General features: G+C 58.6%; 47 protein-coding genes, 2 tRNA genes and 3 pseudogenes (2 of these 52 running past the window's edge). 31 read left to right on the plus strand and 21 right to left on the minus strand.

Annotation, left to right across the window (positions count from 1 at the left end; translation table 11 throughout):
• The 3 genes in view from xylB to D3876_RS11725 are tightly spaced (at most 4 nt apart) and all read right to left on the minus strand, a layout consistent with a single transcriptional unit that may run on beyond the window.
• Nucleotides 1–228: the beginning of a D-xylose 1-dehydrogenase gene (gene xylB / locus D3876_RS11715; protein ID WP_420801958.1), read on the minus strand. Its footprint begins 558 nt before the window's first position; only the first 228 of its 786 coding nucleotides appear in the window; its start codon is at nucleotides 226–228; the stop codon falls past the left edge of the window.
• A gap of 4 nt (nucleotides 229–232) precedes the next feature.
• Entirely contained in the window at nucleotides 233–1,663 is a 1,431-nt protein-coding gene (locus tag D3876_RS11720) for an aldehyde dehydrogenase family protein (protein WP_119762382.1), read from the minus strand.
• A complete protein-coding gene (locus D3876_RS11725; RefSeq protein ID WP_119763769.1) occupies nucleotides 1,660–2,808 on the minus strand; it encodes a fumarylacetoacetate hydrolase family protein in 1,149 nt (382 codons plus the stop codon). The genes D3876_RS11720 and D3876_RS11725 overlap by 4 nt, the downstream gene beginning before the upstream one ends.
• A 172-nt stretch (nucleotides 2,809–2,980) precedes the next feature.
• Between D3876_RS11725 and D3876_RS11730 the strand changes: the two genes are divergently transcribed.
• Nucleotides 2,981–3,613, plus strand: coding sequence for a peptidylprolyl isomerase (locus D3876_RS11730; protein ID WP_119762384.1), 633 nt, complete (start codon nucleotides 2,981–2,983; stop codon nucleotides 3,611–3,613).
• Nucleotides 3,610–3,915 (plus strand): antibiotic biosynthesis monooxygenase family protein, encoded by a 306-nt coding sequence (locus D3876_RS11735; RefSeq protein ID WP_119762386.1) that lies wholly within the window; start codon nucleotides 3,610–3,612, stop codon nucleotides 3,913–3,915. The genes D3876_RS11730 and D3876_RS11735 overlap by 4 nt, the downstream gene beginning before the upstream one ends.
• Here D3876_RS11735 and D3876_RS11740 read toward each other — a convergent pair.
• Complete coding sequence (locus tag D3876_RS11740; RefSeq protein WP_119763771.1) at nucleotides 3,902–4,633, minus strand: aspartate/glutamate racemase family protein; 732 nt, start codon at nucleotides 4,631–4,633, stop codon at nucleotides 3,902–3,904. The two genes, D3876_RS11735 and D3876_RS11740, sit on opposite strands and share 14 nt — an antisense overlap.
• 183 nt (nucleotides 4,634–4,816) lie before the next feature.
• Here D3876_RS11740 and D3876_RS11745 point away from each other — a divergent pair, with 183 nt between their 5' ends.
• Nucleotides 4,817–5,728 carry a sulfotransferase domain-containing protein gene (locus D3876_RS11745; RefSeq protein WP_119762388.1) on the plus strand — a complete coding sequence of 304 codons (912 nt, stop codon included), beginning with the start codon at nucleotides 4,817–4,819 and terminating at the stop codon, nucleotides 5,726–5,728.
• Nucleotides 5,729–5,767: 39 nt separating this feature from the next.
• On the opposite strand, the gene D3876_RS11750 is transcribed toward D3876_RS11745, so the two are convergent.
• Nucleotides 5,768–7,123, minus strand: coding sequence for a DEAD/DEAH box helicase (locus tag D3876_RS11750; RefSeq protein WP_119762390.1), 1,356 nt, complete (start codon nucleotides 7,121–7,123; stop codon nucleotides 5,768–5,770).
• Between the two features lie 81 nt (nucleotides 7,124–7,204).
• Nucleotides 7,205–7,696: a hypothetical protein gene (locus D3876_RS11755; protein ID WP_147417652.1), complete on the minus strand. Its 492-nt coding sequence runs from the start codon at nucleotides 7,694–7,696 to the stop codon at nucleotides 7,205–7,207.
• A gap of 95 nt (nucleotides 7,697–7,791) precedes the next feature.
• On the opposite strand from D3876_RS11755, the gene D3876_RS11760 reads away from it, so the two are divergent.
• Complete coding sequence (locus D3876_RS11760) at nucleotides 7,792–9,240, plus strand: FAD-binding oxidoreductase (RefSeq protein ID WP_119762394.1); 1,449 nt, start codon at nucleotides 7,792–7,794, stop codon at nucleotides 9,238–9,240.
• Nucleotides 9,241–9,304: 64 nt separating this feature from the next.
• Nucleotides 9,305–10,075 carry a SapC family protein gene (locus D3876_RS11765; RefSeq protein WP_119762396.1) on the plus strand — a complete coding sequence of 257 codons (771 nt, stop codon included), beginning with the start codon at nucleotides 9,305–9,307 and terminating at the stop codon, nucleotides 10,073–10,075.
• Between the two features lie 282 nt (nucleotides 10,076–10,357).
• On the opposite strand, the gene D3876_RS11770 is transcribed toward D3876_RS11765, so the two are convergent.
• Entirely contained in the window at nucleotides 10,358–11,155 is a 798-nt protein-coding gene (locus D3876_RS11770) for an N-formylglutamate amidohydrolase (protein WP_238475339.1), read from the minus strand.
• A 210-nt stretch (nucleotides 11,156–11,365) separates the two neighbouring features.
• Between D3876_RS11770 and cpdR the strand changes: the two genes are divergently transcribed.
• The 6 genes from cpdR to D3876_RS11800 all read left to right on the plus strand — a co-directional run bounded on the left by cpdR (nucleotide 11,366) and on the right by D3876_RS11800 (nucleotide 18,771).
• Nucleotides 11,366–11,743 carry a cell cycle two-component system response regulator CpdR gene (gene cpdR / locus D3876_RS11775; protein WP_119763773.1) on the plus strand — a complete coding sequence of 126 codons (378 nt, stop codon included), beginning with the start codon at nucleotides 11,366–11,368 and terminating at the stop codon, nucleotides 11,741–11,743.
• 154 nt (nucleotides 11,744–11,897) lie between these two features.
• Nucleotides 11,898–13,244, plus strand: a complete 1,347-nt coding sequence (locus D3876_RS11780; protein ID WP_119762400.1) for an O-antigen ligase family protein — start codon at nucleotides 11,898–11,900, stop codon at nucleotides 13,242–13,244.
• A gap of 80 nt (nucleotides 13,245–13,324) precedes the next feature.
• Nucleotides 13,325–13,399 (plus strand) — tRNA-Val (locus D3876_RS11785).
• Nucleotides 13,400–13,594: 195 nt separating this feature from the next.
• Nucleotides 13,595–15,010: a mannose-1-phosphate guanylyltransferase/mannose-6-phosphate isomerase gene (locus D3876_RS11790; protein ID WP_119762402.1), complete on the plus strand. Its 1,416-nt coding sequence runs from the start codon at nucleotides 13,595–13,597 to the stop codon at nucleotides 15,008–15,010.
• Between the two features lie 663 nt (nucleotides 15,011–15,673).
• Nucleotides 15,674–17,431 (plus strand): type I secretion system permease/ATPase, encoded by a 1,758-nt coding sequence (locus D3876_RS11795; protein ID WP_119762404.1) that lies wholly within the window; start codon nucleotides 15,674–15,676, stop codon nucleotides 17,429–17,431.
• A complete protein-coding gene (locus D3876_RS11800) occupies nucleotides 17,431–18,771 on the plus strand; it encodes an HlyD family type I secretion periplasmic adaptor subunit (protein ID WP_119762406.1) in 1,341 nt (446 codons plus the stop codon). Before D3876_RS11795 ends, D3876_RS11800 begins: the two co-directional genes overlap by 1 nt.
• Nucleotides 18,772–18,779: 8 nt before the next feature.
• Here D3876_RS11800 and D3876_RS11805 read toward each other — a convergent pair whose 3' ends face one another.
• The 6 genes from D3876_RS11805 to cysD form a co-directional block, all read right to left on the minus strand.
• Nucleotides 18,780–18,902, minus strand: coding sequence for a DUF2474 domain-containing protein (locus tag D3876_RS11805; RefSeq protein ID WP_119762408.1), 123 nt, complete (start codon nucleotides 18,900–18,902; stop codon nucleotides 18,780–18,782).
• On the minus strand, nucleotides 18,902–19,897 hold the full coding sequence (gene cydB, locus D3876_RS11810; RefSeq protein ID WP_119762410.1) for a cytochrome d ubiquinol oxidase subunit II: 996 nt from the start codon (nucleotides 19,895–19,897) through the stop codon (nucleotides 18,902–18,904). The genes D3876_RS11805 and cydB overlap by 1 nt, the downstream gene beginning before the upstream one ends.
• A gap of 13 nt (nucleotides 19,898–19,910) precedes the next feature.
• Complete coding sequence (locus D3876_RS11815; RefSeq protein ID WP_119763775.1) at nucleotides 19,911–21,338, minus strand: cytochrome ubiquinol oxidase subunit I; 1,428 nt, start codon at nucleotides 21,336–21,338, stop codon at nucleotides 19,911–19,913.
• Nucleotides 21,339–21,463: 125 nt separating this feature from the next.
• The gene (locus tag D3876_RS11820) at nucleotides 21,464–22,201 is read right to left on the minus strand and encodes a 3'(2'),5'-bisphosphate nucleotidase CysQ (RefSeq protein ID WP_274378982.1); all 738 of its coding nucleotides are present in this window, start codon (nucleotides 22,199–22,201) and stop codon (nucleotides 21,464–21,466) included.
• Nucleotides 22,202–22,209: 8 nt separating this feature from the next.
• Entirely contained in the window at nucleotides 22,210–24,156 is a 1,947-nt protein-coding gene (cysN, locus tag D3876_RS11825) for a sulfate adenylyltransferase subunit CysN (RefSeq protein ID WP_119762414.1), read from the minus strand.
• A gap of 163 nt (nucleotides 24,157–24,319) precedes the next feature.
• Nucleotides 24,320–25,228, minus strand: a complete 909-nt coding sequence (gene cysD, locus D3876_RS11830; RefSeq protein ID WP_119762416.1) for a sulfate adenylyltransferase subunit CysD — start codon at nucleotides 25,226–25,228, stop codon at nucleotides 24,320–24,322.
• Nucleotides 25,229–25,829: 601 nt separating this feature from the next.
• On the opposite strand from cysD, the gene D3876_RS21050 reads away from it, so the two are divergent.
• Both D3876_RS21050 and D3876_RS11840 read left to right on the plus strand, forming a co-directional pair.
• A complete protein-coding gene (locus D3876_RS21050; protein WP_119762418.1) occupies nucleotides 25,830–29,897 on the plus strand; it encodes a calcium-binding protein in 4,068 nt (1,355 codons plus the stop codon).
• A gap of 89 nt (nucleotides 29,898–29,986) precedes the next feature.
• A protein-coding gene (locus D3876_RS11840; RefSeq protein ID WP_119762420.1) for an IS630 family transposase occupies nucleotides 29,987–30,927 on the plus strand; the annotation gives its coding sequence in 2 pieces (ribosomal slippage) (nucleotides 29,987–30,149 and nucleotides 30,149–30,927; 942 coding nt in all).
• Nucleotides 30,928–31,096: 169 nt separating this feature from the next.
• Here D3876_RS11840 and hmgA read toward each other — a convergent pair.
• Together hmgA and hppD are read right to left on the minus strand one after the other, a co-directional pair.
• Nucleotides 31,097–32,362 (minus strand): homogentisate 1,2-dioxygenase, encoded by a 1,266-nt coding sequence (gene hmgA / locus D3876_RS11845; RefSeq protein ID WP_119763777.1) that lies wholly within the window; start codon nucleotides 32,360–32,362, stop codon nucleotides 31,097–31,099.
• Nucleotides 32,363–32,436: 74 nt separating this feature from the next.
• On the minus strand, nucleotides 32,437–33,534 hold the full coding sequence (gene hppD, locus D3876_RS11850; RefSeq protein WP_119762422.1) for a 4-hydroxyphenylpyruvate dioxygenase: 1,098 nt from the start codon (nucleotides 33,532–33,534) through the stop codon (nucleotides 32,437–32,439).
• Between the two features lie 559 nt (nucleotides 33,535–34,093).
• Between hppD and D3876_RS11855 the strand changes: the two genes are divergently transcribed.
• Together D3876_RS11855 and D3876_RS11860 are read left to right on the plus strand one after the other, a co-directional pair.
• Nucleotides 34,094–35,488 (plus strand): right-handed parallel beta-helix repeat-containing protein, encoded by a 1,395-nt coding sequence (locus tag D3876_RS11855; protein WP_119762424.1) that lies wholly within the window; start codon nucleotides 34,094–34,096, stop codon nucleotides 35,486–35,488.
• A gap of 418 nt (nucleotides 35,489–35,906) precedes the next feature.
• Nucleotides 35,907–36,929: a glycosyltransferase family 4 protein gene (locus D3876_RS11860; RefSeq protein ID WP_182911992.1), complete on the plus strand. Its 1,023-nt coding sequence runs from the start codon at nucleotides 35,907–35,909 to the stop codon at nucleotides 36,927–36,929.
• Here the strand turns inward: D3876_RS11860 and D3876_RS11865 are convergent.
• From D3876_RS11865 to D3876_RS20645, 4 genes and pseudogenes are all read right to left on the minus strand, one after another.
• Nucleotides 36,906–37,370: a MarR family winged helix-turn-helix transcriptional regulator gene (locus D3876_RS11865; protein WP_238475341.1), complete on the minus strand. Its 465-nt coding sequence runs from the start codon at nucleotides 37,368–37,370 to the stop codon at nucleotides 36,906–36,908. The genes D3876_RS11860 and D3876_RS11865 overlap by 24 nt on opposite strands.
• Nucleotides 37,371–37,488: 118 nt before the next feature.
• Complete coding sequence (locus D3876_RS11870; RefSeq protein ID WP_147417653.1) at nucleotides 37,489–38,553, minus strand: class I SAM-dependent methyltransferase; 1,065 nt, start codon at nucleotides 38,551–38,553, stop codon at nucleotides 37,489–37,491.
• Nucleotides 38,554–38,630: 77 nt separating this feature from the next.
• Nucleotides 38,631–39,083: pseudogene (locus D3876_RS20640) on the minus strand (IS5 family transposase); the annotation flags it as partial.
• A gap of 15 nt (nucleotides 39,084–39,098) precedes the next feature.
• Entirely contained in the window at nucleotides 39,099–39,416 is a 318-nt protein-coding gene (locus D3876_RS20645) for a transposase (RefSeq protein WP_220475460.1), read from the minus strand.
• A gap of 717 nt (nucleotides 39,417–40,133) precedes the next feature.
• On the opposite strand from D3876_RS20645, the gene D3876_RS11880 reads away from it, so the two are divergent.
• From D3876_RS11880 to D3876_RS11955, 15 genes and pseudogenes are all read left to right on the plus strand, one after another.
• A complete protein-coding gene (locus D3876_RS11880; RefSeq protein WP_147417654.1) occupies nucleotides 40,134–41,426 on the plus strand; it encodes an O-antigen ligase family protein in 1,293 nt (430 codons plus the stop codon).
• A 53-nt stretch (nucleotides 41,427–41,479) separates the two neighbouring features.
• Entirely contained in the window at nucleotides 41,480–42,223 is a 744-nt protein-coding gene (locus D3876_RS11885) for a polysaccharide biosynthesis/export family protein (RefSeq protein WP_119762434.1), read from the plus strand.
• A 34-nt stretch (nucleotides 42,224–42,257) separates the two neighbouring features.
• Complete coding sequence (locus D3876_RS11890) at nucleotides 42,258–44,480, plus strand: GumC family protein (protein WP_119762436.1); 2,223 nt, start codon at nucleotides 42,258–42,260, stop codon at nucleotides 44,478–44,480.
• A 221-nt stretch (nucleotides 44,481–44,701) separates the two neighbouring features.
• Nucleotides 44,702–45,706 carry a hypothetical protein gene (locus tag D3876_RS11895; RefSeq protein WP_147417655.1) on the plus strand — a complete coding sequence of 335 codons (1,005 nt, stop codon included), beginning with the start codon at nucleotides 44,702–44,704 and terminating at the stop codon, nucleotides 45,704–45,706.
• Between the two features lie 49 nt (nucleotides 45,707–45,755).
• Nucleotides 45,756–46,943 (plus strand): lipopolysaccharide biosynthesis protein, encoded by a 1,188-nt coding sequence (locus tag D3876_RS11900; protein ID WP_182911993.1) that lies wholly within the window; start codon nucleotides 45,756–45,758, stop codon nucleotides 46,941–46,943.
• On the plus strand, nucleotides 46,927–47,667 hold the full coding sequence (locus D3876_RS11905; RefSeq protein ID WP_119762442.1) for a class I SAM-dependent methyltransferase: 741 nt from the start codon (nucleotides 46,927–46,929) through the stop codon (nucleotides 47,665–47,667). Before D3876_RS11900 ends, D3876_RS11905 begins: the two co-directional genes overlap by 17 nt.
• A 433-nt stretch (nucleotides 47,668–48,100) precedes the next feature.
• Complete coding sequence (locus D3876_RS20505) at nucleotides 48,101–48,745, plus strand: glycosyltransferase (protein ID WP_182911994.1); 645 nt, start codon at nucleotides 48,101–48,103, stop codon at nucleotides 48,743–48,745.
• A gap of 36 nt (nucleotides 48,746–48,781) precedes the next feature.
• The gene (locus tag D3876_RS11915) at nucleotides 48,782–49,696 is read left to right on the plus strand and encodes a hypothetical protein (protein WP_119762446.1); all 915 of its coding nucleotides are present in this window, start codon (nucleotides 48,782–48,784) and stop codon (nucleotides 49,694–49,696) included.
• A gap of 45 nt (nucleotides 49,697–49,741) precedes the next feature.
• Nucleotides 49,742–49,921 (plus strand): annotated as a pseudogene (locus tag D3876_RS20855) (transposase); the annotation flags it as partial.
• 29 nt (nucleotides 49,922–49,950) lie between these two features.
• Nucleotides 49,951–50,523, plus strand: a complete 573-nt coding sequence (locus D3876_RS11920; protein ID WP_238475177.1) for an IS5 family transposase — start codon at nucleotides 49,951–49,953, stop codon at nucleotides 50,521–50,523.
• 7 nt (nucleotides 50,524–50,530) lie between these two features.
• Nucleotides 50,531–50,992 (plus strand): hypothetical protein, encoded by a 462-nt coding sequence (locus D3876_RS11925; protein ID WP_119762448.1) that lies wholly within the window; start codon nucleotides 50,531–50,533, stop codon nucleotides 50,990–50,992.
• Nucleotides 50,992–52,236: a glycosyltransferase gene (locus tag D3876_RS11930; protein WP_220475461.1), complete on the plus strand. Its 1,245-nt coding sequence runs from the start codon at nucleotides 50,992–50,994 to the stop codon at nucleotides 52,234–52,236. Before D3876_RS11925 ends, D3876_RS11930 begins: the two co-directional genes overlap by 1 nt.
• Nucleotides 52,237–52,969: 733 nt before the next feature.
• Nucleotides 52,970–53,316, plus strand: a pseudogene (gene tnpB, locus D3876_RS20860) (IS66 family insertion sequence element accessory protein TnpB).
• A 750-nt stretch (nucleotides 53,317–54,066) separates the two neighbouring features.
• The gene (locus tag D3876_RS11950; RefSeq protein ID WP_119762454.1) at nucleotides 54,067–54,846 is read left to right on the plus strand and encodes an FkbM family methyltransferase; all 780 of its coding nucleotides are present in this window, start codon (nucleotides 54,067–54,069) and stop codon (nucleotides 54,844–54,846) included.
• Between the two features lie 868 nt (nucleotides 54,847–55,714).
• Complete coding sequence (locus D3876_RS11955) at nucleotides 55,715–56,383, plus strand: TylF/MycF/NovP-related O-methyltransferase (protein ID WP_182911996.1); 669 nt, start codon at nucleotides 55,715–55,717, stop codon at nucleotides 56,381–56,383.
• A 314-nt stretch (nucleotides 56,384–56,697) separates the two neighbouring features.
• Here D3876_RS11955 and D3876_RS11960 read toward each other — a convergent pair.
• Nucleotides 56,698–56,773: transfer RNA gene (locus tag D3876_RS11960), tRNA-Lys, on the minus strand.
• Entirely contained in the window at nucleotides 56,736–57,299 is a 564-nt protein-coding gene (gene folK, locus D3876_RS11965) for a 2-amino-4-hydroxy-6-hydroxymethyldihydropteridine diphosphokinase (RefSeq protein ID WP_119763781.1), read from the minus strand. The genes D3876_RS11960 and folK overlap by 38 nt, the downstream gene beginning before the upstream one ends.
• A 23-nt stretch (nucleotides 57,300–57,322) precedes the next feature.
• On the opposite strand from folK, the gene D3876_RS11970 reads away from it, so the two are divergent.
• Nucleotides 57,323–57,671, plus strand: the 5' portion of a protein-coding gene (locus D3876_RS11970; protein ID WP_119762458.1) for a uracil-DNA glycosylase. It continues 308 nt past the right edge of the window; only the first 349 of its 657 coding nucleotides appear in the window; the start codon lies at nucleotides 57,323–57,325; the stop codon falls past the right edge of the window.

A 57,671-nucleotide genomic window follows, 5' to 3' on the forward strand; every position in this document is an offset into this window, starting at 1 on the left:
GCAATGTTCGAAGCATGGCGCATCGACGGAGTCGATCGCCAGCCGTGCCGCAAGCGCCCGCGAGGGCGCATCCGCGATGTCGATAAAAGCGACGCGCGCGCCCTGGCGGACGAACGCCTCGACAAGGCCTTCACCTATTCCCGTGCCGCCGCCCGTCACCAGTATTCGCTTGCCCGCAAGGCTTGGATAGATGGCGCTCGTCGCGGCCAGCGTTGTCGTTCGCAGCAAGGATTCAGTCTCCGACATAGACGGTCTTGGTCTGAGTGTAGAATTCGATCGCGGCAAAGCCCTGCTCGCGCGCGCCGTAGCTTGATTTGCGCGTACCGCCGAAGGGGACATGATAGTCGACGCCGGCGGTGGGCAGGTTGACCATCACCATCCCCGCGCGGACATTGCGACGGAAGTCGCGCGCATGTTTCAGCGAGGTGGTGACGATGCCCGCCGACAGCCCGAATTCGCCCTGATTGGCGATGTCGAGCGCTTCCCCGTAGCTTTTGACGCGGATGGTGCTGGCGACGGGGCCGAACACCTCTTCATTGTTGATCCGCATCCTGGGATCGGTATCGGCGATCACCGCGGGGCTCATGAAATAGCCCGGCGTCGCAAGGCTCAGCGCTTCGCCGCCCGTCACTAACCGCCCGCCCTCCTCGGTGGCGATCTGGACATAGCGCAAATTCTGCTCGAACTGGCTCTCGCTTGAGGCGGGACCGAGCTGGGTCGAGGGATCGAGCGCATTGCCCACCTTGAGCGAAGCCGCGCGTTCCGCGAGCGCGGCGACGAAACGGTCGTGGATGCCGTCCTGGACGATGATCCGGCTCGACGCGGTGCAGCGCTGGCCGGTCTGGAAGAAGGCGCCATCGAGCGCGATCGCGACCGCACGGTCGAGATCGGCATCGTCGAGGATGACGAGCGGGTTCTTACCGCCCATTTCGAGCTGAACGCGCGCCTGACGCGCGATCGCTCCCATGCCGACCTTCGCGCCTACGCCTTGCGATCCGGTGAAGGAGACGCCGTCGATATCGGGGTGGTCGACGATCGCCGAGCCGACGCCGCCGGTGCCCAGAACCATGTTGAACACGCCCGCGGGCGCTCCCGACTCGTGAATGATCGTCGCCAGCGCATGCGCGATTGCGGGCGTGGGGTTGGCGGGCTTGAGCACGACCGTATTGCCGAAGGCGAGCGCGGGGGCGGACTTCCATGCGGGGATCGCGATCGGGAAGTTCCACGGCGTGATCAGCCCGTACACGCCGACCGCCTCCCGATAGGTTGAGACATCGAGTCCCGGTCGCGTCGATTCGAGGGTCTGACCGTGGCGACGCAGCGCCTCGCCCGCAAAATATTTGAAGATGCGCGCGGCACGCATCACCTCGCCGGTCGCCTCGGCAAGGGTCTTGCCCTCCTCACGCGCCAGCAACTCGCCCAATTCCTTGGCGCGTGCCATCACCGTTGCGCCGACCTTGTCGAGCAGGTCCGAGCGCACTTCGGGCGATGCCGAGGCCCACCCCGGAAAGGCCTTGCGTGCGGCCTGGACCGCTTGGTCGACCTCGGCCGCGCCGCCATCGGGGAAATGCGCGACGACCTCGTCGGTATTCGAGGGGTTGATGCTGGCGTTCGGCGCATCTGCGCTGACCGCCTCGCCGCCAATGAAATGGGTGAGTTTCATGAGCCTTCTTTCGGTTGTTGGTCGGCTGCAGCCAGCAGACCGCGCCCCGCAAGATTGGTCATCAGAGCGCCGATTCCAAGGGTCCACGGCGCGGCGGCCTTGGATGTGGTGACGCGGTTGACGAGCGTGCCGAGCCGCTGCGTCGAAATGCGCACCACGTCGCCGGGCTTGTGCGTGAATCCGCGGCCTGGTTCGTCGCGATCCTGCACCGGCGCGAACAGCGTGCCGAGGAAGAGCGCGAAGCCGTCGGGATACTGATGTTCGCTGAGCGCTTGCGCGATCAGTGCGTCAGGATCGCGGCTGATCTCGCGCATCGAAGATGTTCCCTCCAGCCGATATCCATCCTCGCCCTCGATGAGCAGATCGACCTTTGCGCCGCGCACATCGTCCATTGTGAATTTGTCGTCGAACAGGCGGATGAAGGGGCCGATCGCGCACGACGCATTGTTGTCCTTGGCCTTGCCCAGCAGCAGTGCGCTGCGCCCTTCGAAATCACGCAGGTTGACGTCGTTGCCGAGCGTGGCGCCGACCGCGCGCCCGGCCGAATTGACGACGAGCACGATCTCGGGTTCCGGGTTGTTCCAGGTCGAGTCCGAACGAACGCCTATGTCTGCGCCCCAGCCCACGCTGGCGAGCACGGGCGCCTTGGTGAAAATCTCTGCATCGGGGCCGATCGCGACTTCCAGATATTGCGACCACAGTGCTTCGTCGATCAGCGCTGCCTTGAGCTCGGCGGCCTCGGGCGAGCCGGGGATCACGGCGCGAATGCTTCCGCCGACTCGTGCCTCAAGCTTGCCGCGAACCGCACTCGCAGCGCTGGCGTCGCCTCGCGCGCGTTCCTCGATCACGCGTTCGATCGCCGAAACCGCGAAGGTGACTCCCGCAGCCTTGATGCATTGCAGATCAAGTGGCGGGAGCAGGCCGGGCGCACCGTCGATTGAAGCGGAAATGTCGAGCTCTTCAAGTGTGCCGAGGGGCGATCCGACAACGTTGTCCAAGTCGCGTCGATCAAGCAGGCCGGAAACGGTGGGCGCTACTGTCGCCATGTCATGGACGACACCGCCGCGCACCAGCACCGGGCTGGGGCCGGCTGCAGTTTCGATTCGGCCGATCAAGGTGGCCGATCGCCAATCTTCGGGCAGCATTTCCGCCGCCTCGAACTCGCACCACGCCAAATCCCGCTCTCCCAAAACTATTCCTTCTTGTGATAGCGCTACCATCGTTGGCAATAGGCCATCTGTCAAGCGTCGAGATGCGTGGACGCGGAGCAGGAAAACGTCATTGCGGACATCCGGGGCGGACGGATTACACTGGGCCATGGTCAAACGATTCGCCCCGCTCATATTGTTTCTTGGGTTCGCTGCGCCGGTCGCTGCGCAGGAGGCGCCGCCAGCCGCGCCCGCGCAGTCGGCGGTGACGCCGATTCCCAAGGCCGTAACCGTGCGCGTCAGCCTGGAGACGGGGGCGGGAGCGATCGTGCTCGAGCTCGAAAAGGAACGGGCTCCCATCACCACCGCCAACTTCCTGCGCTATGTCGATCAGAAGAAGTTCGACGGCGCGACCTTTTACCGTGCGATGAAGGCCGGATCGGCCGGATTGATCCAGGGTGGCGCGAAGAACGCGCTGCCGCCGATCGCGCACGAGCCGACCACGGTGACCAGGCTGCAGCATGTCGAAGGCACGATCTCGATGGCGCGCTACGCGCCGGGGACTGCAACGGGCGACTTCTTCATCACCGTTGGCGGCATGCCATCGCTCGATGCCAATCCAGCGGCGCCAGGTGACAATCAGGGCTTCGCAGCGTTCGGGCGTGTTGTCGAGGGAATGGACGTGGTGCGCAAAATCCTCGAGGCCCCAATCTCACCGACCGCAGGCGAGGGCGTGATGAAGGGGCAGATGCTCGCCGATCCCGTGAAGATCGTGGCCGCGCGCCGTGTGGCACCGAAATGACAGCCTATGTGATCGTCTGGGAATTCGAAGTGCCAGCGATGCGTGTTGCGGAGTTTGAGCAAGCCTATGGTTCGGGCGGCCCCTGGGCGGCGCTCTTTGCGCGCGCGGACGGCTATCTTGGTACCGAATTGCTGTGCTGCGCCGAGCGTCCCGGGCGCTATCTCACGATCGACCGCTGGGAGTCGGAGACCGCGTTCGAGATGTTCAAGCGGCTTTTCGGCGCGGAATATGTTGCGCTCGACAAGAGCCTTGAAGGCATTGCCTCGACCGAGACGCGGATCGGCGCCTTCAACCTTCCGTAACCGGCCCGCCGCGCCATGTTGGCATGGCTCGCTCGCCAAGCGAAACCGCGAAGCCCGCGGTGGCGAGCAGGTGCGTGGAATTGAGCGTGGGCAGAGGGGATATCTCAGGCGTGATGAGCAGCGGGATTTCGGTGCAGACCAGCGCCACGGCATCGCAGCCCTGCGCCTTCAGCCGCTCGATAATATTGAGATAGACGGCGCGCGAGGAATCGGTGACGATACCGACGCAGAGTTCCTCGAAAATGACGCGGTTGATCACTTCGCGCTCGGCGGGCTCGGGGACGACGTGATCAATCCCGCGCGCGCCAAGGGCACGCGGGTAGACTGGGCCTTCCATTGTGTAGGCGGTGCCGAGAATGCCAACCCGGCTATATCCTTCCTCCGCCGCCCGATCGGCCACGACCTCGGCAATATTGAGCCCGGGCAACGCGAAATCCGGGCCGGGCGTCTCGAGCGCGATATGCGCAGTGTTGTCGGGGCAGATAAAGAATTGTGCTCCTGCGGCTTTCAGCCGCGCGATGCTCACCGCGAAGGTTTGGCGGATCGCGGCGTGATCGCCTGTATCCCAGGCTGCGATGCTGCGGCCCATGGGGACATAGTCGAGCGTCAGATCAGCATGATCGTGTGCGCCGAAGCGCTCATAGCCCAGGTGGCAGAAGGTCAGGTAGCACAGCGCGGACCCGTCGGGGCTATGTGCGAGGATGCCGGTATGGATCATCTTGAACTCCCGATCGCAGTGGTGCCCGGCTTCATAAACGCTGAGCCGCTTCAATTCGATGCGCTGGTGTGACAATTGTCACAGCAGGTTTGCGGCAAGATGTGGAATGGGGCGCCGCGACCTGTTGGCGACAGCCGATACGGGAAGGCCGTGGGGGCATTCCCGTCGTGACCGGAGACATCAATGCACACGCAGCACGCATGGCCGCGCAAGACGCGCGAAATGTGCAATCATCACATGGATTCCACGATCTGGAATGATTTCCGGTTTCGCGACAACGACATCGTGATCGCCACTTACGCGAAATCGGGTACGACGTGGACGCAGCAGATCGTGGGGCAACTGCTCAATGCGGGCATTGAGGACGTGCCCGTCGCCGAGCTTTCGCCCTGGCTCGATCTGCGCATTCCACCCAAGGCGGAAAAGCTGGCGCTGGTCGAGGCACAGGTGCAGCGCCGCTTCGTCAAGACACATTTGCCCGTCGACGCGCTCGTTTTCAGCCCCAGCGCAAAATATCTCTACATCGGACGCGACGGGCGCGATGTGGTGTGGAGCCTGTTCAACCATTTCAGCAATGCGAATGACGATTTCTACGCTGCCCTCAACGACACGCCCGGCCGCGTCGGGCCGCCGGTGCCACGTCCGCCCGAGGATGTCGTGCAGTATTTCCGCGAATGGCTGGACGGTGACGGCTATCCGTTATGGCCGTTCTGGGAAAATATCCGGAGCTGGTGGGACGTCCGCGATCTGCCCAATGTCATGCTGCTCCATTTTGCCGATCTGCGCGCCGACCTTCCCGGGCAGATCCGCCTGATCGCGGACTTTCTCGAGATCGACGTCGATGAGGAGCGCTTTGACATGATCGTCGAGCATTGCTCGTTCGACTATATGAAGAAACATGCAGCCAATGCTGCGCCACTGGGCGGCATCTTCTGGCGGGGAGGGGCGCAGACCTTCATCCACAAGGGCACCAACGGCCGCTGGCGCGACGCGCTTAGCGCCGAGGACAATGCGCGTTACACGGCGCTGGCCAACGAAAAGCTCGGGCCGGATTGTGCGCGGTGGCTGGCCGGCGCTGGGGTGCCCGCGCTCTGACCGAATCACCGGTCGGAGCCTGCTCCGACCGACGGTGTCTCAGCTACACAATTTGACGCTGAGGAAGCTCGGCATCGGACCGTTCCAGCCGTCATCGGGTTCGTTATCCGCGCTTTCGCGGTGCCGCTCGCGCGGGGCCCGGGCTTCGGGCCTGGGCTTCTTCTTTTCGTCTGCGGGACGTGCGGCAGGCTCCACCTTTTCGGGCTTTGCCTTCTCAGACCTGACCTTTTCAGGTCTCGCCTTGGCACGCACTTCCTTCGCTTCGGTCTCGGCGGCTTTCGCCTTGCCGGCGACGCGCTCGATCTTCTGGCCGATCAGCTTCTCGATATTCTCGATCGCCTCGACATCGTCCTTCGTGATGAAGGTGAAGGCCTTGCCTGTCGCGCCCGCGCGGCCGGTGCGGCCGATGCGGTGGACATAGTCGTCGGGATGCCAGGGTGCGTCGAAATTGAATACGTGGCTCACGCCCTTCACGTCGAGGCCGCGCGCGGCGACGTCGGAGGCGACGAGCAGGTTGATCTCGCCCTTCTTGAACAGCTCAAGCTCGGCGAGGCGCGCGGGCTGATCCATGTCGCCATGAATCTCTCCGGCCTTGTAGCCGTGGCGCTTCAGGCTTTTGGCGAGTTCGCGCACCGTGGTCTTGCGGTTGCAGAAGATGATCGCGGTGTTGACGTCTTCGGCGTCGATCACCGAACGGAGCACCTCGCGCTTCTTGCGCGCGTCTACCTCGACCAGCCGCTGCGTGATCTGCAGGTTGGCGCTCGCCGGACGCGATACCTCGATCGACTTGGGGTTGGTCAGGAACTTGTCGGCCAGCTTCTTGATCGGCGGCGGCATGGTTGCGGAGAACAGCAGCGTCTGCCGGTTCTTGGGCAGCTTGGTGCAGATTTCCTCGATATCGGGAATGAACCCCATGTCGAGCATCCGGTCAGCCTCGTCGATCACGAGCAGGCCGCAGCCGGTGAGCAGGATGTTGCCGCGGCCGAACAAGTCCATCAGCCGTCCGGGCGTGGCGATCAGCACGTCGACGCCCTTTTCGAGCGCCTTGATCTGATCGCCCATCGACACGCCGCCAATAAGCAGCGCCATCGAGAGCTTGTGATATTTTCCGTACTTCTCGAAATTCTCTGCCACCTGCGCGGCGAGTTCGCGCGTGGGCTCGAGGATCAGCGAGCGCGGCATGCGCGCACGGCTGCGGCCATGCGCAAGAATGTCGATCATGGGGAGGACGAAGGAGGCGGTCTTGCCCGTACCCGTCTGCGCGATGCCGATCAGGTCCTTCATCATGAGGACGGGCGGAATCGCCTGGCGCTGGATCGGCGTGGGTTCGTCATAGCCCGACTCGGCCACCGCGCGCAGAAGTTCGTCAGAAAGGCCGAGATCGGCAAAGCTCATATTGTGTCCGGAAGCTGGGCGGGCCACATTCGCCGCCGAATGAGCGTGCGCGTGGCGGAAAAGCCTGTGAATGTCAAGATTTCAGCGGTCGGGCACCAGTGTACGAAAGCGCGATATCTCGCACTGGCCGCCAGAACGCGAATGGATCGTGTCGCGTTCGGCGCACATTTGGCCGTCCTGCGTCGGCTTGATGTAAAAGCCGTCGTAGAAATCGAGCGCGGGGCAATCATTTCCGAGCTTGGCGCGCATCCGCGTGCCGCCGCGCAACACGATGTCGACGCTGTCGCGCTTCGTAACCGACGCACCTGCGAGCGATTTGAGGGGGATGCAGCGCGGCGCCTTCTTCTCTTTCCATTTGATCGCCGACGCCGGAGGCATGACCTTGTTCGTGGCGGCGAGCGTTTGCGGCGAGCGGCGCTGCGGCTGGGTCTGGACGCGGATGATGACCTGCTCGCGCACCGTTACCTGCGCCAGGCGCATGGCGTTCGACGCGCGCGCGCCTCCCTCCGCCGCGATCGCGGATGTCGCGCTGCTTCCCGCCATCAACAAAACGGCGAGGCGAAGGCCAGTCACGTATCAAGTCCCATGTCAGCCAACCCCAATGGCCCTTCCCGGTTGAACGCGCGATTAATTCCCTTCATCCCGACTATTGTCTAAATGCAAGCGTCATGACTGCACCAGACCCCCAGTTGCTCGATCGACTCGCCCGATTGCTCGGCCCCAAGGGCTATACGACCGACCGCGAGGTGATCGCGCCATGGCTGACCGACTGGCGCGGCCGCTTCCATGGCGACAGCGTCGCACTGCTCTCACCGGCTGACTCCGAAGAGGTCGCGGCGGTGGTGCGGCTTGCGGGCGAATATAATGCGCCGTTGGTGCCGCAGGGCGGAAACAGTTCGATGGTAGGCGGCGCCACCCCGCCAGCCGACGGATCGGCGCTGATCCTTTCACTCAGGCGGATGAACCGGATCCGCTCGATTTCCTCCGACGACGGTGTTGTCGTCGCAGAAGCCGGCGTGATTCTCGCCAATCTGCACGATGCAGTGGCGCAGCGCGGCATGCGCTTTCCGCTCACGCTGGGCGGCAAGGGATCCGCCACGGTCGGAGGGCTCGTGTCCACCAATGCCGGGGGCACGCAAGTGTTGCGCTTCGGCACGATGCGCGCGCTGACGCTGGGAATAGAGGCGATCCTCCCCGACGGTTCGCGCTTCGATGGGCTCAATCCGCTCAAAAAGGACAACCGCGGCTATGACATCCGCCATCTGCTGGTGGGCGCCGAAGGCACGCTTGGCATCATTACCGCGGCGAGCCTCAGGCTCGTGCCCGCGATCCTCGACCGCGCGGTTGGCTGGATCGGTGTCGACAGCCCGCATCAGGCGCTCAAATTGTTGCGGCTGATAGAGGGGCGGGCGGGGGACGCGATCGAAGGGTTCGAAATCGTGCCCGCCGATTCGCTTTCACTGGTGCTGCGGCATATCCCCGGAACACGCGCGCCGCTTGCTGGCGAGCACCCGTGGCATGTTCTTGTCGAACTCGACCGCAGCGATCCCGCCGCGGAGGCTCCCGCGTCCCAGCTCGAGGCACTGCTCGCCGCCGCATTGGCCGAAGGGCTGTGCCGCGACGCGACGATCGCTGTCAGCGAGGCGCAGGCCGAGGCGTTCTGGAAGCTGCGCGATTCGATCTCCGAGGCCGAGCGCGCGAACGGTCCGGCGCTGCAGCACGACATCTCGGTGCCAGTGTCGGGAATGCCCGATTTCATGCTGTCCGCCGCCGACGAGATCCGGCGCACCTATCCCGGCGTCAGCGTCAGTGCCTATGGGCACCTGGGCGATGGCAATGTCCATTTTCACGTTCGCGCGCCCGATGATGCACCCACAGAGTGGCAGACAAGCGCAGGACCGACGATCAGTCCGCACGTCCACGACCTTGTCGTGGCGGCGGGCGGGTCGATTTCCGCGGAGCACGGAATCGGGCAGATGAAGCTGGCGGAGAATGTGCGGCTCGCCGATCCGGCGCGGCTGATGGCGCTCTCAGCGATCAAGGCGGCGATCGATCCCAAGCATTTGCTCAACCCTGGGAAATTAGTCCCGCTTGCAACGGACGAAGCAGCGCCATAAACGGCGCAATCAAAGTTCTGCCCGACGGGGCATCCCAGAGCACGTAATTTCAGGAGAATGGTAAATGGCCAGCGCGCCGCAGGCGAACAATCTGCCGCTTTTGTTCAAGGAACTCGTCCCGCTCTCGACCAATGAGCACAAGGACTGGAAGGCGCGCAACGTCGAAAACGCGCCGTGGATCGTAGGGCAGCATGCCGTGCCGATCGCCATCGACGAGTTCGTCCATGCACAGCGTTTCTACCCTATCGTCTTTTCGACGGGCGAGGAGCCGGTGCCGCTGGCGTTGATGGGGCTCAACGAGGGCGTCAACATGTTCGTCGACGATGAGGGCAAGCTCATCGATCGGCCCTATGTTCCCGCCTACATCCGTCGCTATCCCTTCATGCTCGCGCGTCTGCGTCCCGACACCGACGATCTGTCGCTCTGCTTCGATCCGACGGCGGGGGTCATCGGCGAGTTCGACGAAGGTGCGCCGCTCTTTGAGAATGGCGAAATGGGCGAGCCGGTGAAAAGCGTCCTCGGTTTCTGCGAGCAGTGGGAACAGAGCTGGCAGCGCACCCAGGCGTTCATGCAGGAGGTGAAGGAGGCCAAGCTGCTGATCGACGGCGAAGTCGCGATCCAGCCCCCCGGCGCCGACAAGCCGTTCATCTATCGCGGGTTCCAGATGGTCGCAGAAGAAAAGCTGCGCGAGATGCGCGGCGACCAGGCGCGCAAGCTGCTGGGCAACGGCGTGCTTCCGCTGCTCTACGCTCACATTTTCTCGCTCTCGCTGATGAGCGAGCTGTTCCAGAAGCAGATGGCGGCAGGCAAGGTTCCCGTGCAGCCCGTGGCCTGACGCATCGCTTTTTTCGCCGGGGCTACAGGTCCCGGCGACCGGACGAGGAACCGCTGCCCCGCGAGCGCAGGGCGGCGGTTTTCGTTTTGTAGCACCGAAATCAGACGTCGCCCGCGATGCGAATTGCGTAATCGCAACCATCTTGAAAGCCGGTTTGGAGCGTCCTATCTTGCTGTTGATGCGGTGACCGTGCTCCCCCTTTCGCGGTCCCACATTAACACGCTTCGGCGTGTTCCTCCCTGAACCTTGGCCACCTCGTGCCCATAAGCGCGAGGTGGTTTTTTATTCGGCGGCGATCGCTTGGGCGGTGCCCAGCGCCTCGGCGCTGAGGGCCTGCGCCATTGCGGAGACGAGCGAATCGATCGCGCCGAGGCCGGTACGCGGCGTTCGCAGATCCTCGGCCAGATAGAGCGACCGATCGATTTCAAGCTGCAGCGCATGGACGCCGCGCGCGGGTCTTGCATGAGCGGCAAGGATATGACCGCCGGCATAGGGCACGTTGCTCGCGGTCCGATAACCTGCATCGCGCGCGATCTGGTCGAGCAGCGCAGTGTAGCGCGCAGCCGCGCTCTGGCCGAAGCGATCCCCAAGCACGATCTGCGCAGCATCCGGGTTGAGCGGCGGCATGGAGTGAACGTCGAGCAGGATCGCGACCCCGAAACGATCGCGTGCATGCGCCAGCAGGTCTGAGATCCGGGCGTGATAGGGACGATGATCCGCTTCGATGCGGCGTTCCAGATCGCCGTGCGCTACGCGGCCGCGCAGGATATCCCCTCCATCGCGCAGTCGCCGTGGCAACAGACCGAGCCCGCCCGTGACCTTCGCCGACCGAATCAGCGTCTCGCGGCGCATTGCAGGCATGATCATGTCGGGGTCAACCTCACGCTCGTGGCGGTTGAGGTCGATCCAGGCGCGTGCGCGCCGTGCTACGATCGCGGTAAAACCGCAGTCGATCGCATGGCCCACCAGCATGTCGGCGTGGCGATCCTCGAGCTGCTCCAGTCGTTCGTGCGGCAATCGGCTCGCGGCCATCAGTTCCTTGGGATAGTCGCGTCCGGCATGCGGGACAGACAGAATCACGGGAAATCGCGGAGTCTCTGGCCCCAAAAGCTGGAAGGGCGGTGAAATAGGGGCGGCCATGGATTTCGACGCTAAAGAACCCCAGGCCGGCTTGCAATCACACAGCCGCGCCGGAAAAGCTGGAAAAAATTAAGGGTCCGGCGCATAATGCCGCACTACGCCGCTCGCGAGACGGGGTTCGCGGGCGTTTTTTTGTCCCTGGGGTGGTTCATGGTTCGCATTCTGCTTGCCGAAGACGATGATGCGATGCGCGAATATCTCGCGCGTGCGCTCGAAAAGGCCGGCTATCTCGTCAGCGCGGTCGACCGCGGCACCGCGGCCATTCCGCTGCTGGAATCGGAACATTTCGACCTCCTCCTCACCGACATCGTCATGCCTGAGATGGACGGCATCGAACTCGCCCAGAAGGCGGGGGTCATCGCGCCCGATATGCGCGTCATGTTCATCACCGGATTCGCCGCGGTCACACTCAAGGCGGGCAAGGCGGTGCCGCAGGCCAAGGTGCTCTCCAAGCCCTTTCACTTGCGCGATCTGGTGATGGAGGTCGACCGGATGTTCGAGGTCGGGAGCGCTACGGGGCTGAGCTGACCCGAGAACCTCGCATTCTGGATGATGTTATGGCCGCCGATCGCATAAAATGACGGCGCGTCGTGTCTGGCGTTGGCATTACGGTAAACGCTTTCGAAACCATGAAGTGCGATAGTCTGCCGCGTGGCGCGGGGCCACGGGGGCGGAAGCAGGAATGCGCGACAATATGTGGGATGCGGCCGGCGATGGGCGAGGCAGTGAAAATGTCGCGGCACGTGACCGGTCGGTCTTCCAGCTCCACTGGATATTGATCGCCCTGCTGCCGGTGATCATGGCGGCGGTGACGTGGGGGCCCGAACACTACCATTACGCGATTCAGGTCTGGCTGCGGTTCTTCTCGTTGCCCGTCCTGCTTGTCGAAGCGGTGGTGGTCGGAATTGCCCTGGCAACGGGCGTCAGGCCCTTACGCGTATTGCGACACTTGCCGGTACCGGCACAGGCTGGCTTGGCCATGATCGTGACGATCGGCCTGGGAACAACCCTATGGGTGGCAGGCGATCCTGCCAGCGCGGCGCTCCGAACGAACACGACGCTGATCCACATCTGTTTTGGGCTGTCCGTAGCAGGGCTGGTTGGCAAGACCTCCCCGCGCTTCGATCGCGAGATCTGGCCCCTGATCGTCGGCGGGCTGCTCGTCTATCTGCTCATGCTGCTTAGCTATGTGGCCATGATCGAGGATCCCGATGTCTTCGACTGGGGGCATCTGGGTCTTGGCGTGTCGAACGTTCGGTTCGTTGGATTTTTCGCCGGCATCGGGGCCGCCGCATCACTGGCGCTCGCGTGCCTGGCGCAACCACGAGTCTATTGGCGCTGGGTGTTGGCTGCCACATTGTTCATGGGACTGATGTTTTGGTCCGGATCCAGAAATCCCGTCCTCGCAGTATCGACGGCCTGCTTGATCGGGGCCGCGACCATGCCCGCCATGCGCAGAATGAAAACTGCAATCGCCTGGGGATCCAGCGTCGTTGGCGGTGCACTGATCTCGTTGATCCATGTTCCACAGCATCCGGCATATGGTCTGTACCGGATGATCTTTTCGGTCGCCTCAGGCGACGCGAACACGATTTCCAGCGGGCGCCTGGAATTATGGGGTGGAGCCATAAGGGCGTTCGCGCAAAAACCGATCTTCGGTTTTGGTGAAGGACAGTTCATTCACGTGGTCCCCGAAGCTATGTCAGTATACCATCATCCGCACAATTTCGGTCTTCAGTTCCTTATTCAATGCGGCGCCGTGGGCGGCCTTTGCGCGGTCGGGCTTCTCATCTGGGCCTGGTGTCACATCATGAAACTTACGCGGTGTGCCGAAGACCAGCTCTTGCCCGCATATCTCGTGCTGACCGCGCTCATCCTTGCGGCGTGCTTGGACGGCATCTTCTTCTTCCTCTATCCTGCCGCGATGGTTGCGTTGACGATCGCGCTGACGCTCGGCACTGCCTTGCGAAACCAGCCAGTGCAGGTGGCAGCGAAAACAGCGAGCCAAGAGGCAGTGGTTGCTGCGTGACGCGCGACCTAACGAGCCGATTTTTTGCAAGAGACGGGTTGCGCGAGTCAGAATGCCTCGCTAAAGCCCGCCCCTCGAGTGGGCGTGTAGCTCAGTGGTAGAGCACTGTGTTGACATCGCAGGGGTCGCAAGTTCAATCCTTGCCACGCCCACCATTTTCCCGCGTGACGCGTCTATAGACGTTAACGTAGTGGGAAATTAAGCTAAAAGTCGCATAATTGAATATTTGGGCAATTGATTTTAGCAATTGCACGACTGGTTAGCTTTTTGAAATTTCTCGCTTGCGCATTGAGGGTGCATTCGGGTTAAGCATATTCCTTGAAATCTGAATTTCTGCGATCGCTGTTCTTATGTCACTCTACCCGATAGTTCTTTCGGGAGGCTCCGGTACACGATTGTGGCCGCTTTCGCGCCCCCATTATCCCAAGCAGTTGCTTTCACTGGCATCGGAAGCGACTATGCTTCAGGCCACTGTTGCGCGATCAGCAGCCGATCATTTTTCACCCATCATCGTGACGGGCGAAGAGCATCGCTTTCATATCGTCGACCAGTTGAAGGCAATCGGTGTGAGCCCGGCGGCCATTCTTCTGGAACCTGAACGTCGCAATACGGCCGCGGCGATCGCGTTCGCGGCGGAATCGCTCCTGGCAACCGATTCCGATGCAGTGATGCTTGTCATGCCGTCCGATCATGTCATTCTCGACGAGGGGGCATTTCACGATGCTATCCGCAAAGGACTTCCTGCGGCAAAGGCTGGCCTGATCGTAACGTTCGGCATCTCGCCCGACCGGCCGGAAACGGGCTATGGCTATATCGAAGCGGCGCATGCGCTTGGCGAGCATCCAGGCGTGCACGCGGTCGAGTGCTTCACGGAGAAGCCCGATGCTAAAACGGCTCAAGCCTATGTTGCGGGCGGACAACATTACTGGAACAGCGGCATCTTCCTCTTAATGGCGCGCGCTTATCTCCAGGAACTGGAGCGGCATGCGCCGGCAGTCGCGGAGAGTTGTCGCGCCGCAATGACCAGCGCCGTCACGGACGGGTGCTTTGTTCGGCCGAACCGTGACAATTTCATCGCCAGCATCAACATTTCGATCGACCACGCCGTGATGGAACGGACGAACAAGGCTGCGGTCGTTCCCGTTGCGATGGGCTGGTCCGACCTCGGTTCCTGGGACTCTGTGTGGGACATTGGAGGCAAGGATCAGAACGGTAATATTACCAAGGGCGATGTCGTTGCGATCGACAGCCATAACAGCCTGTTCCGATCTGAAAATGGTCCGGCTATCGCAGCGCTTGGGGTGTCCGATCTCGTGGTTGTGTCCGCGCGCGATGTAGTGCTGATTCTGCCCCGCGATCGTGCGCAGGACGTTCGTCAGATCGTGGATGTCATTGGTGCATCAGGTAGCGCCGACGCCTTGCACGCGATCGTGCACCGACCCTGGGGCACCTATGAAACGACCGATCGTGGTGATCGATTCCAGACCAAGCGGATTGTGGTGAAGCCCGGGCAGAAACTTTCGCTTCAAATGCATCATCATCGCGCGGAACACTGGATTGTCGTGTCTGGTACAGCGCGCGTGGTGATCAACGATGAAGTGTTCCTGCTCCAGGAGAACCAGTCAACCTATGTGCCTGCCGGCGCAACGCATCGTCTCGAAAATCCCGGCCACATCCCGCTCCACCTGATCGAGGTCCAATGCGGTCCCTACCTTGGCGAGGATGACATCGTCCGCTTCGAGGACAACTACGGACGCGTCGGATAGGCGCACACTTGAATGCGGGTGTAGTTCAGCGGTAGAGCACTACCTTGATGTACCGAGCAAATTTGGTGGCGACCCTCGCCAATTGCGTACGACGTGGTCTCGCGTGGTGGGCTGCCGCCCGCAATTCTGTGTCTTTGCGGTCCGCGCTGCGGCCAAAACACGGAGTGCAGGAAGGATCCAAGATGGAGGCGAAGTTATACCGGTCGCGGCTCAGCCATTCGGCGCACTCGCCGTCAACCATCCTCAACCGCTAACGATCGGGTCTGACGTCGCCAAGCGCAGCGCGCGATCGACGAAGCCGGGGCTGGCGATGTACAAACGCGTTCCAACCGGCATCCTTTGAGTGCAGAATATCCCATCTCGTATTGTCAATTTTTAGTGACCGGCTTAACTAACCAAAAGACGATTTTGTAAAAATTATTTGTTTTCAGTAGGCTGATGGAAACCATGCGAGTCGTTGATAACGCTCGCTATTACGAGTGGACTAAGCGTGTCGGTAGCTGGTGGCGCACAGCGCTACTTTGCAGGCCGCGCAACTTCAATCCCGGACCAGTACAGCATATTTCCCCAGCATATGACGTTGCTGTTGACCGCCTTGGACAGGGCCTTTGGCGATCAAACTCGTGACGTACATGCAATTGACTGATATTCGGAAAGCTTTGAATGCGTTTGATTTTGGGACGGAACCTGCCCCGAGCGTTGCGGGAGGCGCTTGATGCCTGTCGAGAGCATCTATTGCTGGCCGCCGGCCTGAGCGCGCTTATCAATCTCCTCTATCTCGCTCCCACGCTGTACATGATGCAGGTCTACGATCGCGTCGTTCCAACCTCGGGCACGTTGACCCTGTTCTGGATTACCCTGGTCGTCGCATTTGCGCTGGTGACACTGGCAGTGCTCGACAACATTCGCTCGCGCATTCTCATCCGCGCGTCGCTGCGTGTCGAGCGTGCGCTTGCAGAGCATATTCTGGATTGCCAGCTAGCGGCGCAGCCCTCGACGGAAGACCGGCAGGCGAACATGCAGGCGATGCGCGAGTTCGACGCGCTGCGCCAGTTCATTGGCGGTGCCGGTCTCGCCGTCATCTTCGACATTCCCTGGCTGCCGATCTTCGTTCTGGTGGCCTTCCTCCTGCACCCCCTGTTGGGTGCGCTGATCCTGGTCGGCGGCGCATTGCTGGCCGGGATCACGTGGTTCAACGAGCGTGCGACGCGCGAGCGTCTGCGTGAAGGCCTGTTGGCGACCGCACAGTTTCATGCGGCGCAGGACCGGATTTCCGCGCGATCGGAGACAGTTCGCGCTCTCGGCATGCGTCGGGCACTGGTGAAGCGGCAATTGGGATTGCGTAGCCGGGGTCTTTCGATGTCGGTTGCCGCACAGTTTGATGGCGGGCGCTATACGGCCGCGGCCAAGTTCCTCAGGCTGCTGCTACAATCGCTTGCGCTGGGTATGGCAGCATGGCTTGCCGTCGAGCGCGAGATTTCGGTCGGCGCGATCATCGCGGGGTCGGTTCTGTTGAGCCGTGCGCTTCAACCTGTGGAGCAACTCGTTGCAGCATGGCCTTCGATCGCACAGGCGCGCCAGGCGGTCGTCACGCTGGGTCAGCTCTTCGCGCGGTCGCAGACCTCAGACACGGCACGCACAATGTTGCCGCGCCCGGCAGGCAGGATTGATGTCCAGCGCCTTTTTGTCAGCGCTCCGCAGGGCGACGCGTTATTATTGAAGGACGTCAGCTTTGTCAGTGCGCCAGGCCAGGTCATTGGCGTTATCGGTCCGTCGGGCGCGGGCAAGACCACGTTGGCGCGCGTATTGGCGGGCGCGGTCCGACCGGACGGAGGAAACGTGCGGTTCGATGGCGCGAGCATGCAGGATTGGGATCCTGAAGTTCTGGCCGCGCACATCGGTTATCTGCCGCAGGATTATTTGCTGTTTGCGGGTACCGTTGCCGAAAACATATCGCGTTTTGCAGCCGCGTCTGGCGCAAGCGCCAAAACGGTCTCGAACGAAGTGATTGCAGCGGCCAAGATGGCGGGTGCGCACGACATGATCCTTGCGCTTCCCGGTGGCTATGACGCTTATGTCGGATTTGATGGCGAAGGGCTCTCGGCCGGCCAGAGGCAACGCATCGCGCTGGCTCGTGCGCTTTATGGGGATCCTTCGATCGTCATTCTGGACGAACCCAACGCAGCGCTTGACGCCGAAGGAGAGGCGGCACTGGCGCGCGCGATCCAGACGCTGCGAAACCGCGGCGCGACCGTCGTCATCGTCGCGCATCGCGCAGGAATATTGAGTGTGGCCGACTGGTTGCTTGTGCTCGCCAGGGGGACGGTCGAGCGCTACGGGCCGCGCTCCGACGTGCTTGCTGCATTGGCAGCGCGGTCTGAGCGTTCCAACGTGGTCACCATGACGAGCGGGCAGCACTGATGCAGCAGGCGTATGTCCAAGTGGCCGAACTTCCCGACGATTCTCCGCGCCTGGAGCGGCGAGCCGCCGCGCTTGTGGCCGGCGCCTTCTTTGTGCTCTTCCTGGGTTGGGCGGCCTTCACGCCGCTCGATGCCGGCGCGATCGCGCCGGGCACTGTCGTCGTGGCCGGCAACCGCCAGGCGGTTCAGCACCGTGACGGCGGTATCGTTTCGGCGTTGAATGTGCGTGAGGGGCAGTCGGTCAGGCAGGGGGAGATATTGTTGAAGATCTCCGCCTCTGAAATTCTGGCCCAGGAACGTGGAGTTGCCGCTGAAGTTTACACGTTGCTTGCCCAGCGCGAACGGTTGAAGGCGGAACGCGATGGCCAGCCGACAATGCTGACACCCCCCGAATATGCGGGCATTCCCGAAGGGGATCGCGTCCTTGCGCAGGACGCACTGGCGGCACAACAGAGGCTGCTGGCGGCACGACGTGGCGCTATGTCTGCGCAAAAAGGCGTGCTGGGTCAGCGCTCGCGACAGACGGTCGAGCAAATATCGGGATATGAGCGCCAGCGCGTGGCCAATCGGGAGCAACGACGACTTTTCGCCGATGAAATCGCAGGCATGAAGGAACTCGAACGCAAGGGCTTCGCGGCGACCAACCGGATCCGGGCCCTTGAACGGCAGGCGGCCGAGCTCGACGGTACATATGGCGCGCTCGGTGCACAGATCGCACGGTCGCGCGAATCGATGGGCGAGTTCTCGATGCAGTCACTGTCGCTCGATCGCGACGCGCTCGAGAAGGTGTCGGGCGAGCTTCGCGACGTCTCGTTACGTCTGGACGAACTACAGCCCAAACTGACCGCGCTACGCGAGCAACTCGCGCGATCGGAAGTACGCGCGCCGGCGACGGGCAAAATTGTCGGGCTGAAGGTCTTTACCGTGGGTGGAGTGGTCGCTGCCGGGCAGGTGCTTATGGAAGTCGTGCCCCACGATCGCGAACTCGTCATCGAGGCAAAGGCGTCGCCCAACGATGCGGATGATATCCAGATTGGGCTGGAAACGCAGCTCCGCTTCCCGGCGATTCAGGAACGAAACCTGCCAATATTGTACGGCAAGGTCGCGAAGGTTTCGGCGGACAGCTTCTCGGACGACAGGACCGGCGCGGAGTTCTTCAAGGTCGAGATCAGGGTCCCGGTGGCCGAATTGCAGCGTATCAATGCGCTGCGGCCGGGCGGCAACGCATTCCGTCCGGGATTGCCAGCAGAAATCCTCATTCCGTTGAGAAAACGCTCGGCGCTCGCCTATTTGCTCGAACCGCTTACGCAGCCATTATGGCTCGCAGGCCGCGAGCAATAGGCAGGTGGTCAACCCTTCAGCCACCAGCGGATGACCGTCGCGACAAGGCCGAGCGCCGCGACGCTTCCCGCCCAGATCAGCGCCATCCAGCCGAGGCGTTTCCACAGCGGGGCGGGTGCGTCACTTTGCATCAATGATAGCCCTCATGCCCGACCTTGCCGCGGAAGACCCAGTAGGACCACGCGGTGTAGGCGAGGATCAGCGGCACCATCAGCCCTGCGCCGACGAGCATGAATATCTGACTTTTTTCGGGGGCGGCGGCGTCCCAGATCGTCACCGTGCTCGGCACGACATATGGGAACATGCTGATCCCGAGCCCGATGAAGCAGAGCAGGAAAATGAAGAGCGCGATCAGAAAGGGCGCGCGCTCCCATTTGCGGCGCATCGCGATGAAGAAGACCACCGAGGCGATCGCGACCAGGAGCGGCACCTGCGCCGTGAACAGGACATTGGGCATGTCGAGCCAGCGCTGCTCATAGCTTGCCCCGAGAAACAGCGTGGCAAAGCTGACAGCGACGATGGCAAGTAGTGTGGCAGGCCCGAGATACCATGCGAGCCGCCACGCATGGGCCTGTGGCGCCCCCTCGGTCTTCATGATCAGCCAGGTTGCGCCCAGCAGCGCATAACCGATGACGACGCTGACGCCGGTCAGCAGGCTGAACGGCGTCAGCCAGTCGAGCCAGCCGCCGGCATAGGCGCGGTCGATCACGGTGACGCCCTGAAGCAATGCACCCAGCGTGATCCCTTGCGCGAAGGCTGCCAGGAAGGATCCGCCGGTGAAGGCGACATCCCAGAAGGCGCGGTGGCCGGGATCGCGCCAGCGAAACTCGAAGGCGACGCCGCGAAAGACGAGCGCGAGCAGCATCGCGATAATGGGCGGGTAGAGCGCGGGCATGACGATCGCATAGGCGAGCGGGAAGGCCGCGAAGAGCCCGCCGCCGCCGAGCACGAGCCAGGTCTCGTTGCCGTCCCAGACGGGCGCGACCGAATTCATCGCGGTGTCGCGTTCCTCGCCCACGCCGAACACGGGAAAAAGGATGCCGATGCCCAGGTCGAAGCCATCCATCACGACATAGGCAAATACACCGAAGGCGATAATGAACGCCCAGATGATGGTGAGGTCCATGGTTCTGCCCTCCCTATTCGGCGGGTTCGAAGGCGGGCGCGTCGCCCTGATGCGGTCCGGGGGTGATCCCCGCGGTGCGGACGGGCCCGTGCTCGGTTTCCTCGATGCCGGGTTCGTCGGTGTGCGGCGGGTGATGCATCAGCTTCAATATGTACCAGGTGCCGATACCGAAGACCGCGAAATAGACGATCACGAAGGCGATGAGCGAGGCGGCTACCGCGGGCGCGGCGAGGGGAGACGCGGAGTCTGCGGTCCTGAGCAGGCCATAGATGGTATAGGGCTGGCGGCCGACCTCGGTGGTGACCCAGCCCGCAATGACTGCGACGAACCCCGAAGGCGCCATCAGCAGCGCGAATTTGTGGAGCGGCCGCCAGTCGTAGAGCGATTTGCGCGCGCGCGCGACCAGGCTCCACAGCCCGAGCGCGAACATCAGCGTGCCGAGGCCGACCATGATGCGGAACGACCAGAAGACGATGCCGACGGGGGGCTGCTCCTCGAGCGGAACGGTGTCGAGACCGGCGAGCGGGGCATTCAGATCGTGCTTCAGGATCAGTGAAGAAAGCTTGGGGATTTCGATCGACCAGTCGACGCGCGCCTCGTCCGAATTGGGGATGCCGAACAGGATCAACGGTGCCCCGTCAGGGTGGCTCTGGTAGTGGCCCTCCATCGCCATGATCTTGACGGGTTGGTGCTCGAGCGTGTTGAGCCCGTGCAGATCGCCCACGAACACCTGCACGGGGGCGACGAGCGCCGCCATCCACATCGCCATCGAGAACATCTTGCGCGCGTGGGCGTTGGTCTTGTCCTTGAGCAGATGCCATGCGCCGACCCCGCCCACGACGAGCGCGGTGGTGAGATAGGCGGCGATCACGGTGTGGACGAGGCGATAGGGGAAGCTGGGGTTGAAGATGATCGTCCACCAGCTTTCGCCCGGCAGGAACTGGCCATTCTCGCCGACGATGTGGCCCACGGGCGTCTGCATCCAGCTATTGACCGAAAGGATCCAGAAGGCCGAAATGAAGGTTCCGATCGCAACCATCAGCGTCGCGGTGAAATGCAGGCCCTTTCCGACCTTTTTCATTCCGAACAGCATGACGCCAAGAAAACCGGCCTCAAGAAAGAAGGCGGTGAGCACTTCATAGGCCATGAGCGGCCCGATCACCGGCCCCGCCTTGTCCGAGAAGACCGACCAGTTGGTGCCGAACTGGTAGGACATGACGATGCCCGAGACGACGCCCATAGCAAAGGCGATCGCGAAGATCTTCAGCCAGTATTTGAAGAGGTCGAGATAGAGCGCCTTGCCCGTCCTGAGCCACAGGCCTTCAAGCACCGCGAGATAGCTGGCCAGCCCGATCGAAAAGGCGGGAAAGATGAAATGGAAGCTGACGGTGAAGGCGAACTGGATGCGTGCGAGCAGAAGTGCGTCGGCATTGTCGAACATCTTGGCCATCCCCTTTGAGGACGGTCCCCGGCAGCGCCAGGGATCGAAGGGCGCCCTGAGCCCTCGCCCGACGCTAATGCGCCCTTAGTCTTCCTTTCTCAAGGGCCTGTGACTGCCAACGCCGCTCAAGCAGTTGCATATTTTGCAATCATCTTCAGTATCTCTGGCGCCCGTTCACGGTGGCAGATCAGCAGATCGGGCAGGTAGGGATTCTCGCAATTATAGACGAGCGGGCTGCCGTCGATGCGCGAAACATGGAGGCCCGCGGCCAGCGCAACCGCTGCGGGTGCGCAGTTGTCCCACTCATATTGTCCGCCGGTGTGGAGGTATATGTCGGCCTCTCCGCGCACGATCGCCATTGCCTTTGCGCCCGCAGAGCCCATCGGCACCAGTTCTGCGCCGAGTGCCTCGGCCACCGCGACGGCTTCCGCAGCGGGCCGCGTGCGGCTGACGAGCATCCGCAAAGGGCGTGCCTCGGGCTGGAGCGCGGGAGGCTTGTCCGAAGCAAGCGTGAGACCGAGACCGGGCAGCGCGACCGCGCCCACGACCGGGCGGCCTTCGACCGCGAGCGCGACATGCACCGCCCAGTCGTTGCGCCCCTCGCCATATTCGCGTGTGCCGTCGAGCGGGTCGATCACCCAGACGCGCGAGATCGAACAGCGAGCGACATTGTCCTTCTCTTCTTCGGAAAGGATCGCGTCGTCGGGGCGTTCGGCCAGCAGCCTGTCGAGAATGAAGCGGTTGGCGACACGGTCGCCTTCCGCGCCCAGCGCCTTGCCGCCCGACGGACGCGCGGCGCGGAGCTGGAGCAGCATCGCGCCCGCTTCCTCGGCGAGCGTGTGGGCCAGCGCCGCGTCGTTCATCATCGCGCTCATTTGAGAGGCATGATTTGACGGATGATGTGTTCGGCGGCTTCGGCGGGGGTCATCTCGACGGTGTTGACGCGGATTTCGGGGTGCTCGGGGGGCTCATAGGGGCTGTCGATCCCTGTGAAGTTCTTGAGCTGGCCCGAGCGCGCCTTTTTGTAGAGGCCCTTGACGTCGCGCGCCTCGGCGACGTTGAGCGGGGTGTCGACGAAGATCTCGATGAACTCGCCCTCGGGGAGCATCGCACGGACCAGCTCGCGTTCGGCGCGGAAAGGCGAGATGAAGGCGGTGAGCACGATCAGCCCGGCATCGGCCATCAATCTGGCGACCTCGCCGACGCGGCGGATATTCTCGATGCGGTCGGCCTCGGTGAAGCCGAGATCCTTGTTGAGCCCGTGGCGGACATTGTCGCCGTCGAGCAGGAAGGTGTGGCGGTTCATCAGGTTGAGGCTCTTTTCGACCTCATTGGCGATGGTCGACTTGCCCGAGCCCGAAAGCCCGGTGAACCACAGCACGCGCGGCGTCTGGTTCTTGAGCCGCGCATGTTCCTGGCGCGTGATGTCGGTCGGCTGCCAGTGGACATTCTGCGCGCGGCGGAGCGAGAAGTTGAGCATGCCCGCACCCACGGTGCGGTTGCTGATCTTGTCGATCAGGATGAAGCCGCCCAGCGTGCGGTTGTCGGCATAGGGCTCGAAGACGATCGCGCGGTCGGTGGCGATCTCGGCGACGCCGATCGCGTTCAATTCGAGCGTCTTGGCGGCGAGATGCTCCATCGTGTTGACGTTGACGGTGTATTTGGGCGCATGGACCGTCGCCGACACCATCTGGGTGCCGAGCTTGAGCCAATAGGAGCGCCCGACATGCAGCGCCGCATCGTCCATCCAGACGATCGTCGCCTCGAACTGGCTCGACGCCTCGGGCGGATTGTCCGCGACGGCGATGACATCGCCGCGCGAGCAATCGACCTCATCGGCAAGCGTGAGCGTGACCGACTGGCCCGCGACCGCCTCGTCGAGATCGCCATCGCCACCGGTCCCGCTTGCCGGGCCGGCTTTTCCTGGCATCGTCACGACCTTGCTGATCGTCGAGGTCTTGCCCGAGGGCAGCACGCGGATCGCGTCGCCGGGCTTGACGCTGCCGCTCGCGATCAGACCCGAAAAACCGCGAAAGTCGAGATTGGGCCGGTTGACCCACTGGACGGGCATGCGGAAGGGCTTTGCCTGATCGGAGACATTGTCGATCTCGACGCTCTCGAGATGCGCGATCAGCGCGGGGCCCTTGTACCAGGGGGTGTTGGGCGAGGGCGTGGTGGTGATGTTGTCGCCCTTGAAGCCCGAGATCGGGATCGCGGTGAAGCTCTCGATGCCGATGCTGTCGGCGAACTCGCGGTAATCCTTCACGATCGCGTCGAAGATCGCGAGATCATAATCGACCAGATCCATCTTGTTGACCGCGAGCACGATGTTGCGGATGCCGATGAGGTGCGCGAGGTAGGAATGGCGCCGCGTCTGCGTCAGCACGCCCTTGCGCGCATCGATCAGGATGACCGCAAGGTCGGCGGTCGAGGCGCCGGTGACCATGTTGCGCGTATACTGTTCATGCCCCGGCGTGTCGGCGACGATGAACTTGCGCTTTTCGGTCGCGAAGAAGCGGTAGGCGACGTCGATCGTGATGCCCTGCTCGCGCTCCGCGGCGAGCCCGTCGACGAGCAGCGCGAAGTCGATCTCCTGACCCTGCGTGCCCACGCGCTTCGAGTCCGCCTCGAGCGCTGCGAGCTGATCCTCGAAGATCATCTTCGAATCGTAGAGCAGCCGCCCGATCAGCGTCGACTTGCCGTCGTCGACCGAGCCGCAGGTGATGAAGCGCAACAGCGACTTGTTCTGGTGCTGGACGAGATAGGCGTCGATGTCCTCGGCAATGAGGGCGTCGGTCTTGTAAATGGGCTCGGTCATCACAGCCTCGTCTGGCCGGCGAATGCCGGCATGATGGTGTCTTTGGCAAGCGGCGCAAGCGATCGGGCGGGGCGCATGTCCTCCGCGCCTCCGCGTCTCCGCGCGCCCATGTTTTTCCCGCGCGGAGACGCAGAGACGCGGAGAAGGAAAGAGGAGATAGGCATCAGAAATATCCCTCCTGCTTCTTCTTCTCCATGCTGGCGTCGCCGCCATCCTTGTCGATCACGCGGCCCTGACGCTCGGAGGTGGTGGTCAGCAGCATCTCCTGGATCACCTCGGGCAGCGTCGCGGCGGTGCTCTCGACCGCGCCGGTCAAGGGATAGCAGCCGAGCGTGCGGAAACGGATCGAACGCTCGACCACCGCCTCGCCGGGTTTCAGCGGAAAGCGCTCGTCATCAACCATCAGCAGCAGCCCGTCGCGCGTCACCGTCGGGCGCGGCGCCGAGAAATAGAGCGGGACGATCGGAATGGCGTTGAGGTGGATATATTGCCAGATGTCGAGCTCGGTCCAGTTGGAGATCGGGAAGATGCGGATGCTCTCGCCTTTGGCCTTCCTGGCATTGTAGAGGTTCCACAGCTCGGGCCGCTGGTTCTTGGGATCCCAGCCGTGGCTTGCGGTGCGGAACGAGAAGATGCGCTCCTTGGCGCGGCTCTTCTCCTCGTCGCGGCGCGCGCCGCCAAAGGCCGCGTCAAAGCCATATTTGTCGAGCGCCTGCTTCAGCCCCTCGGTCTTCCACATGTCGGTGTGCAAGGGGCCATGATCGAACGGGTTGATCCCGCGCTCGATCGCCTCGGGGTTCTGATAGACGAGCAGCTCCATCCCGCTCTCCACCGCCATCCGGTCGCGAAGCGCGTACATCTCCCTGAACTTCCACGTCGTGTCGACATGCAGCAGCGGGAAGGGCGGCGGCGAGGGATAGAACGCCTTCCTCGCCAGATGCAGCATCACCGCCGAATCCTTGCCCACCGAATACAGCATCACCGGTCGCTCGGCCTCCGCCACAACCTCCCGCAAGATGTGAATGCTCTCCGCCTCAAGCCGCTCAAGATGGGTCAATGTTCTGGAAGTCACGCGTTTTCACCTGTCATCGTCACGCAGAATTCAATGCCCTTGCGCTATGTGCAAGCGCGCGAAGGGGCCACCCCGAAATAGGGGGTGAGCGTCAAATGCGAAGCGAGGATTAGTTGCCGGCGCGAAAGAGGGGGTTGGCGTCCAGGCCTTTTCCAGAATCTGGCGATCTTGCGCTACTGCCGCAAAGGCCAAGTCAGGGCATCCGCGACCGATCACACCAATGCGAAATCCCGCTCGGTAAGGTGGAAAGCCGCCACTGTCTCGAATTTTCTACGGCGCCTGATTGAAGCTTTAACCTAACATGCGACACGAGTGCGAGCGATAACAGAACCAGTTCACCATCCCCGGAGCCGCAGACCTGCCGTACCACTTCTCAAAGAAGCTATTGCAAACTGAGAGCCTTAGGTGCGTCTACGCCGAACGGCATGATTCACGTTATTTGATTGACAGGAAAATAGAGTCCGGCGATCGATGGTCCATCATCAAGGGGCTATCATTAGCGACGATCGCGGCGACGCTCGGTAGGCATATTGATGACTACGGGCGACGACAGGATCGAGCGCGGCACTGGATGTGAAGAGATTTCTGGAGGGGGTGCGGCGTGGAAATCACGGAAGACGGTGTAACCGTTGAAAATTATGGTCTGATATCGACAGCTCCGGCAGTCCATGTCAGCGGTGCCAACGTCACCTTCATAAACCGCACCGGCGCAAGCATTCTTTCAGATGATCCGGGGCCCGGCAATTGGTCGGCTATCCAGATTGATGGAACTGGCACCACGATCATCAACGAGGTCGGCGCGATCATCGATCCGGTGCCGCATTTTCATGCCGCTATCGACGGCTCGATCTATGCGGACACGATCGTGAACGGCGGCACCATCATCGGTGACATACGACTCGATGAGGGCGACGACGTCCTGATCCAAACCGGCGCCTTTCGAGGCATTGCAATCATGGGCGGCGGCAATGACCGCTATGCTTTCACGGCGACCGCCGAAAACGCTAAATGGAATTCAACCTATATCGAGCTGCTTGCGGGCGACGACCTGGCGACGTTCGATTTCTCGGCCGTGGCGCTTTTTGAACGCCTTAAGGTGAATGGCGGTGCGGGCAACGATCTGTTGAAGATCTCGGGAATTTCGGGCCTGAATAGTTATTTCGATGACGTCTACGGATTTGAGCGAGTCGAATTCGCAGCAGCCACCACCCCTTCCCGAATAACCTTTTACAATACCGCCGGCATCGGCGAAATCGTGCTGGCGGCAGGAGTTACGCTGGCGGTCAGCGACATCTCTCCCGTCAACGTCCTGGATCTGGTTTCCACGGTCCGGCTCAACGGCGGCAATCTTGAAGTCGCCGGCGCACACCGGACCGGCCAGATCATCGGCAGCGACGCCGCCGAGCGCCTGGAACTGGAAGGAGTTATCAGCGGCATCGTCGACATGGGCGGCGGCAACGATTTTGTGGACGCTGCCGGCGTGTATCCCGGATTCTACCTCAGCTATCAGTCGGCGTTTGAAGGCGCGGTGAACCTGGGCGATGGCGACGACATCTACCAGGCCATCGGCAGGGTGTGGTGGACCGCCAACGGGCCGGAGTACGAAGAGCCCAGCAAGGCGCTGGCGACAGTGGATGGGGGGGGCGGCCACGATGAGATGGTGATGTTCGCCATTGACGGCCGCACGCTGGATCTCACAAACTTCATCAACTTTGAAAGCCTCAAGATCAGCGGACCGGCGGCACCGGTGGTGGGAGACGTCCGCGTCACCAACGCCGACGCCCTCTCTTTCATTCGTTACTCCGCCCCGAACGGCAGCCGGTTCAGTCTCGCCGAGACCGACGCGCCGGACGCAACATTAATTTATGGCAATTATGCCAAACAGGCAGAGATCGTAATTGAATCTTCGGCGCGCATTTACGCGATTGCGCGGGAGTATCCATCTTACGGGGGGACGGATGCAAGTTACAGTCTGACCATTCGGAACGATGGCACCATTCTCAGCGACGTCCGGCTCTTTATCGGCTCCGATTTCTACGACGGTCGGCTCGGAACCCAGGGAGGTACGGTCTACGGCTTCGGTGGTGACGACACGCTTTTGACGGGCGACGGCGACGACCGGCTCGATGGCGGCCGGGGAGCCGATCTGCTTGACGCCGGGGGCGGCAACGACGTGCTGGCCGGTGACTGGGGCGCGGATGTGCTGAAAGGCGGCGCCGGCGACGATCGGCTGACCGGTGGAGAAGATGACGATCAATTGTTCGGCGGCGATGGTGACGATTTCATCAGCGAGGGTGGCGAGTTCTTCAGCGAGGGCTCCGGACTGAATGACTCGCTTTTCGGCGAGGGCGGCAACGATGTGCTGGAAATCGTCCGCAGAGCGTACGGTTTTGAGCCGACCGGCAGCAGCATCGCCGATGGCGGCAGCGGCAATGATCGCATCAGTTTCAATCTCGGTTACAGCAACACGAGCCAGATCGACGTTTTTGGCGGCGAAGGTGATGACACGATCGTCATCGAAGGACTTGCGGGCTCGGCGAGCTTGCATCTGGGGACCGGGACCGACACCGTAATATTTGACAACTGGCTGAACAATAGCTGGAAGGGATCTGTCGAGATCCTCGACTTTGCAACCGGCCCGGGCGGCGACGTAATCGATCTCGGCAATCGCGATGCATTGCGGACGCAGTTCCTGGGCTGGGATGGCTCATCCGACCTCTTCGCTGACGGGCGACTGCTGCTCGTTCAGGTTGGTGCAGATGTGGCCTTTCAGGCCAATGTAAAGGGGTGGGGCCTTACCACCCTCATCACGTTTCGGAACGCCGACGCCAGAGCGTTTACCGCCGACAATTTCAGCGGACATGCTCCTGTTATCTTGTTTTCGGGTACGGGCGCCGATGACATAATTGAGGGCGGGGCCGGAAACGACACGCTGAACGGCGGCGCAGGCAATGACGAGCTGATCGGGGGCGGGGGCGACGACATCTATTATGTGGACAGCGCGGGCGACCGTGTCGTCGAGGCGGCTGGCGATGGTCGCGATACTGTCTATGCGGGCGCCGGCTTTGCACTCGAAGCGGGATCCGAGATTGAAGCGGTGTCCACCATCGCCTGGACGGCGACCGACGCGCTCAACCTGACGGGCAATGAGTTCAGCAACGCGCTTTATGGCAATGCCGGCGTCAATGTCCTCAACGGCGGCGGCAGCAACGACGTGTTGATCGGCTTTGGCGGTGACGACATCTATTATGCGGACAGCGCGGGCGATCGCATCGTCGAGGGTGCGGGCCAGGGTCGCGACACCGTTTACACGAGCGCCAGCCTTGCACTCGAGGCAGGCTCCGAGGTTGAGGTGCTCTCGACCATCGCCTGGGCGGCGACCGACGCGCTCAACCTGACGGGCAACGAGTTCGCAAACGCGCTCTATGGCAATGCCGGTGCCAATATCCTCAACGGCGGCGGCGGCAACGACGTGTTGATCGGCTTTGGCGGCGACGATATCTATTATGTCGATTTCTCTATCAATGGCGGGAGCGACCGGGTCATCGAACATGCCGATGGCGGTTTCGATACGATCTATGCGAGCGCGGGCCATGCGCTTGGGGCCGGCTCCGAGGTTGAGGTGCTCTCGACGATCGCCTGGGCGGCGACCACTTCGATCAATCTGACGGGCAATGAGTTCAGCAATGCGCTTTATGGCAATGCCGGCGCCAATGTCCTCAACGGCGGCGGCGGCAACGACGTGTTGATCGGCTTTGGCGGCGACGACATCTATTATGTGGACAACCAGGGCGACCACGTCATCGAGGCGGCTGGCGATGGTCGCGACACTGTCTACACGAGCGCCAGCCTTGCACTCGAAGCGGGGTTCGAGATTGAAGCAGTGTCCACCATCGCTTGGGCGGCGGCCACTTCGATTAATCTGACGGGCAATGAGTTCAGCAACACGCTTTATGGCAATGCCGGCGCCAATATCCTCAACGGCGGCGGCGGCAATGATGTGCTCATCGGCTTTGGCGGCGACGACATCTATTATGCCGACAGCGCAAGCGACCGCGTCATCGAGATGGCCGGCGATGGTCGCGACACCGTCTATACGAGCGCCAGCCTTGCACTCGAAGCGGGCTCCGAGGTCGAGGTGCTCTCGACCATCGCCTGGGCGGCGACCGACGCGATCAACCTGACGGGCAATGCGTTCGACAACGCGCTCTATGGCAATGCCGGCGCCAACGTCCTCAACGGCGGCGGCGGCAACGACGTGCTGATCGGCTTTGGCGGCGACGACACGATCATAGGGGGGGCGGGCAAGAACGCGCTCCATGGCGGCGATGGCGATGACAAACTCATCGGCGATGCCGGGTGGGACGAGCTATGGGGAGGGGCCGGGATTGACCGGTTCGTCTTCAATAACGTCGCAGCCGCAGAAGGCACGGATCGGATTCAGGACTTTGAGGACGGAACCGACCGGATCGTTCTGGAGAATCTGGGCATAACCCGATATGCCTCAGACGGTGCAAATGGGACAGTCTTTGTTCAAGACGTGGCCGATGGTGGAATGATTTTGCATGCAACGACTGCAGACGGGCGCCACCTCTACGTGCAAATCAGTGATCCCCTTGGCATCCTGAGCGCCGCAAATTTTTCAAGCGCCGACTTCCTGTTCAGCTAGAGTCTGTTTCTGTTTGATTGAATCGAACGGGGATCTCATGGCGACCGGTTTCTGATTCAACCTTGAGGCTGGGTTGGAGGCCAGCAGGTATGGCAAAACCTTATTCCGATGACCTTCGAGAGCGGGTTGCTGCAGCAGTAGCTGGAGGTCGGAGCTGCCGGGAAGTTGCGGCCCTGTTCGATGTCAGTGTGGCGAGCGCTGTTAAATGGTCCCAGCGATTGCGTACGACAGGGACGGCAGCCGCAAAGCCGATGGGGGGCACCGCAAGCGATTGCTTGCTCCACATCGGGCGCTGGTTCTGGAGCGCTTGGTCGCGACACCTGAGATTACGGTGCGCGAGATGGGGGCTGAGCTAGCCGCCCACGGCATCGAAACCTGCCCGGTATCGGTGTGGCGCCTGGTTCGTGCCGAAGGCATGAGCTTCAAAAAAAGTCTGTTCGCCACCGAGCAGGACAGGTCCACGATCGCCAGAAGAAGGGCACAGTGGAAGAAGTATCAGGGTCGTCTTGATCCGCGGCGGCTCGTCTTCATCGACGAGACCTGGGCCAAGACCAGCATGACACCCATCCGCGGCTGGGCGCCACGCGGAACCAAACTGATAGCCAAGGCGCCGTTCGGGAAGTGGAAGACGCTCACCTTTCTAGCAGCGCTGCGCTGTGACCGGATCGACGCGCCCTGCGTGCTCGATGGTCCGATCAATGGCCAAAGCTTCAAGGCTTATGTCGAACAACTCCTCGTCCCGACCCTCAAGCCGGGCGACATTGTCATCATGGATAATCTGGGCAGTCACAAAGGCATTGCCATCCGCAAAGCGATCCGGGCAGCAGACGCAAAACTTCTGTTCCTTCCACCCTACAGCCCGGATCTGAACTCCATCGAACAGCTGTTCGCCAAACTCAAACTGCTGTTGCGTAAGGCTGCCGAGCGCTCAGTCGAAACCACGTGGAAGCGCATCGGCTCATTGCTCGACGCCTTCTCTCCACAGGAATGCGCAAACTACCTCAGGAACTCTGGATACGCTTCAATCTAAATGAAACAAACTCTAGGTGTTTGGTCCAGGGCGTTCGTCGACACTGCGATCGTGCTGCTTTTCTCCGCGCGGTTGAGGAGATCAGTCAAGCCTTCCGCAGTTTCGAACGAATTGACTGGATGGTCCGCTTTCCATCCGGCGCCGATATCAAACGCCATTCCCTGGCTCTTCAGGGCAGCTGCGGCTTCTCGAAACCCGTCCAGCAATCGTCATAGTCGAGCTGGCAACTTGGCGACTGCATCGCCGCCGCTGTCGGCAGGATCGGCAGTCGCGTTTCGAACATGAATGCCATGGTGTTGTCGATCTTGTGCGGTTTGAGCTCGGCCTTCACCGCGCCCTCATAGCTTGCCTGATCGGGACCGTGGCCTGACATGCAGTTGTGCAAGCTGGCGCCGCCGGGCGCAAAGCCGCCGGCCTTGGCGTCATAGGCGCCGTGGATCAGCCCCATGAACTCGCTCATCACGTTGCGGTGGAACCAGGGCGGGCGGAATGTGTGTTCGGCGACCATCCAGCGCGGCGGGAAGATCACGAAATCGCAATTGGCGGTGCCGGGCGTGTCGCTGGGAGAGGTCAGCACCGTGAAGATCGACGGATCCGGATGATCGTAGCTGACCGTGTTCATCGTGTTGAAGCGCGCCAGATCATATTTGAAAGGCGCGAGATTGCCGTGCCACGCCACAACGTCGAGCGGTGAATGGTTGAAGGTCGTTGTCCACAGCGTGCCGCCGTACCGCTGGATGACCTCGGTCGGTTCGTCCAGATCCTCGAACGCCGCAACGGGCGTCTGGAAATCGCGGGCATTGGCGAGGCCGTTCGATCCGATAGGGCCGAGATCGGGCAGGCGGAAGCTAGCGCCGTGGTTTTCGCAGATATAGCCGCGCGCCTTGCCGCCGGGCAGTTCGACGCGGAATCGGACGCCACGCGGGATCACGGCGATCTCGCCGGGTTTTGCATCGATCACCCCCATCTCGGTGATGAGCGTGAGCCCGCCCTCCTGCGGCACGATGAGCATCTCGCCATCGGCGCTGTAGAAGCAGCGATGCTTCATTGACGCGGTCGCGCCATAGAGGTGGATGCTCGTGCCGATCTGATCGAGTGGCGAGCCGTTCCCCGCCCAGCGGACCATACCGTCGACAAAGTCAGTGGCGGCCGCCGGCCAGGGCTGCGGATCCCAGCGCAGCCGGTTCGGGCTGGCCCGTCGTGCGAAATGTTCGGTTTCGCGTGGCTCGCCATATGGCCTGTATGGAGGGTGATTGGCCGAAGGGCGTAAACGATAGAGCCAGCTCCGCCGGTTCTCGCTGCGCGGTGCGGTGAAGGCCGTGCCCGAAAGCTGTTCGGCGTAAAGGCCGAACGGCGTCTTTTGAGGCGAATTCTGGCCTTGCGGAAGGGCACCTGCCACCGCCTCGGTTGCGAAGTGATTGCCGAAGCCGGACATATATCCGGCCTCGGCGTTCACTGTGTCGCGCTGAACCTGTTGCAGCATTCTAGCGCTCCCCTCTCCAAACCGGATCAGACTTCTTCGTTCGCGGGAAGCACGCCGCGGCGGATCTGGTCAAGTTCGATGCTCTCGAACAACGCCTTGAAATTGCCCTCGCCAAAACCCTGATTGCCCTTTCGCTGGATGATCTCGAAGAAGATCGGGCCGACCATGTTCTCGGTGAAGATCTGGAGCAGAAGGCCTTCGCCGGTCTCGGGCGAGCCGTCGATCAAGATCTTGCGTTTGCGCATCTCGGCAACGTCATGCCCGTGGCCCGGCAGGCGCTTGTCGATCAGGTCGAAATAGGTGTCAATCGTGTCCTGGAAGCGAATGCCGTTGGCGTGTAGGCGGTCCACGGTCTCGAAGATATTGTCGGTTGCCAGCGCGAGATGCTGGATGCCCTCGCCCTTATAATCCTTGATGAATTCCTCGATCTGCGAATGCTCGTCCTGGCTCTCATTCAGGGGAATGCGAATCTTGTCGTCGGGCGCGGTCATCGCCTTAGAGACAAGCGCGGTCTGCTTGCCCTCGATGTCGAAATAGCGGATCTCGCGGAAGTTGAAGATGCGCTCGTAATAATCGGCCCAATAGTTCATCCGCCCGCGCTTCAGATTATGCGTCAGGTGGTCGAGCGTGTGGAGGCCGACCGAATTGTCGTTGGGCGTCGCGCCGGGAACGGGTTCGAAATCGGTGTCGTAGATCGTCTCGGCACCATATTTGTCGACCAGATAGAGATTGGCGCCGCCGATCCCTTCGATCGCGGGGATGTCAAGCTCGCCCGGACCCCGCTCGCCCGTCACCGCAACCGCGCCGCGCTCGATCGCGAGCGTGAGTGCCTTGTCGGCGTCCTTCACGCGGAACGCCATCGCATTGGCCGAGGGACCATGCTGCTCGCGGAACTCGGCGACCTGGCCGATGGGATCCATGTTGAGCAGGAAATTGATGTCACCTTGCGCATAGCGGCGAACTTTTTTGGTCTTGTGCGTGGCCACATGCGTGAAGCCCATTGCGGCCAGCAGACCGGCCAGCGCCTCCGGATCGGGGGCCGTGAATTCCACGAACTCGAAGCCGTCGAGGCCGAGCGGGTTGTCGTGGACGTTTTGCGTGGCGGCGGGGGCGGACGCGGTCATGGAGCGACTCCGAATGTAATGAAAGTTTCATTTGAAACTAAATTAAATTTTGTGCATGTCAATGCTGAGTTGCGTCAAATCGCGAATGACCTGCCATGTGCTTTTTCCGGAGTTATGATTGGGATCTCACTCAGAGGTCAGACGCAAGAGGTTTGTCGCAGACGGATCGCCAAATGCTTGGTCGTATCGATGGCGACTGGCGTTGCATCGACGGGCGCACGATTAAGCTTGATCAGCGAAGCACTGCATCGGATACGCACTAGGTCCTCTGAAAATCAGCCGATCAGTATCAGGCCGATACGCTCAACCCGCCAGCAGTTCCTCGCCGCGCCCTGTCTCGCAATCGCAAGGTATTGGCGCAAGTGCGTTTACGCCGGCTACGAACCAGTGGACTAGGCTGCCGAACGCAACGGATGCTACACCCGAATAGACGGATCTCGACCACTACCATCGCCAACGAGCCGCTCCCTGCGGCAAAGGAGGAGCTTCATTGGACAACGGTCAAACTCGGAGAGCAGCGTTTTCATCAGTGGCTCGCGCGATTGGGGCGAGTTCATTCATGTCGCTGATTGACGAAAGTAGAGCTCGCGCCGTTCCCGATATCGGCAAATTCCCACCCTCGGGATTGTTCATGCATGCCAAAAACGTCAGAGAAACCGGCGCCAAGCTTGATGGTGGTACCGATGACAGCATACCGCTTACACGAGCCCTCGAGACGACCGGTGCTGCGTTTTTTGAGGGCGAGATGTTCATCAACAGCGTCGTTAGATTGCCCAATCAAAGTTGCCTCTTGGGAACCGGCGTCTGGCAATCGCGATTGATATTGGGCCCTAACGGCAAAATTCTGGCCGAAGGAGATGGCTGGGATAAGTGGCTGACCGGCATTTCAATCAGGAATCTTACGATTGCAATGCAAGACGCAATAAAATCTGTCCGTGAGCCGGGATTGGATCTCCGGAAGGTTGAACATGTACTCATAGAAAACGTGAATCTTTATCACTTAAGGACATCTATCGACAATCATCACAATATTGTTTTTAATAATGTTCGATTCTTTGGAGGTATACATGGCTCTGCCTTGTTATCTCAGTGTTCATTTCAACCATCTGGCGGACATTTTATAAATTCGTCTCCTTTATTCGAGGCATGTTTTTCATCGGGACATCCATTTTATTTCGAGGACACTGTTGAAACTACTTTTTCCAATTGCAAAATTTTTGCGGGCTCTTGTGGAATAAGTTCAAGGCGCCACCGGGCCCTGGGAACGACGGACGAACCGTTTCTCATGGGGCCAGTAATTATCGGATGCACCTTGGACTCAATCGATGGTGCTGGAATACAAATTGATGGAGGCGGCACCAATTGTCGCCTTATTGGAAACTTTATCAGCGCCGGAAGGAAGGGTGGCCGTCCAGGTTTAGCGTGTTCGAATAGTCACGGCGTGGAAATTATTGGAAATCATTTTGAATGGTGTGGCAAATCCGCCATCCAGTTAGTTGGATCGTCTGAGATAATAATTTCAGGAAATACGTTTGCCAATCAATTAAATGGTAATGGTATTACTGCCAATAAAAGTACCTCTATTAAAGTGACATCCAACAGCTTCTTTAATAGGGGCCTTTGGGGTGGGTCCAGAGGCGGAGCAACTGAAATGGCGATCTCCACACCTGCGTCTGATGCTGACGGGTGGATTGTGACGGGCAACAGCGCGAGCGGTATGCGTGAAGATGCCGTTGCAATTGTTCGTGGCACCGCAACGCGCGGCCGCAATATTGTTCGCGATAATATTGGATTTCCGTGGAGCACGGAGCAAGGTTGGCCCGCCGGAGCGACGTCCGAAAGGCCTGCTAATGTCCGAGACGGCTTTTTGTGGTATGACACTGACGTCGAACGCACTTTAATGTGGAACGCTGACGGCAAGCATTGGCAAGACACATCGGGTAAGATCGTTTGATCGCTCTTTTTTCGGGTGCCCGTACCGCCAAGGCGCCGAAAGATGGATACGTGGGATCTGATTTAGGACTTGCTCCTGGTGCTTGAATGAAAATTGTCGGAAAACATGGGCGCGCTTTGTTCGCCGGTGACCGGTTCAAGTCCATCACGCGCGCATCAAATGGATCATTCCACGTTGGCCTTGGCGAAAAAATCACCTTATAACGCGCTCGGCTTGCTGGTTGAGCCCCGTCCCCTTGGTGCATGCGATGTTCCGAGAGCTATGATCTGCAACCAGTCTAGCGAATTGTGGTGCGATCAGAATCAGGATGCGCGGGCGATATCGACTCTGCTAGGCCCTGCCTCACCGGTTGGGCTTGAGAAGGGCATCGGGCGATTGGTTTGGGATTGCGGCGCCGTTATCGAATAGGACAATGCAAATGCGGTTTTTTTATCTCGACGCCTACCTGCTAGTACTGGTTACGGCGTTGACTACTGTTCTTTGCATGTTCGGGCCCCGCTACGCGCCCTATCTTGGACTGGTAGACCAGCCAGGGGGCAGAAAACTGCATAGCCGCCCCACGCCGCTGCTCGGTGGCCTGGCGCTCATTCTCATTTTCATGCCATCACTGCTGTGGATTGCCGGGTTTGCCGCTGACACCGTAAGGCCTAGCGCGTGGGCCCTCGCGGGTTGCACCGCGGCGATCGCGACGCTGGGGCTGATGGATGATCGATTTCTACTGGGGCCGGGAAAGCGGCTGTTAATTTCAGCGGGCCTTTTTGGTATCACATGCTACGCAGTGCCGCAGTTCAACATTACGATCATTAATTGGAACGGCCAGTCGCATGGCCTTCCCTTGGGGCCTTTTGGCTGGATCGCGACAACACTTTCACTGTTGGCACTCATTAACGCAGTCAACATGGCTGACGGAAAGAACGGCCTCGTTCTTGGGCTCAGTTTGGGCTGGCTAATATTGCTCGGAATTGCGGCTCCCGCGAATATGATTGCGCCAATCGCGATTCTATTGGTTATTGTTTTTGTATTGCTCGCGTTTAATCTGGGTGACAGGCTCTTTCTTGGCGATGGTGGAAGTTACGGCCTAGCCTCAGGCATAGGACTTTTGGCCGTTTATGTGTATCAACATTCGCCTATCTTGCGCTCTGCGGATCAAGTAGGCCTCATGTTTATGGTTCCAGTGGGGGATATGATACGCCTCATGATTTCTCGTGCGCGAGCAGGGAAGTCACCGTTCACACCCGATCGGGACCATCTCCATCATCATCTTCTGGATAGATTCGGCTGGCGCAGAGGATTAGTGATTTACCAATTGCTCGGTCTTTTGCCAGCCGCGCTGGCCGTATGCGTACCTCACCTTACGCTGCTGATCATACTTTGCACCTTCGTTGCATATTGGGTGATCATCTTCTTTGCACACCGGTCAAGGCGGTCGATGGAAGGTTGATCCCCCCGCCTCGTTTTCAGCGGCAGACTCAAGTCGTTTCAAGAGTTCTTCAAGCGCGCTACGCTCCGTCGCCGAGAATGCTCGGAGAAGCTTTTCTTCCATCGCCAAAGCTTGGGGTGCGATTTCCGAGTAAAGCGCGAGCCCCTCGTCAGTCAACGAAAGAAAGTGCGAGCGCCCATCCTGACCATTGGGAGCTGATGTGATCAACTGCCGCACGATCAATGATTTTGCCGCACGGCTGACGTTGATCTTGTCCATCCGTGTCGCTTTGGTAAGTGCCTGCGGTGTCATGCGATTGCTCTCTGCAAGAATCGCTATCAGTCGCCATTCGGTAATTTTGAGATTGAATCGCTGGCGGTAGGTACGAGCAATGAGATTGCTCACTACATTTGACGCAACCGACAGGCGGTATGGCAGGAAATGATCCAACTGCAACGCCAAGCGCTCCTCCCTAAGTTTGCTCATAGGGCCGATTTTGGACAAGCGCGATGATTGAGGGAAGGACCTTTCGCCATACCGCTATCTATGTTCGCCAATATTTTCCGGAATGGGCTCTCGCTTAACCACCCCGGCGCGCCCATAGTCCGAAACATGTGCTAGGATAGCCACTTACCGCAAGCTTGAGATGCGCGACTCGTTCACTTTTCCCCAGTTCCAGCGCGCGCAGATATTCGTGCGCCTCGAAGCTGTACGGCGGCAGGTCAACAAACGTGTCTATCGGACCATCTCCCGTATCGAAGTCGAGAGCCGCAGGAAAATCTCCCGCTGAGCGTAGCCGCTCAGCAATCTGTTCGAAATGCTTGCGTTGAAACAGGACAGTAGTGACGCCTTCGTGTGTGGGCCGTGTATCATCGAGATTGAACTCGGTCGTGTGGACGGCGATTCCACCCGGCTTCAACACTTTCATCGAGTTGACAACAAAATCTTGACCATTCCGAATTGAACCGAGATGCTCATAAGCACAGATTGACCAGCAGAAGTCGTAATCTGCCAAATCGGGATCGATCGCGTTCATATCGACGGAGCGGAGAGAGGCGTGCCGATCGAAAGTCTGGCGGTCGACGATCTCCGGATGATGAGCAAGGTCGAGCGAACTTGTATGCTCGGATGTCGCCAACCATCCACTTTTTTCGGCAGCGTCGATACCCTGATCGGTAATGGTGACGTCGATACCCATTGCGGTGAGAAGACTTGCTATCGGTTCCTCGCCGCAGCCAAAACCAATGGCGCGCCGTCCTGGCTCCAGCATGCCATTCTCCCACAAAACTTGCAGAACATATGCGAGTTCCCAGATTTTGCGGTGATAAATAACCTTGGCATGAAGTTGCTGGCACCAGTACCAGAGCCAGGGGTTCTCGATGTCCGCTTGCGTCGTGGCCTTCGACGACAGCCCTGCATGTATTGGTGCGGGCAAAATTTCGTGGGATGCAGCGAGACTGGATTGTGTCAATGAGCGCGCGAGTTCGTAGCCCAGATTTTTGATACTCAACTGAGCAAGCGCCAGATTGCCAAGTGTTGCAGATATCGGATTCGGACGCGGGACCAGCGACTGCATCACAGGTTTCAAGCCTTTCGCAGCCGATCGCGCCCATTTCTTAGCAATCCGCGTCGGGTTGGTCGACATTCAAAAACCTCCACACAACAATGTCGCGCGGCTCTAGCAGCACATATCGGCTCCTCCTAGTCCGGACCTGCGAAGAACTAGGAATCGTGGACAACGAGCAGCCAGAGTTTGATTGAGGCGAGGCTGACGAAGCCGACATAGGAGCTTTTGGTTTTGTCGTAGCGCGTGGCGACGCGCCGCCAGTTCTTGAGCTTGTTGAAGAGGCGCTCGATCTGGTTACGCAGCCGGTATTTTCGGCGGTCATGCAGCGCTGGGGTGCGCCGCCGCTGCTTGGCCGGGATCACCGCCTGGACGCCAGCGATGGCGATCGCGGCGCGGATCGCGTCGGCATCATAGCCACGGTCAGCGAGGAGCGCCTGGACGCAACCGGCGATCATCCGGAACAGAGGACCAAAGCCCTGGATGTCATGCGCATGCCCCGGCGTCAGGACGAAGCCGAGCGGTCTTCCTTGAGCATCGCATCGCGCGTGGAGCTTGGTTGTGAAGCCACCACGCGATCGGCCAAGCGCCTCGGTCGCTTGAGTCCCCTTTTTATGCCGCCCGCGCTAATGGTGCGCCCGGACGATGGTGCTGTCGAGCATGTCGGCTGAGCGATCCCGCCCGGCCATTTCGGCCAAGGTTTCGAGCATCGCGTCGAACACGCCTGTCTCGACCCAGCGCCGGTAGCGTCGGAACACGCTGTTCCACTTGCCATATTCATCGGGAAGATGCCGCCACTGCGACCCCGTCCGCGCGATCGACATCATGCCTTCAAAATAGGGCCGGCTGTCGCCAGCCGGGCGACAGCCACGCCCGCGCTCCGCCGGCAAAAGTGGCCCGATAAGCGCCCATTCCTCGTCCGATACCCCAATCCGCTCACCCAATGCCGCCTCCAATAGGCAGCCTTGAATTAACCCCGAGTCACCGCGTCAAGCTTTGTCCACGATGCCTAACAAGCTTTTGTGTTCGACGCATTATCGACAGGCGCGTGGGCAGCCTCAGCGACTCCATCTCGCAGTCCGATCTCGAATGTCTCGTTGCAACGTTCTGGCCCGAGGCCGCTCTGCGCCATATTCAGTTTTTTGTCCCGCAGACCCATCCGCGACCACCGGAGCTTCGCTGCGTATCTTGGCTCAGCGACAGCGGCAGAAGCTGCTCGAAATTGGTAGTCCCCGGTCAGAACGCGCTCAATATTCCGGCGATCGCGAAGCCTGATACATATTCCAGTCACTTGGGGAATCCGTTTATCGGTCCTGATGGTCGCGATTCCGTTGACCATGCATGGTTCGCGGAATTTCTCAGGGATCAGGTGTTGGATCAATCTAAATTGTTGGCCTAGGAACGGTGGTGCAGCCGTTCGTTAAACGGCAGATGGAACCATATAGCTTCGAGCGAGCTGTTGCGGCTATTGACCGCTGGCAGCCGGAGGTTATGCAGCAGCCGTATTTGTAATTGTTCGGCCCCGGGTCGATGACAATCGCTGAGGTGGAAATTTGTTTCGTTTCGTACGCAGCAGGAATCAGAATTCGATCCATTTTTGGGTCTTGGCGTGTTTTCTCGTCTTGATCTTTCTAATCGGCGGTGGATCGAGAGATGACATAATGTCGCTGATTGTACTGCGACCAGTTGCCGTTTTGGCGTGCGGATTTGCGCTATTGACGCTGCGATCGGAGCACGTTGCGAACTATCGCGGAGTGTTTGCGGTACTGGCGGTGGTCTTTATGCTGCTTGTTGTCGAATTGGTGCCGCTGCCGTTTGCTCTTTGGAGTGCGCTACCTGGTCGCGAAATTGTAGTCGAGGTTGATCGGCTCACCGGGGCGGGGGAACTGTGGCGGCCCATCAGCATGGTGCCGTCTGCAACCTGGAACGCCCTTTATGCACTCTTTATACCGTCGGCGGTTGTATTGCTTGCAGCGCAGCTCCGCCGCGAGGAGCGGTTTCAGATCCTTCCAATCGTGATTGGCCTGGGCGCCGTGTCAGGCGTCGTGGGGTTGTTGCAAGTCGCAGGCGGTTCGGAAGGGCCTCTTTATTTCTATCGCATAACGAACCGTGACTCGGCAGTCGGACTTTTCTCAAATCGCAACCATGCGGCGGTGCTGCTTGCGGTCACTTTTCCGATGCTTGCCGTGTACGCATCATCGGGCGCCAAGACAATTGAGCAAGCGCGCTTCCGGGCCTGGGTCGCCATGGTCATTGGCGTGGTCCTGTTGCCCTTGATACTTGTTACCGGGTCGCGGGCGGGCATGGTGGTTGCGATTGTCGGGATTGCTGCCGCCGCGTTCCTATATAGGAAGCCCACTTTCGACCGACCGGCCAAGCGCAAAATTAGGCGGGTGAATCTGGCTTATGTCTTGGGGGGCTTTGTGGTCGTCGGCCTGGCGCTGCTCTTTGCGCTATTTTCGCGCGCAAAAGCGCTGGAGAGGCTGCTCGCTCCCGATCAGGTAGAAGACCTTCGCTTTAAGATTTGGGGGCCAATTGTCGAGATGATGTGGAAATACTTTCCCGTCGGGTCCGGAATTGGGACTTTCTCTGAAGTTTATCAGGTGGATGAACCATTCTCCCTGCTTTCGCCAACTTACGTGAATCACGCACACAACGATTGGCTCGAATTGGCGATGACCGGGGGCGTACCGGCCCTGTTAGTGCTGCTTGTTGTCGTTTGCGGATTTGCAATTTGGTCGCTAAGTGCATGGCGCACGGCTGGCCTTCAGGAGGGGCGCGACGGAAAATATGCACGTCTGGCATCTGTAATTCTCTTTATTCTGGCTCTCTCTAGCCTTGGGGATTACCCGCTCCGTATTCCGTCTCTTTCTGCGCTCGGCGCACTCTGCGCAATTTGGCTTTGCGGAATACGCACCCAGAATCGCGGTTCCGCCGACGGCCCGCAAAAATGATGGAAGTAGTTTCGGCGCTGAGTTAGGGCCGCATGTCAGTTCTGAGGTCGTAGATGAAAAATGGTATTTTGATCGCTTCGCTGTTGGTGGCTTTGGGCGGATGTGCTGGTTCTGAGGAACTGGGTCCTAAGTCGGTGACAGGGGCGGCAACCTCCCAGATCGTGGTTGCGCAGGCCGGAGAGTTGCCCCCGCCAGGGAAGACTGATTTGTTTGAGCAGGATCGCCCATATCTGATTGGCCCATTCGACAAGCTCATAATCGATGTTTTTGGCATTGAAGAGTTGAGCGAAAAGGAAGTGCAGACGGACGCTGGTGGCCGGATTTCCTTCCCCTTGGCCGGAGTGGTGGAGGCCGCCGGAAAAACGCCGGCGGAACTGGAAGACGTTCTCGAGGAGCGGCTGCGCGGAAGGTACGTGCGTGACCCGCAAGTTACCGTCAATCTCAAGGAAACCGTTAGCCAGGTGATAACCGTGGATGGTCAGGTGAGGGAGCCCGGCCTATATCCAGTAATCGGACGAATGACGCTGATGCGAGCAGTGGCCACGGCCAAGGGCACTGCCGAATTTGCGAAGATGGACGACGTCGTTGTCTTTCGGACGGTACAAGGCCAGAAAATGGCTGCCCTGTACAACCTAAAGGCCATACGTCGCGGCGTGTACGATGATCCCGAGGTGTTCGCGAACGACGTGGTTGTTGTCGGTGACTCGCAAGCCCGTCGCCTCTTTAAGGACGTGATGCAGATTGTTCCGCTTCTTACTACGCCGCTGGTAGTGGCGCTTCAAAACAACAACAACTGAGACCATTCTCGGGACGACTTTTAGAGAGATCGTTATGCTTCAATCTATTTCATCGGCCATTGAGTATCCACGGCCGACCAATTTTTCGGATGGGGCATCCGATGGTCCGCAGCATAATCTGACGCCACCCCTTCTCTTGCAGTATTGGCAAGTCGTATTGCGGTGGAAGTGGGTCATGGCCGGCATCGTATTGTCGGCGCTAGCGCTTGGTCTGGTCGTGACTCTTTTGATGGCTCCGAAATATACGGCGACGTCCAGGATCGAAATCAGTCGCGAGCAGAAGAAGGTGACAAATGTCGAAGGGCTGGAATCTGTTGATTCTGGTCGAGATTTGGAATTTTATCAGACCCAATATTCTCTGCTTTCGGCTAGATCACTTGCGGAACGAGTGTCTCGTTCTCTGAGATTGGCTTCCAACGATGCTTTTTTTGAAGCCCATAGTGTCACGACAGAAGATGCTTCATTGTTTTTTGATCGTGGCGGCCGGCCGCTTACGGCGATCGAGCGAGCTAAGCGAGAGAAGCTTGCGGTTGAGGTGTTGCTGAAAAATATCTCAATTGCACCGATCCGAAACTCGGCGCTGATTGATATCAGCTATACCAGTTCTTCGCCCGGGTTGTCGTCACAGGTCGCAAACGCATGGACGCAGCAGTTTATTGAATCGAGCATGGATCGACGTTTTGCGTCTACTGCCGATGCGCGCAGGTTCCTTGAAGAGCGATTGGACGACCTGCGAAGGCGCCTGGAGACATCGGAGCGCGACCTCGTCAACTATGCGTCGCGAAAAGGAATTGTCGCTCTTGGTAAATCGAAGAGCCTCGACGGCAGGACGGAAGTAGAACGAACGCTGGTCTCCAGCGATTTGGAGGCTTTGAATGATGCCCTCGCCAAGGCGACGGCCGACAGGTTCGCCGCCGAGAGCCGGATTCGTCAGAGGTCGGCAACGGGCGCGAATTCTGAGGCGTTGGGCAATGCTGCAATTTCGTCGTTGCGCGAGAGGCGCGCAGAGGTGGGATCAGAATATGCACGGTTGATGGTTCAGTTCGAGCCCAACTACCCTGCCGCTAAGGCGCTGGCTGAACAAATTCGGGCGCTGGATGGAAGTATCGCGCGCGAAGAGCTGCGCGTTCAGACAAGCCGCGATGTGGAATACCGCGAGGCGGTCTTGCGCGAGGCCAGCTTGCGACGCCAAGTGGATATGTTGAAAGGTCGCATGGACGCGCAGCAGCGCGATAGCATTCAATATAACATCTATCAGCGAGAAGCAGATACGAACAGGGAACTGTATGATGGACTGCTGCAGCGCTACAAGGAAATCGGTGTCGCGGGGGTAGGAGCCAATAATATCGCCATCGTCGATATTGCCAAGGTGCCGGACAAGCCTTCGGCCCCAAGGCTTTCTGTGAACTTGGCTTTGGCCCTGGTTCTCGGGCTCGGCTTGGCCGGTGTAGCGGCATTTGGGTTGGAACAGATTGACGAAGGGCTGCGTGATCCGGGGCAAGTAACTCGCCTTCTTCAGATACCGCTACTTGGAAGCGTCCCTGATGTAGAGGATGAGGATGCATTGGTCGCGCTCAACGATGCCAAGTCAAATCTTTCCGAATCGTATTTGAGCATCCGTTCTAATTTGGCCTTCTCGACCGATCACGGCGTGCCGCGGGCAATCATGGTTACAAGCACCAGGCCCGCGGAGGGAAAGAGTACGACAAGCCTGGCGCTCGCAACGGTATTTGGACGTACAGGCAAAAAGGTACTCATCGTGGATGCGGATATGCGTTCGCCTTCGCTCCACACATTTGTTGCGATGGACAACAAACAGGGCCTTAGCAATTTTCTTGCTGGCGACGACGATTGGCGCCAGCTCGTCGCGTCGGACGTTGCAAAGGGACTGAGTCTGATGGCGGCTGGCCCAACGCCGCCTAGCGCAGCTGAACTGCTGAGCAGCGACAGAATGACTGTGCTGATTGGCCAGTTGCTCGAGCACTTCGATCACGTGGTTATCGATGCGCCGCCCATTTTGGGCCTCGCGGACGCGCCGTTGCTTTCGCGCGCTGTCGAGGGCTGCATCTTTGTGATCGAGGCTGACGGCGTAGCCGTTCGTGGAATCAAGGCCTCGCTGGATCGACTTAAGTCGGTGCAGGCGCATATATTCGGCGCCGTCCTGACCAAGTTGAAAAAGCGGGAGGCCGGCTACGGCTATGGCTACGGCTATGGCTATGGCTATGGGAGCAACTTAGAGCGAACCGGTAGCTCGTAATGAGCAGGTATTCGCTTTCCAGCTTGTCCGGGATTCGTGCGGTTGGTGCGGTTTTGTGCGTTGTCGTCGCCGGCTGCGCTGCCATCGACGCGTTGGGACACGTTACTAGGCGAACTAAGCCGGAACTTGCGCTTACAGGACCGACATGGGACGGCTTTTCGGTCGGCTTCGCGGCGAGCCGGGAGCTCTTGGTGGCGGGATCCCGAACGAACTCAGGGCGGATGGCCCAGCTTGCAAGAGCCTCGATCAACGCCGAGCCAATCAACCCCGTGGCCGTCAGATTGTTGGGATTGGTCGAGGAGGCGCGCAATGATCGATTGGCGCTAGCCCGAATGCGTCTTGCCGAAAGGCTATCCCGCCGAGAGTTGACAACCCAACTTTGGTTGATGGAGCGCGCGACGCAATCAAACGATCTCGACGGTGCATTGCGCCATTATGATACCGCGTTGAGAACCGGTCCCGCGAGCCATGCAATTCTATTTCCGATCCTCGCACGGGCATTGGACGATGATCAGATAAGGGCGCACCTGGCAGTGCGCTTGCGCCGCAACCCGCCTTGGCTTGCGTTGTTCGTTGAGCACGTACTGACAAATCGCCAGCACATGGCAAACTTGGCCCGCACGTTTGTGCTGGCCGGCACAACTCCACCGGAACCAGGTTTTGAATTGTTATCGTCAGCGATGTTGGAGGTGCTGGTCGATCAGAGGCAATTTGAAGTTGCGAGGGAATTTCTGGCGATACTCCCTCGCAGTCATGCCAGGGCGGCGTCATCGATGGGATTCAATGAGGCTTCCACTGACGCCCGCTTTCGTCCCTTTACTTGGGATCCGTTGACCGGCTCAGCTGTAGGGGCCGAGTTTGAGGAAGGCGGCAAAGCGCTTAGGGCATTTGCTGGATCGGGTGAGCGGGCAGTCATTATGCGACGATACGTGGCACTGCCGCCGGCCACCTATGAGTTTGCAGTTCGAGAAGAACCGGTCGAAGCCGGGCCAGACGCGACCCGGGTGTGGAAAGTCGATTGCGCGATGCGGGGTTCCGATCTCGCACTCGCTAAGGTCGACGGATCGCTCGCAAGAGAGCCAAGGACGACGCGGTTCACGTTCATTGTTCGGCCAGGGTGCACTTATCAGCGGATTAGTCTGGAAGTCGCCGGCGGAAGTGATCAGTTGGGATTGTCTCTTTTGGCGCGAGATCTCAGTATAAAGCCTCAAAACGTTCGCAAATAATCTGATTGCGAAATACTGATCTTAGTAATTTTAGCTAAGGCTGTTCATCTTGATCTGGAAGCGCCCCGTTTTTTTGAGTACGGTTAGTTTGGTGGCTGTACGATTTTTGGGCGTTGGGGCGCGTTATTTTGGACTTTTGACGCTCGCTAGCATCGTTCCGGCTGCGCAGTTTGCGTCTTACGCATTGGCATTCATTGTTGCAGAATTTGCACGTTGCTTGGCCGATGGTGGCGTTGATACTGTCTATTTAAGAAGGGCGGAAGCGCTGGAACCGGACGAACGCGTCCGAGTGGCCCGCCGCGCTATGCTTTTGAAATTAATGCATGGTTTGATGACGGCGGTCGGCGTGATCATCATATTAAATTCTTTGCATGGCGTAAATTTACTCATGCTGTTTATTGGATTGCAATTTTTTCCGCAATCGTTGCTGCAGCTTACTCTCAATGTTCGTCAAGTTGACAATAAAGCGCATGAAATCGTAGGAATTATTGGTGCAGTTTACGTTACTGCGATGGCAATGGCCGTACTATCTCACTTTGGGTTTCCTACAGGTAAATGGTGTCTTCCGTACATTGCAGTTGCAGAGCTAATCTGTGCGGCAATTTTTTTTCGTGTACGTCTTATATTTCGCATTAATGATTTGCGGGTCGCGTACAAAGTATTTTTCCCCCAAGCGCTACCAGTGCTAGGGCTCGCACTTCTTGCTTATGCGAATACGCGCACAGACGCATTGCTTGTTTCAAAGCTCATGAGTCCCGACGTCGCAGGAAAGTACATGTACCTTGCGCGGTGGGTGGATTTTGTTCCGATGCTTATTGGTGGTGTCGCACTACCATTGGTGGGTAAGATCCCTTCAATCAGGGCGAAGGGGTATTGGTACTTCGGCGCCCTGTTCGCCGTTGCGACAGCCTGGATACCTTTCGCCATTGCTCAACTCGTTGTCTGGTTCAATCCGGCTTACGCACCGGCGGATGGCCTTCAGTGGATATTGGCAACGATTGCGGGGGTCCGGGCCATGTTGACCGTAACCACCGTGCTTCTGCTGTCCGTCTGGAGGGATGGCTGGCTGTTCAGGATAGCGATATGCACATCCATCACCATTCCCCTTGTGGGATGGCAACTTGGTTCTGCCTTTGGCGCCGTGGGCGTCGCGGGCACAGTTCTCGCTGTGGAAGCGTCAAATTTATTGTGCCAAATATGGCTACTGTTAAGGCTTCGCGATGCTCGACAAAATTGAGACCTCTCCTTCGACGCTGACCAGTGATGATTGGCGCCGTGAGGTGTATGAGAAATATCATAGCTGGAAGGGGTGGGATGTCGGAACTGCTGCCCGCGATGCCGAAATCGCGTTGCGCGAGGTGCGCCGTGCGGGTGGACAGGCTCCTTCCGAGCTGCTTGAAATAGGCTATGGTGATGGCGCCTTCTTAAGACGGGCTGCTGCTCGTGGCTTTCGCTGCTCCGGCGTCGAACTCGACGATAGTTTATGCCCGGAATTGTGTGCGAGCGGCATTGATGCGCGCGCTGGATCAATCAGTCAGTTCGGCGATGGGCAATTTGATTTGGTCGTAGCATTTGACGTGTTTGAGCACATGGAAATGGCTGAACTGCTCGATGTTCTCAAGATGACGCAAAGAAAAATGAAATATGGCGGCCTGTTGATAGCTCGATTTCCAAATATGGCAAGTCCATTCGGCGTGATCAATCAATATGGTGACGTGACACATTGCACAACACTTTCGCCGAAAGGTTACCTTCAATTGGCAAACGTTGCTCAACTGGAGCTCGTTTCTATCTCAAACGCGCTTACAAACTGGCATGATTTGGGGATATTGAAGTTTATGATGAAGCCTTTGGCTATAGCAGTTCGGCGATGTGTGGAGTTGGCGTTGGGCTTTGCTTATTATGGCGCCAAGGTGCCGCTCGATCCCGAAGTCACTGTTGTTGTTGAGAAGAGAAAATAGCGGATTATTGGTTATGTTAAACAAAGAACTGATTTTAATAGCGGATTTTTTCGGCTCAATAAAGAAAAGAGGCATCCCCGCTTACGTGAGGGATGTTGACATTATTGGCAGGGAGCTTTGTGTTGTTCGAACCCTGAGGGCGCCACTATGGGTAGGAAGGCTTCCTGATTGGGCGCAGAATATACTTATGGTTATTCATGAACAATTTGTAGTTCCCATGTATTTCTTATTACTCCGTCCAAGCGTAACCATATTTCCATATAATTCGTGCTCATTTGTTCTTTCACTATCGAGGCGAGTGGTTTGTATAGTTCACGATCTCATTCCCTATAAATCGACGCATAGAAAATCTAAATTTTCCTTTTGCTACGTGGCATGTACATCGGCATGGCATGCCCGCCTTGGGAGAACGTTTGGGGTTGTTTCTCCTTATATGATGCGCGTGCTGCAATCTGTGCCTAAATTTTCGCGAAGTCGGATCGTGTACATCCCAAATTGCTTCACCAGCATAGAAGCAGAATTTTCTCGCTCCTTGGTTTTGAACGACGATGCTTCAGATCTTCGGGTTCTGCTTGTCTCTGGCGTGGGGCCAAATAAGGACTTCAATTCGGCGCTCCGAATGATGAGCGCGCTGGCAAAGGATAGCCGACTGGATAAGGTTGAGATTGACGTTGTCGGCTTTGGTGACGCTTCGGAGCGTGCCATGAAGCTAATCGCGGACTTTGGGCAAGCGGGCATGAAATTGCCTGAAATCCGGGTACATGGCCTCTTGCCTCAAGAGCAGTTGGTGCGCCTTTTTCAGGCAAGCAAGGTGACTTGGGTCCATTCACGGGCAGAGGGTTTTGGTCGGGTTGTGGTTGAAGGCAGATTGGCTGGCCGACCGGTGGTGATGAGTCGATTGCCTGTATTCGGCGCACTTAAGGATGATTGGACGTACTCGTACGCCAACGACGACGTCGATGAATTCTGTGAGAATATGGCTGCGGCTATTAAACTCGGCGGCGTTTCTGTTCCGTACTCGAAGATCGATAGATTGAAGAGAGAGGCGAGGTCTGGCCTCTTTAAACTTCTGAACTAGAATTGCACTTTTTCGAAATTATAGAAATGCACACAAATGGAAAAAATTTTTCATAAAAAACGTCAGAATCCTGTCGAGATATTTGCAGTATTCATTGGCGCATCGGTTTTTTCCACTTTCGTGGCTATTGGGTATATGTCAGCAGCTAACGCGATTCTGACTGCCTTTTCATATGCTGTTTTGATCCAGTTTCTATTCGTGATCCGTGTTGTTTTTTCGACCGGCTGGTTGTTTGTCATTGCTTATATTTTTCATGCTATTTTTATTGGCGTGGCTGGTTTGAGTGTCGGTATGGGCTGGACAGACGTGCCCGCATATTTGCCTTACGGCGAGCTCGCTGGGCCTGCACTGATCGCTCAATACGCGTTGGGCATGTGTGCTATACGATCCAGGGAGATAGCGCCGCAGTATGAAATTAGTCGCAGTGCGCTGCTGCCAGCTGTGGCTATTTGCTCCGTGGCCGCCTTGGTAAAGTACTACTATTATTATGAAGCGGTCGGGTCTCTCGGTGGCTATCTCTCAATTTATACGGAGGGAGATACTATAAGGGACGCAAGTCCTGCAATAGTGAGGCTATTGGCGGCCGCGGCTCCGTTGGTTGGTCTGTTGGCGATAACGCAAAAGGGAGTGCCATATTGGGCCCGGGGGTTGGGGCTTTTCGCCATCGCCCTCGAGGTTATCATTGGAATCAGATCTCGCCCGGTTTTTCTCATTGCTTGTGCGTTTGTGCTTATCCAGCATTCCATGAAGCTGGGCGTCCGGCAGAGAATTATGGTGATGGTGGGTGTGCCTTTGGCTGCTGCGTTCGTCGCGTTCATCGGCTACGCGCGCGAGTCTTGGGATGTGTCAGCTATTGATTACCTGATTGTGACGTCCTCTTCACTTTTCAGTTCATTTGATGCTGCAGTTCTGGGATCGGATCAGACTAGGCGGCGTGGACGAATTGGTTGACGTGGACGGTGTGGGTTGATTCAAGGCTGCCTTTTGGAGGCAGGTTTGAGCCGGGGCGATCTGAGCGAAGCAGAATGGCGCGTTCTGAAGGGTCTGCTGCCGATCGAGCCAGAGAACCGAGGGCGCGGCCGCAGGCCTGAGCAGAATCTCTCGATAGTCAACGGCATACTCTGGCGGCTGCGCTGTGGGACTGCTTGGCGCGATGTCCCGCCAAAATACGGCAATTGGAACACGATCTACCGGCGGTTCCGTCGTTGGAGCGAGGCCGGGGTCTGGGAGGCCGTGTCGGTGACGCTTGCCGAGATCATGGCCGACACCGGACACTACAGCATCGACAGCACCACCCTTCGCGCCCATGTCTCGGCAGCGGGCGGAAAAGGGGGACTTGTCGACGCGCTCTTGGCCGCTCGCGGGGCGGGTTCACCAGTAAGCTTCACTGTCTGGCTGATGCCCGAGGACGCCCCGTCGCCTTCCACCTGACTGGTGGTGAAGCCGCCGACTGCACGGCCTATGACACGCTGATCCGCCTGCCGGACCGCGCTCCGGCGGCTCTGCTGGCCGACAAAGGCTACGACACCAACGCCATTCGCGCCGATCTCGCGAGCCGCAGCATACAGGCTGTCATCCCGGCGCGCTCCAATCGCCGAGAAAGGATCGAGCACGATCGGCAGCTCTACAGGCAGCGAAACGGCATTGAGCGAATGTTCGGCAAGCTGAAAATCAATCGTGCCGTCGCCACCCGCTACGATCAAACGCCCTCAAGTTTCCTCGGCATGGTCCATCTCGCTGCCATCCGGCTTTGGATCAAATTCGTCCACGCCGCCTAGTGGGCGAATGTTGGTCTTCACGCAGTTGAAACCTTTGATTGTGCCGTCCGACTTAAATAGCATCGATACTGTGTCGAAATTGATTTCGTCTGTGTACATTTCGCGCGCATACGATCTTGGTTTTGGGCTGTCTTCATCGGCGTTGTTGGAAAGCCGCCTGATCTTTGGACCTGTATTGATAAGTCTGGCATATCCACTCTTGGCGGTCGCAATCTGCGCTCTTGCGCAACGCCTCGTGGAGTCCAAGGTGCCGCTGGCCTTTCTCGTGGGCGTCTGTGTGATGCCATTTGCTTTCTATATTTGGCGCGCCGAGTTGTGGCAGCTGGTTGTTCCACTGATAAAATCCTCACCGGTGGTCATCTTCATTTACGTGCTGGATGCTTTCGCAAAAAGATTTGCGCCCAAGGGGAAGGGCGCAAATGAGCGGCGGCCGAAAAACGCCAATATTATTGTGGAAGGACGCCGTTAATGTCTCTGTCGCGAAACCGGCCACGCGCGTTGGTGCTTACGCCAAGATTTCCTTATCCAGTTGTTGGTGGGGATAGACTCAGAATACACGAGATCTGCAAATCTCTTGCCGATGAATATTCTCTGACGCTTCTCTCGCTTTGCGAAACAGAGGAAGAGATGAATGGTGGGTTGGTCACGGACGCGTTGTTTGACAAAATTGAATGTGTGATGCTTCCGAGATATCGTTCATATTTGAACGTAATGCTTAGTATTCCTACCCGTATTCCATTGCAGATCGCATATTATCAATCATCAGTATTCGCGAAGCGGGCGAGGGTGCTTGCTGAGGAGCATGATATTTGTGTGGCGCATCTTATTCGTGCGGGGCACTATATCAAGGAGATGAAGCATATTCCGACGATTCTGGAAATGACCGACGCGATTTCACTCAATTATAAACGCGTTCGTTCTGTGAGGTCATTGAGCTTAAAGGCGCTTATATATCGTTATGAGTTTGATCGATTGCATAAATACGAAACTGATGCAATTTCACAATTTTCGCTGGTGAATTTTACCTCTGCAGAAGACGCAAGATTTTTGTGCGGGAACGAAATTCCAAGTCATGTGAAAGTTACGCCAAACGGCGTAAATACAATAGATTTGAATTTTGTGAACAGAGTGAATTGTAAAAATGTCGGAGTTTTCATTGGCAATATGAATACGGTTCAGAACATGGACGCTTGTATTCATTTTATTGAAGATATCATGCCAAATTTACGAGAGGACGATTTGGCTGAATTTAGGGTTGTGGGGCGTATTAGCGACAGCGGGCGAGCCAAGCTCTGTGGCTATGAACGTGTGACAGTTACAGGCGAGGTGCCGTCTATTCCAGAAGTTGTCGCCGATGCAAAGTTTGGAATTTGTTCCGTGAGGTTGGGGGCTGGCATCCAGAACAAAGTCCTTGAATATATGGCACTGGGATTGCCGGTGGTAACTTCGCGCGTGGGCTATGAGGGCCTTGCGGCTCGAGAGGGAAGCGATCTGCTTGTCGCATCTGAGCCAGCGGAATTTGCAAATATGGTAAGGCGTTTGGCCGAAGATCCACTATTGTATGAAGCTCTGGGCCGAAACGGTCGGGCCTATGTTGAGCAGAACCACAATTGGGAAGCAAATCTTGCGCCATTCGTGGCAGGTGTACGAGAAGTCCGGGGGACAAACTCCGAACAGTTGAATGTTTGCAGCGACCGATTGCAAGCATCGTAAACCAACACCAGAGTAACCAGAATAGCGGCGAGCGAGTGCGGTGTTGACGTTGACGGCAGGTTGCGCCGCTACGGCGTCTGGGCTTGTGGCTGGATCCGGAGCGGCAGAGTCCATTTTGCCTGACCTCGTTGGCTGCGAGTCTGATCGGCTATAGCGCTTCCATCCTACGGCCTCTTTCCCCGGCCAGAGAATGGCTGGTCTTGAGCGCGCTTGGCGGATCGGTGGGCCAGATCATGATGCTCTCGGCGCCTGAATCGCGCCGTAAGCGACGTTCGCTCCTCACCTTGTTTGCCTGCGTGATTGAGGCAGACACGGGGTATGGACGACGACGCGCTTACGACCGCACTGGACGCTCGCACTGGAGTTGGTCTGGAGCCGGTCCGGCGTCTCGAGGTGCTCAGCACGATGGCCGGTCGGCGGCGATCCTGGAGCTTGGAGCAGAAGCTAGCGATCGTCGCGGAGGCGCAGCATTGTGATAAACTTTACGGCGCTTGCTCGGCTGTACGATATCCGGACCTCCCAACTCTACCTGGCGCCGTGAGCTTCGTTACGCATTGGAAGCAAAGCATGGCTCGACGGAGGCGGAGCCGATGTTCGTACCGGTCGCCGCCGATGGTGCGCGGCGAGGCGATGTCGCGATCGAAGTTGAGATCGACGGCGCCGTGGTCCGGATTTCGCGAACGGCCAAGGCTGATCTCGCCGCTGCCGTAGTGCAAGCCCTTCGGTCCAAGCAATGATCGGACCTGGTGCTGGGGCGCGCGTGACGGTGGCGACGCGCCCGGTCGATTTCCGCAAGGGGCCTGACGCGCGGGTCGCGCTGGTTGGCGCCGAGTACGGCGGCGATCCCTATTCGGGCGTGATCTACGTGTTTCGGGCCAACGGATCAAGCTGATCTGGTGGGACGGAACCGGCCTGTGCCTGATGGTCAAGAAGCTCGAGTCCGGTGGCGTCAAGTGGCCGGGCATCCAGGATGGCGTAATGCGTCTGACGGCGGCGCAACTTGGTGCGTTGCTGGAGGGTCTGGACTGGCGCCGGGTGCATGGCGGCCGTCGCCCGATTGCCCCGCAGATTGCCGGTTGACGGGGCTTCCTTGTGTTGATTCACTCGTGCCATGCTCATGGAAGCGGACCTGCCCGAAGACATCGAAGCGTTGCGTGCATTCGCCCTAGAGCATTTTCATGATGGGCGGAATCGTTGGGGATTCCCATTGAGTTGATCGTGTGATTCATAGGACGCCGTTACGAAGGAGGCGGCGATGGGTTGGCGATCGGGTCAGAGTTATTCGCAGGATTTGCGGGATCGGGTGATTGCGGCGGTCGATGGCGGGCAATCCGCCCGGCAGGTTGCGGTGACCTTTGGGGTGAGTATTGCCTATATCTACACGCGAGGTGCCAACCGGCCACACCGTTACCAATTGTCATGGCAGTGCACGCACACATTTGTATAAACAACATCACACGATCCATTGATCGCACTTCGGAGCACATCAAGGATTGCACCTCGGCGCAAGCGACGCCTCTTTCCTGGCCCAAAGCTTCAGGCTAACAAGCAGCCTGCCCCGATGCACGCGCCTCAGGTCATTCGAAAAGATGCTCGTCATGATCCCTCCGTTGCCCCCTCATACCAAGTGCCACCGAGACCTAGGAGCAACCGTCATCGATAGCGCCGATGCGCAACCGCATCTGGAAGCAAAGATCGTCACATTTTTGCGATTGGCGTTTTCCTAAAACGTCCATTTTAACCACCGATAACTTACGAATTCATAATACTGATTTTATATATAAATCTATTACTTTCAGATCGCGCAACCACGCAACAAGGAGTGCATAAGTGGGAAGATCTCTTGGAAGAGTATTGCGAGCAGCATTTCAGCCGTTGCATTGGTATACGATTTTTAAAACGTTTAAGATTTGCAAAAACCCTGCACAATATCTTTTGCGATACGTGCTTGACCTAGGAAAATACCCTTGGGATCTTCACTTTAGAACTCCAACCGGAGATCATTCTATTAAGATAAATATCTTTGAAGATCTCTTTACATTTAATGAAATTTTCATTTGGGAAGTATATAAAAATTCAAAAAAAGAAAGTGTATTCGTTGACATTGGAGGCAATATTGGTCTCTCTTCCTTATACTTCCTTACACGTTGCGTTAACACGCGCGGCGTACTCATTGAACCTCTTCAAGGAAATATTGACCGGGCAATTGCGCAGCTTGCGAGTTTTGAGGGAAGAATTCAGTTTATGCATTCCGCGGTTTCAGATGCGACTGGCGTTCTGGAAATTGGCGTAGAGCCAACCGGCCGCTATTCGGGCGTCGATTGCCTGGAAACAGGGATGCGCCAAGTAGTACCGGCGGTTGGGATTAATGAATTAATTGAAACAACGGCCTCAACTCTTGGCCAGATCAGCACTATTAAAATCGATTGCGAGGGAGCCGAGCAGGCATTTATGCCTGTCATTAGAGAAAATAATCTGATGAACGTGCATCGCTTCGTGATTGAATCGCTACCAATCAAAGATAAAAATCTACTGGATTCTGGATTTACTAAAAAAATCGTATTTGATGACGGCATTGGAGGAGTTTTTGAGTATTCTCGACAAGTTTAGAAAACTTGACTATCGACTTGAAGCGCCCCGCTTACGCGGTTTAAAGTAAATACGATAGGGCGGCAGGCAATGCAGTAATGCGCAGGCCGCCTCTATTCCCCTACGAATTTCGAGCCATCGCGCTTCGACAGAGTACCCATGATTGACGGTGTCACCAAGCGACAGTTCGGCGACGAGCACTGCTGAACGGCGGCGCCATGACTGCCCAGATGGTTGGCGCATTCGACAATATGGGGAGCCATCGTAACTGAGAGGCCGACCGCCCCCCCCTTCTCCGACGACTATCGTGCTCGCTCGATCAGGGGTTGCTCGCAATAGCTGCGCCCGGCAATGCCGCCACCCCAGGCGCGCCTACGGCCAAGTCTCGTCAATGAAAACGAGACAATCGGACCGAGGATTGAGCCGCCCTCGACCATCGCGGGCGTCGATTTGCACGCCTGTTCAGCCCGTAAGCCGATTTCATGCCGCGGCGACGGCTCAGAGCGACAAAGCGCAGAATGCGGCCCCCAAGCACCTCCACCCGCGGCCGCGCCGGGCGGTGAAGACCTCAGGAAGATCTTCCCGCAAAATCGGCCAGAAGCTCGCATTACGGCTTCCGTCCGGAGAATCCCCAATTGACGATAGTGCCGGGAGCGCTTGCCTGAGAGTCTCGGTAACGATACGCTTTGGCCATCATGATGAACAGCTTTTCAAATTGAAACACAGTAGATCAAATTTCCATACTACAAATGATTAAGTAATTTATTCATAATGTTATGACACGCTTAAATAAAATATTCAAATAGATTAAAGAAAATAGAATGCCATTTAATAAATATTACCATGCATTTAAAAATTTGATCAAAGACATCGTATGTCAGGAGGATATATGCTGCAAAACTCGATCGGAGAAATACTTAAATATATAGCTTTTAGGTATACGAATCTTGGCGCTCCATCATATAATTATTGCGTCGACCCCATTGAGCTTTCTACACTTATTAACGAAATAGAGCGCCTCAAGGATGCCGATGGATGTATAATTGAAGTTGGCGTAGCGCGAGGAATGACAACAAAATTTTTGTGTGAACATATAATGCGCGAAGGATTAAATGAAACCTACTACGCAATAGATACATTTAGTTCATTTACATCCGAAGACATCGACCATGAGGTGAATATACGAAAAAAATGTCATAATGACTTTAATGGATTTCGCTATAATGACTTCAAAACATGGGTAAATAATTTTAAAAACTACGATTTCGTTATACCCGTTAAGGCTGACTGTTCAAAATTTAAATACAAAGACATAAAGCCTATAAAATTGGCCTTTTTGGATGTCGATTTATACTTACCAACACGCAATGCTCTTGCCGCCATATTTTCGGCGCTTGTTGAAGGCGGGGTCATCATAGTGGACGACGTCGCCCCGAATGAACGATATGATGGCGCCTACCAAGCATATATGGAGTTTTGTGACGCGAACGGATTACAGCCAGTTCGTGTCGGGAAAAGATGCGGAATAATTAGGAAAGAGTCTGGTGCGCTTCGCTAAAACATGACGGATTTTGAGCAAGTCCGGCTGAAAGGAGTCGGATTGTATGAAGCGCGGAGCACGCTCAGGAAAGGGCGGAACATCGCGGTCTCAAAGAACAGGAAATGGGTATGGCGACAGCGGCCCAACGTTGCGCCACTGGCGCTTGGGAACATAGGCCGGGCTCGGTCTCTCCCAGTTGAATATGGGCTGGGGGAAGGCGCCGCTGGTCACATCCGCAACGGCGGCACCGCTCGCTTTGGTGACATGAAATCGATTGCGCCTATATCTGTCTGCAGCCGATAGCGTCAGTCGCTGAGTTCCGAGGGGTTTTTTGGTGAGCCGTGCTGGATTCGAACCAGCGACCTACTGATTAAAAGTCAGTTGCTCTACCGACTGAGCTAACGGCCCTCACCAAGGCGGTTTCCCTAGGAGGGGAGCAGCGCGCGGTCAACGGGGTTCTGCGCTCGAGCCTATAAAGATGGTGGCGGACGCTGAGGCCTGCCAGCGGATCGCGCCAGTCGGGAGCGATTTCGGCGAGCGGCCTGAGCACGAAGCCTCGGTCGCGGAAATGGCGATGGGGGATGCCCAGGCCGGGTGAAGCCCAGATGCCGCCCGACCACAGCACGATATCGAGATCGAGCACGCGCGCGGCCCAGCGTTGCGCTGGACGGCGGCCAAAGGCGCGTTCGATGCGTTTCAGCCGGGCGAGCAGGGCAGGGGGCGTGTCGCCGCACTCCACGATCGCGGCGGCATTGGCATAGCGCCTGCGCGACGGGCCGATCGGGGCGGTCTCAAAAGTCGCGGACAGTGCACGGATCGCTACCCCCTCGGCCTCGATCTCGGCGAGCGCAGCGGCGATGACCGCCCGTGGCGCGCCATAGCGGCCATGGCGCTTGTTGGAACCGAGCGCGATGGCATAGGTTGAAACCGACATGATCTGGCGCCTATCCCGATCGCATGTTCATTGAAAGCCCTATCCCCCAAAGCGAGCCGCCACACGACTGTCCACTCTGCCCAAGGCTGGTCGCGCTGCGCCAGGCGCTGCGCGTCGAGCACCCCGACTGGTGGAACGCGCCGATTCCCGCATTCGGGGATCCGCAGGCATGGCTCGCGATCGTCGGGCTTGCGCCGGGCAAGCACGGCGCCAACCGCACAAGCCGACCGTTCACGGGCGATTATGCCGGAGATCTGCTGTTCGCGACGCTCGACAAGTTCGGGCTGCTCGAGGGGCGCTATGATGCGCGCGCCGACGACGGCGTCCGGCTGAAGGGTGCGATCATTATCAATGCGGTCAAATGCCTGCCGC

This window comes from Sphingomonas cavernae (assembly GCF_003590775.1).
Classification (GTDB): Bacteria; Pseudomonadota; Alphaproteobacteria; order Sphingomonadales; family Sphingomonadaceae; genus Sphingobium_A; species Sphingobium_A cavernae.

Bases quoted from the DNA above. Each gene is read 5' to 3' on its own strand.
- D3876_RS11720 (WP_119762382.1), bottom strand. From the start codon at position 1,663: ATGAAACTCACCCATTTCATTGGCGGCGAGGCGGTCAGCGCAGATGCG.
- D3876_RS11725 (WP_119763769.1), bottom strand. From the start codon at position 2,808: ATGCTGCCCGAAGATTGGCGATCGGCCACCTTGATCGGCCGAATCGAA.
- D3876_RS11730 (WP_119762384.1), top strand. From the start codon at position 2,981: ATGGTCAAACGATTCGCCCCGCTCATATTGTTTCTTGGGTTCGCTGCG.
- D3876_RS11735 (WP_119762386.1), top strand. From the start codon at position 3,610: ATGACAGCCTATGTGATCGTCTGGGAATTCGAAGTGCCAGCGATGCGT.
- D3876_RS11740 (WP_119763771.1), bottom strand. From the start codon at position 4,633: ATGATCCATACCGGCATCCTCGCACATAGCCCCGACGGGTCCGCGCTG.
- D3876_RS11745 (WP_119762388.1), top strand. From the start codon at position 4,817: ATGCACACGCAGCACGCATGGCCGCGCAAGACGCGCGAAATGTGCAAT.
- D3876_RS11750 (WP_119762390.1), bottom strand. From the start codon at position 7,123: ATGAGCTTTGCCGATCTCGGCCTTTCTGACGAACTTCTGCGCGCGGTG.
- D3876_RS11760 (WP_119762394.1), top strand. From the start codon at position 7,792: ATGACTGCACCAGACCCCCAGTTGCTCGATCGACTCGCCCGATTGCTC.
- D3876_RS11765 (WP_119762396.1), top strand. From the start codon at position 9,305: ATGGCCAGCGCGCCGCAGGCGAACAATCTGCCGCTTTTGTTCAAGGAA.
- cpdR (WP_119763773.1), top strand. From the start codon at position 11,366: ATGGTTCGCATTCTGCTTGCCGAAGACGATGATGCGATGCGCGAATAT.
- D3876_RS11780 (WP_119762400.1), top strand. From the start codon at position 11,898: ATGCGCGACAATATGTGGGATGCGGCCGGCGATGGGCGAGGCAGTGAA.
- D3876_RS11790 (WP_119762402.1), top strand. From the start codon at position 13,595: ATGTCACTCTACCCGATAGTTCTTTCGGGAGGCTCCGGTACACGATTG.
- D3876_RS11795 (WP_119762404.1), top strand. From the start codon at position 15,674: ATGCGTTTGATTTTGGGACGGAACCTGCCCCGAGCGTTGCGGGAGGCG.
- D3876_RS11800 (WP_119762406.1), top strand. From the start codon at position 17,431: ATGCAGCAGGCGTATGTCCAAGTGGCCGAACTTCCCGACGATTCTCCG.
- D3876_RS11805 (WP_119762408.1), bottom strand. From the start codon at position 18,902: ATGCAAAGTGACGCACCCGCCCCGCTGTGGAAACGCCTCGGCTGGATG.
- cydB (WP_119762410.1), bottom strand. From the start codon at position 19,897: ATGGACCTCACCATCATCTGGGCGTTCATTATCGCCTTCGGTGTATTT.
- D3876_RS11815 (WP_119763775.1), bottom strand. From the start codon at position 21,338: ATGTTCGACAATGCCGACGCACTTCTGCTCGCACGCATCCAGTTCGCC.
- D3876_RS11820 (WP_274378982.1), bottom strand. From the start codon at position 22,201: ATGAACGACGCGGCGCTGGCCCACACGCTCGCCGAGGAAGCGGGCGCG.
- cysN (WP_119762414.1), bottom strand. From the start codon at position 24,156: ATGACCGAGCCCATTTACAAGACCGACGCCCTCATTGCCGAGGACATC.
- hmgA (WP_119763777.1), bottom strand. From the start codon at position 32,362: ATGTCCGGCTTCGGCAATCACTTCGCAACCGAGGCGGTGGCAGGTGCC.
- hppD (WP_119762422.1), bottom strand. From the start codon at position 33,534: ATGACCGCGTCCGCCCCCGCCGCCACGCAAAACGTCCACGACAACCCG.
- D3876_RS11855 (WP_119762424.1), top strand. From the start codon at position 34,094: ATGTCGCTGATTGACGAAAGTAGAGCTCGCGCCGTTCCCGATATCGGC.
- D3876_RS11860 (WP_182911992.1), top strand. From the start codon at position 35,907: ATGCGGTTTTTTTATCTCGACGCCTACCTGCTAGTACTGGTTACGGCG.
- D3876_RS11870 (WP_147417653.1), bottom strand. From the start codon at position 38,553: ATGTCGACCAACCCGACGCGGATTGCTAAGAAATGGGCGCGATCGGCT.
- D3876_RS11880 (WP_147417654.1), top strand. From the start codon at position 40,134: ATGTCGCTGATTGTACTGCGACCAGTTGCCGTTTTGGCGTGCGGATTT.
- D3876_RS11885 (WP_119762434.1), top strand. From the start codon at position 41,480: ATGAAAAATGGTATTTTGATCGCTTCGCTGTTGGTGGCTTTGGGCGGA.
- D3876_RS11890 (WP_119762436.1), top strand. From the start codon at position 42,258: ATGCTTCAATCTATTTCATCGGCCATTGAGTATCCACGGCCGACCAAT.
- D3876_RS11895 (WP_147417655.1), top strand. From the start codon at position 44,702: ATGGCCCAGCTTGCAAGAGCCTCGATCAACGCCGAGCCAATCAACCCC.
- D3876_RS11905 (WP_119762442.1), top strand. From the start codon at position 46,927: ATGCTCGACAAAATTGAGACCTCTCCTTCGACGCTGACCAGTGATGAT.
- D3876_RS20505 (WP_182911994.1), top strand. From the start codon at position 48,101: ATGATGCGCGTGCTGCAATCTGTGCCTAAATTTTCGCGAAGTCGGATC.
- D3876_RS11915 (WP_119762446.1), top strand. From the start codon at position 48,782: ATGGAAAAAATTTTTCATAAAAAACGTCAGAATCCTGTCGAGATATTT.
- D3876_RS11925 (WP_119762448.1), top strand. From the start codon at position 50,531: ATGTTGGTCTTCACGCAGTTGAAACCTTTGATTGTGCCGTCCGACTTA.
- D3876_RS11930 (WP_220475461.1), top strand. From the start codon at position 50,992: ATGTCTCTGTCGCGAAACCGGCCACGCGCGTTGGTGCTTACGCCAAGA.
- D3876_RS11955 (WP_182911996.1), top strand. From the start codon at position 55,715: ATGCTGCAAAACTCGATCGGAGAAATACTTAAATATATAGCTTTTAGG.
- folK (WP_119763781.1), bottom strand. From the start codon at position 57,299: ATGTCGGTTTCAACCTATGCCATCGCGCTCGGTTCCAACAAGCGCCAT.